Source organism: Mycobacterium sp. NGS64, from assembly GCF_059812245.1.
Window position 1 is genome coordinate 57,672 of sequence record NZ_JCALCI010000008.1, and the last position, 56,634, is coordinate 114,305.

55 protein-coding genes, 1 tRNA gene and 1 pseudogene (1 of these 57 cut by a window edge) are annotated in these 56,634 nt (G+C 69.1%); 23 read left to right on the forward strand and 34 right to left on the reverse strand.

The window, feature by feature from the left end; translation table 11 throughout:
- Positions 1–14: 14 nt before the first annotated feature.
- The 6 genes from AC5Y4S_RS25245 to AC5Y4S_RS25270 are packed head-to-tail and all read left to right on the forward strand — an operon-like array spanning position 15 to position 4,024.
- A complete protein-coding gene (locus AC5Y4S_RS25245) occupies positions 15–455 on the forward strand; it encodes a ribonuclease FAU-1 family protein (protein WP_500035318.1) in 441 nt (146 codons plus the stop codon).
- A 37-nt stretch (positions 456–492) separates the two neighbouring features.
- On the forward strand, positions 493–930 hold the full coding sequence (locus AC5Y4S_RS25250; RefSeq protein ID WP_500035319.1) for a DNA polymerase ligase N-terminal domain-containing protein: 438 nt from the start codon (positions 493–495) through the stop codon (positions 928–930).
- Positions 927–1,925 (forward strand): non-homologous end-joining DNA ligase, encoded by a 999-nt coding sequence (ligD, locus tag AC5Y4S_RS25255; protein ID WP_500035320.1) that lies wholly within the window; start codon positions 927–929, stop codon positions 1,923–1,925. Before AC5Y4S_RS25250 ends, ligD (AC5Y4S_RS25255) begins: the two co-directional genes overlap by 4 nt.
- Entirely contained in the window at positions 1,922–2,824 is a 903-nt protein-coding gene (ligD, locus tag AC5Y4S_RS25260) for a non-homologous end-joining DNA ligase (RefSeq protein WP_500035321.1), read from the forward strand. Before ligD (AC5Y4S_RS25255) ends, ligD (AC5Y4S_RS25260) begins: the two co-directional genes overlap by 4 nt.
- Positions 2,817–3,596: an Fpg/Nei family DNA glycosylase gene (locus tag AC5Y4S_RS25265; protein ID WP_500035322.1), complete on the forward strand. Its 780-nt coding sequence runs from the start codon at positions 2,817–2,819 to the stop codon at positions 3,594–3,596. Before ligD (AC5Y4S_RS25260) ends, AC5Y4S_RS25265 begins: the two co-directional genes overlap by 8 nt.
- 11 nt (positions 3,597–3,607) lie before the next feature.
- Positions 3,608–4,024, forward strand: coding sequence for a hypothetical protein (locus AC5Y4S_RS25270; RefSeq protein ID WP_068128808.1), 417 nt, complete (start codon positions 3,608–3,610; stop codon positions 4,022–4,024).
- A gap of 151 nt (positions 4,025–4,175) precedes the next feature.
- Here AC5Y4S_RS25270 and coaE read toward each other — a convergent pair whose 3' ends face one another.
- The 3 genes from coaE to polA all read right to left on the reverse strand — a co-directional run bounded on the left by coaE (position 4,176) and on the right by polA (position 9,724).
- Positions 4,176–5,390 carry a dephospho-CoA kinase gene (gene coaE / locus AC5Y4S_RS25275; RefSeq protein ID WP_500035323.1) on the reverse strand — a complete coding sequence of 405 codons (1,215 nt, stop codon included), beginning with the start codon at positions 5,388–5,390 and terminating at the stop codon, positions 4,176–4,178.
- 12 nt (positions 5,391–5,402) lie between these two features.
- Positions 5,403–6,848, reverse strand: coding sequence for a 30S ribosomal protein S1 (gene rpsA, locus AC5Y4S_RS25280; protein WP_066931815.1), 1,446 nt, complete (start codon positions 6,846–6,848; stop codon positions 5,403–5,405).
- 212 nt (positions 6,849–7,060) lie between these two features.
- Entirely contained in the window at positions 7,061–9,724 is a 2,664-nt protein-coding gene (gene polA, locus AC5Y4S_RS25285; RefSeq protein WP_500035374.1) for a DNA polymerase I, read from the reverse strand.
- Positions 9,725–9,845: 121 nt separating this feature from the next.
- Here polA and AC5Y4S_RS25290 point away from each other — a divergent pair, with 121 nt between their 5' ends.
- Both AC5Y4S_RS25290 and AC5Y4S_RS25295 read left to right on the forward strand, forming a co-directional pair.
- Positions 9,846–10,289 (forward strand): Zn-ribbon domain-containing OB-fold protein, encoded by a 444-nt coding sequence (locus AC5Y4S_RS25290; RefSeq protein WP_500035324.1) that lies wholly within the window; start codon positions 9,846–9,848, stop codon positions 10,287–10,289.
- Positions 10,286–11,485, forward strand: a complete 1,200-nt coding sequence (locus tag AC5Y4S_RS25295; protein WP_500035325.1) for a lipid-transfer protein — start codon at positions 10,286–10,288, stop codon at positions 11,483–11,485. The genes AC5Y4S_RS25290 and AC5Y4S_RS25295 overlap by 4 nt, the downstream gene beginning before the upstream one ends.
- Positions 11,486–11,678: 193 nt before the next feature.
- On the opposite strand, the gene AC5Y4S_RS25300 is transcribed toward AC5Y4S_RS25295, so the two are convergent.
- Positions 11,679–12,308, reverse strand: coding sequence for an ANTAR domain-containing response regulator (locus tag AC5Y4S_RS25300; protein ID WP_500035326.1), 630 nt, complete (start codon positions 12,306–12,308; stop codon positions 11,679–11,681).
- A gap of 94 nt (positions 12,309–12,402) precedes the next feature.
- Between AC5Y4S_RS25300 and AC5Y4S_RS25305 the strand changes: the two genes are divergently transcribed.
- The 10 genes from AC5Y4S_RS25305 to cydC all read left to right on the forward strand — a co-directional run bounded on the left by AC5Y4S_RS25305 (position 12,403) and on the right by cydC (position 23,755).
- A tRNA-Leu gene (locus tag AC5Y4S_RS25305) sits at positions 12,403–12,476 on the forward strand.
- Between the two features lie 9 nt (positions 12,477–12,485).
- Complete coding sequence (locus tag AC5Y4S_RS25310) at positions 12,486–12,827, forward strand: hypothetical protein (RefSeq protein ID WP_500035327.1); 342 nt, start codon at positions 12,486–12,488, stop codon at positions 12,825–12,827.
- 26 nt (positions 12,828–12,853) lie between these two features.
- Positions 12,854–15,334, forward strand: a complete 2,481-nt coding sequence (locus AC5Y4S_RS25315) for a PE family protein (protein WP_500035328.1) — start codon at positions 12,854–12,856, stop codon at positions 15,332–15,334.
- Positions 15,335–15,387: 53 nt separating this feature from the next.
- Complete coding sequence (locus tag AC5Y4S_RS25320; protein ID WP_500035329.1) at positions 15,388–15,900, forward strand: DUF488 domain-containing protein; 513 nt, start codon at positions 15,388–15,390, stop codon at positions 15,898–15,900.
- Positions 15,901–15,925: 25 nt separating this feature from the next.
- The gene (locus AC5Y4S_RS25325; protein WP_500035330.1) at positions 15,926–17,254 is read left to right on the forward strand and encodes an adenylate/guanylate cyclase domain-containing protein; all 1,329 of its coding nucleotides are present in this window, start codon (positions 15,926–15,928) and stop codon (positions 17,252–17,254) included.
- A 48-nt stretch (positions 17,255–17,302) separates the two neighbouring features.
- Positions 17,303–17,896 carry an HdeD family acid-resistance protein gene (locus AC5Y4S_RS25330; protein WP_500035331.1) on the forward strand — a complete coding sequence of 198 codons (594 nt, stop codon included), beginning with the start codon at positions 17,303–17,305 and terminating at the stop codon, positions 17,894–17,896.
- 43 nt (positions 17,897–17,939) lie between these two features.
- Entirely contained in the window at positions 17,940–19,406 is a 1,467-nt protein-coding gene (locus AC5Y4S_RS25335) for a cytochrome ubiquinol oxidase subunit I (RefSeq protein WP_500035332.1), read from the forward strand.
- 11 nt (positions 19,407–19,417) lie between these two features.
- Positions 19,418–20,458, forward strand: coding sequence for a cytochrome d ubiquinol oxidase subunit II (gene cydB / locus AC5Y4S_RS25340; RefSeq protein ID WP_500035333.1), 1,041 nt, complete (start codon positions 19,418–19,420; stop codon positions 20,456–20,458).
- A gap of 80 nt (positions 20,459–20,538) precedes the next feature.
- Positions 20,539–22,128 (forward strand): thiol reductant ABC exporter subunit CydD, encoded by a 1,590-nt coding sequence (gene cydD / locus AC5Y4S_RS25345; protein WP_500035375.1) that lies wholly within the window; start codon positions 20,539–20,541, stop codon positions 22,126–22,128.
- Positions 22,115–23,755: a thiol reductant ABC exporter subunit CydC gene (gene cydC, locus AC5Y4S_RS25350; protein ID WP_500035334.1), complete on the forward strand. Its 1,641-nt coding sequence runs from the start codon at positions 22,115–22,117 to the stop codon at positions 23,753–23,755. Before cydD ends, cydC begins: the two co-directional genes overlap by 14 nt.
- Here cydC and AC5Y4S_RS25355 read toward each other — a convergent pair.
- From AC5Y4S_RS25355 to AC5Y4S_RS25430, 16 genes and pseudogenes are all read right to left on the reverse strand, one after another.
- A complete protein-coding gene (locus AC5Y4S_RS25355) occupies positions 23,739–24,656 on the reverse strand; it encodes an LLM class F420-dependent oxidoreductase (RefSeq protein WP_500035335.1) in 918 nt (305 codons plus the stop codon). The genes cydC and AC5Y4S_RS25355 overlap by 17 nt on opposite strands.
- 28 nt (positions 24,657–24,684) lie before the next feature.
- Entirely contained in the window at positions 24,685–25,434 is a 750-nt protein-coding gene (locus AC5Y4S_RS25360) for a maleylpyruvate isomerase N-terminal domain-containing protein (RefSeq protein WP_500035336.1), read from the reverse strand.
- 64 nt (positions 25,435–25,498) lie between these two features.
- Positions 25,499–26,893: a bifunctional lysylphosphatidylglycerol flippase/synthetase MprF gene (locus AC5Y4S_RS25365; RefSeq protein ID WP_500035337.1), complete on the reverse strand. Its 1,395-nt coding sequence runs from the start codon at positions 26,891–26,893 to the stop codon at positions 25,499–25,501.
- A gap of 148 nt (positions 26,894–27,041) precedes the next feature.
- Entirely contained in the window at positions 27,042–27,923 is an 882-nt protein-coding gene (locus AC5Y4S_RS25370) for an acyl-CoA thioesterase II (protein WP_142282331.1), read from the reverse strand.
- Between the two features lie 11 nt (positions 27,924–27,934).
- Positions 27,935–28,021 (reverse strand): annotated as a pseudogene (locus tag AC5Y4S_RS25375) (hypothetical protein); the annotation flags it as partial.
- Positions 28,022–28,230: 209 nt separating this feature from the next.
- Positions 28,231–28,740, reverse strand: coding sequence for a hypothetical protein (locus AC5Y4S_RS25380; protein WP_500035338.1), 510 nt, complete (start codon positions 28,738–28,740; stop codon positions 28,231–28,233).
- A 332-nt stretch (positions 28,741–29,072) separates the two neighbouring features.
- The gene (locus AC5Y4S_RS25385) at positions 29,073–31,124 is read right to left on the reverse strand and encodes a CHAT domain-containing protein (protein WP_500035339.1); all 2,052 of its coding nucleotides are present in this window, start codon (positions 31,122–31,124) and stop codon (positions 29,073–29,075) included.
- 645 nt (positions 31,125–31,769) lie between these two features.
- The gene (pyk, locus tag AC5Y4S_RS25390) at positions 31,770–33,188 is read right to left on the reverse strand and encodes a pyruvate kinase (RefSeq protein WP_500035340.1); all 1,419 of its coding nucleotides are present in this window, start codon (positions 33,186–33,188) and stop codon (positions 31,770–31,772) included.
- A 63-nt stretch (positions 33,189–33,251) separates the two neighbouring features.
- On the reverse strand, positions 33,252–33,677 hold the full coding sequence (locus AC5Y4S_RS25395) for a DUF2752 domain-containing protein (RefSeq protein WP_500035341.1): 426 nt from the start codon (positions 33,675–33,677) through the stop codon (positions 33,252–33,254).
- Positions 33,667–34,053: a TM2 domain-containing protein gene (locus tag AC5Y4S_RS25400; protein ID WP_500035342.1), complete on the reverse strand. Its 387-nt coding sequence runs from the start codon at positions 34,051–34,053 to the stop codon at positions 33,667–33,669. The genes AC5Y4S_RS25395 and AC5Y4S_RS25400 overlap by 11 nt, the downstream gene beginning before the upstream one ends.
- A gap of 49 nt (positions 34,054–34,102) precedes the next feature.
- On the reverse strand, positions 34,103–35,890 hold the full coding sequence (lgt, locus tag AC5Y4S_RS25405; protein ID WP_500035343.1) for a prolipoprotein diacylglyceryl transferase: 1,788 nt from the start codon (positions 35,888–35,890) through the stop codon (positions 34,103–34,105).
- Positions 35,887–36,702 (reverse strand): tryptophan synthase subunit alpha, encoded by an 816-nt coding sequence (trpA, locus tag AC5Y4S_RS25410; RefSeq protein WP_500035344.1) that lies wholly within the window; start codon positions 36,700–36,702, stop codon positions 35,887–35,889. Before trpA ends, lgt begins: the two co-directional genes overlap by 4 nt.
- Complete coding sequence (trpB, locus tag AC5Y4S_RS25415) at positions 36,699–37,964, reverse strand: tryptophan synthase subunit beta (protein ID WP_500035345.1); 1,266 nt, start codon at positions 37,962–37,964, stop codon at positions 36,699–36,701. Before trpB ends, trpA begins: the two co-directional genes overlap by 4 nt.
- 33 nt (positions 37,965–37,997) lie before the next feature.
- Positions 37,998–38,816: an indole-3-glycerol phosphate synthase TrpC gene (trpC, locus tag AC5Y4S_RS25420; protein ID WP_500035346.1), complete on the reverse strand. Its 819-nt coding sequence runs from the start codon at positions 38,814–38,816 to the stop codon at positions 37,998–38,000.
- Positions 38,817–38,915: 99 nt separating this feature from the next.
- A complete protein-coding gene (locus AC5Y4S_RS25425) occupies positions 38,916–39,575 on the reverse strand; it encodes a TIGR02234 family membrane protein (RefSeq protein ID WP_500035347.1) in 660 nt (219 codons plus the stop codon).
- Positions 39,568–41,106 (reverse strand): anthranilate synthase component I, encoded by a 1,539-nt coding sequence (locus AC5Y4S_RS25430; protein ID WP_500035348.1) that lies wholly within the window; start codon positions 41,104–41,106, stop codon positions 39,568–39,570. The genes AC5Y4S_RS25425 and AC5Y4S_RS25430 overlap by 8 nt, the downstream gene beginning before the upstream one ends.
- A gap of 112 nt (positions 41,107–41,218) precedes the next feature.
- On the opposite strand from AC5Y4S_RS25430, the gene AC5Y4S_RS25435 reads away from it, so the two are divergent.
- Positions 41,219–41,683: a peroxiredoxin gene (locus AC5Y4S_RS25435; protein WP_068177757.1), complete on the forward strand. Its 465-nt coding sequence runs from the start codon at positions 41,219–41,221 to the stop codon at positions 41,681–41,683.
- Between the two features lie 82 nt (positions 41,684–41,765).
- Here AC5Y4S_RS25435 and AC5Y4S_RS25440 read toward each other — a convergent pair whose 3' ends face one another.
- The 3 genes from AC5Y4S_RS25440 to AC5Y4S_RS25450 form a co-directional block, all read right to left on the reverse strand.
- Positions 41,766–42,869, reverse strand: coding sequence for a calcium:cation antiporter (locus AC5Y4S_RS25440; RefSeq protein ID WP_500035349.1), 1,104 nt, complete (start codon positions 42,867–42,869; stop codon positions 41,766–41,768).
- Positions 42,870–42,933: 64 nt separating this feature from the next.
- Positions 42,934–43,758 (reverse strand): SAM-dependent methyltransferase, encoded by an 825-nt coding sequence (locus AC5Y4S_RS25445; protein WP_500035350.1) that lies wholly within the window; start codon positions 43,756–43,758, stop codon positions 42,934–42,936.
- Between the two features lie 7 nt (positions 43,759–43,765).
- Positions 43,766–44,623 carry a helix-turn-helix domain-containing protein gene (locus tag AC5Y4S_RS25450; RefSeq protein ID WP_500035351.1) on the reverse strand — a complete coding sequence of 286 codons (858 nt, stop codon included), beginning with the start codon at positions 44,621–44,623 and terminating at the stop codon, positions 43,766–43,768.
- A gap of 56 nt (positions 44,624–44,679) precedes the next feature.
- Between AC5Y4S_RS25450 and AC5Y4S_RS25455 the strand changes: the two genes are divergently transcribed.
- The gene (locus tag AC5Y4S_RS25455; RefSeq protein WP_500035352.1) at positions 44,680–46,203 is read left to right on the forward strand and encodes a serine/threonine-protein kinase; all 1,524 of its coding nucleotides are present in this window, start codon (positions 44,680–44,682) and stop codon (positions 46,201–46,203) included.
- A 51-nt stretch (positions 46,204–46,254) separates the two neighbouring features.
- Here AC5Y4S_RS25455 and hisI read toward each other — a convergent pair whose 3' ends face one another.
- The 9 genes from hisI to AC5Y4S_RS25500 are packed head-to-tail and all read right to left on the reverse strand — an operon-like array spanning position 46,255 to position 53,343.
- Entirely contained in the window at positions 46,255–46,602 is a 348-nt protein-coding gene (hisI, locus tag AC5Y4S_RS25460) for a phosphoribosyl-AMP cyclohydrolase (RefSeq protein WP_500035353.1), read from the reverse strand.
- Complete coding sequence (gene hisF, locus AC5Y4S_RS25465) at positions 46,599–47,384, reverse strand: imidazole glycerol phosphate synthase subunit HisF (protein ID WP_500035354.1); 786 nt, start codon at positions 47,382–47,384, stop codon at positions 46,599–46,601. The genes hisI and hisF overlap by 4 nt, the downstream gene beginning before the upstream one ends.
- A 1-nt stretch (position 47,385) precedes the next feature.
- Positions 47,386–48,198, reverse strand: coding sequence for an inositol monophosphatase family protein (locus AC5Y4S_RS25470; protein ID WP_500035355.1), 813 nt, complete (start codon positions 48,196–48,198; stop codon positions 47,386–47,388).
- A gap of 4 nt (positions 48,199–48,202) precedes the next feature.
- A complete protein-coding gene (gene priA, locus AC5Y4S_RS25475) occupies positions 48,203–48,949 on the reverse strand; it encodes a bifunctional 1-(5-phosphoribosyl)-5-((5-phosphoribosylamino)methylideneamino)imidazole-4-carboxamide isomerase/phosphoribosylanthranilate isomerase PriA (RefSeq protein WP_500035356.1) in 747 nt (248 codons plus the stop codon).
- Positions 48,950–49,567, reverse strand: a complete 618-nt coding sequence (hisH, locus tag AC5Y4S_RS25480; RefSeq protein WP_500035357.1) for an imidazole glycerol phosphate synthase subunit HisH — start codon at positions 49,565–49,567, stop codon at positions 48,950–48,952.
- Positions 49,564–50,181, reverse strand: a complete 618-nt coding sequence (hisB, locus tag AC5Y4S_RS25485; RefSeq protein ID WP_500035358.1) for an imidazoleglycerol-phosphate dehydratase HisB — start codon at positions 50,179–50,181, stop codon at positions 49,564–49,566. The genes hisH and hisB overlap by 4 nt, the downstream gene beginning before the upstream one ends.
- Complete coding sequence (locus AC5Y4S_RS25490) at positions 50,178–51,314, reverse strand: histidinol-phosphate transaminase (protein ID WP_500035359.1); 1,137 nt, start codon at positions 51,312–51,314, stop codon at positions 50,178–50,180. Before AC5Y4S_RS25490 ends, hisB begins: the two co-directional genes overlap by 4 nt.
- Positions 51,311–52,669 (reverse strand): histidinol dehydrogenase, encoded by a 1,359-nt coding sequence (gene hisD / locus AC5Y4S_RS25495; RefSeq protein WP_500035360.1) that lies wholly within the window; start codon positions 52,667–52,669, stop codon positions 51,311–51,313. Before hisD ends, AC5Y4S_RS25490 begins: the two co-directional genes overlap by 4 nt.
- A gap of 59 nt (positions 52,670–52,728) precedes the next feature.
- The gene (locus AC5Y4S_RS25500; protein ID WP_500035361.1) at positions 52,729–53,343 is read right to left on the reverse strand and encodes a carboxymuconolactone decarboxylase family protein; all 615 of its coding nucleotides are present in this window, start codon (positions 53,341–53,343) and stop codon (positions 52,729–52,731) included.
- Between the two features lie 248 nt (positions 53,344–53,591).
- Between AC5Y4S_RS25500 and AC5Y4S_RS25505 the strand changes: the two genes are divergently transcribed.
- Positions 53,592–54,005 (forward strand): nitroreductase family deazaflavin-dependent oxidoreductase, encoded by a 414-nt coding sequence (locus AC5Y4S_RS25505; protein ID WP_500035362.1) that lies wholly within the window; start codon positions 53,592–53,594, stop codon positions 54,003–54,005.
- Positions 54,006–54,119: 114 nt separating this feature from the next.
- On the opposite strand, the gene AC5Y4S_RS25510 is transcribed toward AC5Y4S_RS25505, so the two are convergent.
- Positions 54,120–55,148 (reverse strand): alcohol dehydrogenase catalytic domain-containing protein, encoded by a 1,029-nt coding sequence (locus tag AC5Y4S_RS25510; RefSeq protein WP_500035363.1) that lies wholly within the window; start codon positions 55,146–55,148, stop codon positions 54,120–54,122.
- 40 nt (positions 55,149–55,188) lie between these two features.
- Between AC5Y4S_RS25510 and AC5Y4S_RS25515 the strand changes: the two genes are divergently transcribed.
- Complete coding sequence (locus AC5Y4S_RS25515; protein ID WP_500035364.1) at positions 55,189–55,755, forward strand: TetR/AcrR family transcriptional regulator; 567 nt, start codon at positions 55,189–55,191, stop codon at positions 55,753–55,755.
- On the opposite strand, the gene AC5Y4S_RS25520 is transcribed toward AC5Y4S_RS25515, so the two are convergent.
- On the reverse strand, positions 55,741–56,154 hold the full coding sequence (locus tag AC5Y4S_RS25520) for an SRPBCC family protein (protein WP_500035365.1): 414 nt from the start codon (positions 56,152–56,154) through the stop codon (positions 55,741–55,743). The two genes, AC5Y4S_RS25515 and AC5Y4S_RS25520, sit on opposite strands and share 15 nt — an antisense overlap.
- A 91-nt stretch (positions 56,155–56,245) precedes the next feature.
- On the opposite strand from AC5Y4S_RS25520, the gene AC5Y4S_RS25525 reads away from it, so the two are divergent.
- On the forward strand, positions 56,246–56,634 hold the start of the coding sequence (locus AC5Y4S_RS25525) for a helix-turn-helix transcriptional regulator (RefSeq protein WP_500035376.1). 427 nt of this gene lie beyond the right edge of the window; the window shows 389 of its 816 coding nt (coding positions 1–389); the start codon lies at positions 56,246–56,248; the stop codon falls past the right edge of the window.

A 56,634-nucleotide genomic window follows, 5' to 3' on the forward strand; every position in this document is an offset into this window, starting at 1 on the left:
ATCCGAAGGGCATCGTGCGGGCCGTCGACGAGTACGTCGTGCAGCCGTGGGGGCTCTATCTCGCCCGCCCCACCCCGGGCCGCCCGCAGTTCCACTACCTCGAATCCTGGCTGCTGCCGTCGTTGGGCTTGCGCGCCACCGTCTTTCACTTCAACCCGGGGCACGAACGCGACCAGGACTACTACCTCGACGTGGGCGAATACACGCCGGGCGGCGACGTGTGGCATTCGGAAGACCACTACCTCGACATCGTCGTCCGCACCGGCGCCGGCGCCGAGCTGGCCGACGTCGACGAGCTGCTGGACGCCGTGCGCCACGGCCTGCTGACGCCGGAGGTGGCCGAACGAGCCGTGCGGCGCGCCGTGATCGCCATCGACGGGCTGGCCCGCAACGGCCACGACCTTTCCCGGTGGCTGGCCACCCGTGGCATGGAGCTGACCTGGCGTGAGGCATAGCTCGTTTCCTCACGTGACCCACGGGTATCACTTGGGGATGCGTTTGATCGACCACCGACGCAAACGCCGGCCCGGCCGGGACCCGCGTTTCGTCATAGAACGGCAGGGGGCGGCCAGCGACCACTTCTACCTTCGCCTCGAGATCGACGGCGAGCTGGTCTGCTGGGCGATCCCCGACCACAGCCGGATAGCCCGCCGCACCGAGGACCTCCCGCTCGAAGCCGCCGAGCGCGACGTCGACGGCGACGCCGGCACGTATGTCAACGCGACGCCCTACGACATGGGCGAATGCCTTGAGCGCGGCCATCTTTCGTTCTTTCTGTGCGGCGAGTGGCTGCGCGGCTGGTATACGCTGACCCGGATCCGCGACGGCGATCACGAGACATGGCTGCTGATCAGGCGCAAAGACGACGAGGACGCCGACACGCTGCGCCAGCCGGCGCTGACCGGCCACTCACTGGACGACGTGTCATGACGGACTTCGCCGCCCTGCCCGCCCCGGTGCGCGCGGCGCTGCACGACGAACCGGTGCCCGACTGGCGGGCTCCCACGCTGGCCACGCTGACCGACCGGCGGTTCTCCGATCCGCAGTGGATATTCGAGCGCAAATTCGACGGGATGCGCTGCCTCGGCTTTCGCGATGGTGAACGGGTACGGCTGCTGTCGCGAAATCGGCAGCCGCTCAACGGAACCTATCCCGAGCTTGTCGACGCGCTCGGCGCCCAGCGCACCACGCGGTTCGTCGTGGACGGCGAGGTGGTGGCGTTCGAGGGCCGACGCACCAGCTTCGAACGGCTGCAGGGCCGGCTGGGCATCACCGACCCCGAGGTGGCCCGCGCGTCACCGGTCCGCGTCTTCTACTACGTGTTCGACCTGCTGCACGTCGACGGCAAGTCGACCACCGATGTGCCGCAGCTGTGGCGAAAGAAACTGCTGCGCAAGGTGATTGACTTCGGCGACCCGCTGAGGTTCGCGGTGCATCGGGTCGAGGACGGGATCGGCGCCTACGAGGCGGCATGCAAACGCGGCGACGAGGGTGTGATCGCCAAGCGGACCGACGCCACGTACGAAGGCGGCCGGTCGAAGAACTGGCTGAAGTTCAAATGCGTTCGCGACCAGGAATTCGTCGTCGGCGGCTACACCAGCCCGAAGGGCAGCCGCATCGAGTTGGGGGCGCTGCTGCTCGGCTACCACGACGGTCGCGACCTGGTCTACGCCGGCAAGGTGGGAACCGGGTTCGACGAACCCACGCTGCGGAGCCTGCACGAGCGGCTGTCCCCCCTCGAGCAGGACGAGCCACCCTTCACCCGGGGTTTGGTGCGCGAGAACGGCGCCCACTGGGTGCGTCCCGAACTGGTTGCCCAGATCGGGTTTGCCGAGTGGACCCGCGACGGCAAGCTGCGCCACCCGCGATACCAGGGGTTGCGCACCGACAAGGACGCGTCCGACGTGGTGCGGGAGACGCGGTGACGGCGCGCGTCGACGTCGAGGTCACCCACCCGGACCGGGTGGTGTTCCCCAAGGACGGGATCACCAAGGGCGAGCTGGTGGACTACTACGGCGAGGTGGCCGACGCGATGCTGCCGCACCTGCGGGATCGGGCGCTCACCGTGCAACGGTTCCCACGCGGCATCGGCGAACAAGGTTGGGTGCAACAGGATTTCGCCGGCTCGCTGCCCGACTGGATGGGCCGGGTGGAGGTCGGCAAAGAGGGCGGCACCGTGGTGCATCCCGTGGCGGAGCGCCCCGAGGCGCTGCGCTGGCTGGCCAACCAGAACTGCGTCACGTTGCACGTGTGGCAGTCGCGGCGGGACCGGCTGCACAAGCCCGACCGGCTGGTCTTCGACCTCGACCCCTCCGGCAGCGACTTCGCCGTGGTGCGGGCGACGGCCCACGCGACGGCCGGGGTCCTGGACGACCTCGGGCTGGCGCGCTACGTGCAGACCACCGGGTCGCGCGGGTTGCACGTGGTGGTGCCGCTGCGTCCGGACACCGATTTCGACACCGTCCGCGAATTCGCCCGCGAGGTCGCCGAGGTGGTGGTGGCCGATGACCCCGCGCACCGCACCCTGGAAGCCCGCAAGGACAACCGCGGCGACCGCGTGTACCTCGACATCATGCGAAACGCCTACGCGCAGACGGCGGTTGCACCGTATTCGGTGCGGGCCCGGGCGGGCGCGCCGGCGGCGACCCCGCTGGAGTGGGCGGAACTGGACATCTTAAACAAGCGAAGCCTGCGGGCGGACCGATTCACCATCCGTGATCTCCCCAAACGGCTTGCCGGGCAAGGCGATCCGTGGGCCGGCATGTACCGGCACGCTCGCTCGTTGAAGGGTCCCGCGCAGCGGGTGGCAAAGCTTCGTGCCTGAGCTGCCCGACGTGGAGGGCTTTCGGCGCGAGCTGGCCGACGCGCTGCCCGGCCGGCGGATCCGGGGCGTGCAGGTCCGCGATCCGGGCATCCTGCGAAACACCACCGCCGCGGGCCTCGGCCGGCGGCTCGACGGTCACCGCTTCGATCGCCCACGCCGGCACGGCAAGTGGCTGATGCTGCCGACGGACGGCCCGACGCTGCTGGTGCACAGCGGGATGACCGGGCACCCGTACTACGCCGCCGACGGCGCCGAGCGCGAGCCGTACGAGCGGCTGGCGATCGCGCTGGATCGCGGGGAACTGCGCTACGCGGACCTGCGCAAGCTGCGCGGGGTGTGGCTGGCCGACGACGACGAGGACGTCGCGCACGTGACGGGCCCGCAGGGCCCCGACGCGCTGGGCCTCGGCCTGCCGGCGTTTCGCGAGGCGCTGCGCGGCCGGTCCGGGCGGCTGAAGCCGACGCTGATGGACCAGGCGGTGATCGCCGGACTCGGCAACCTGCTCACCGACGAGATCTGCTGGCGGGCCCGGATCGCGCCGGCCCGCCCGATCCCGCAACTCGGGGCCGCCGACGTCAAGCGCCTACACGCCGCGATGACGCAGGTGCTGCGCACCGCGGTGCCACACGGTCGGGTGCCCGGCCTGCCGCGGTGGCTCACCCGGGTGCGCGACGACCCCGACCCGTCCTGTCCGCGCTGCGGCACCCGCCTCGCGCGTGCCCGGGTCGCCGGGCGGACGTCGCTGTGGTGCCCGCGCTGTCAGGCCGGGTAATGTCGGCTGCTATGAGCCCCAGCAACCACCGATGGATGGCAATCACTGCCTTGACCGTCATCGCGGCCGGGTCCCAGCTAAGCCCGGCAACCGCGCGGGCGGACTTGCACAACATCACCTACCGCGCCCGGATCGACGCGCTGACCACCGGCAGTCAGGCCATTTTCGTGATCAACGGCAACCGGGCGAACAGCACCAACCTGCCGTCGATGCCGGGCAACGTGTTCGAGGCCAACACGGTGTTGCCCGATCCGCAGCAGGCCGGGATGCAGATCGTGCTGCATTTCCCCTACTCGGCGAATGTGCATTGCGAGATCGACGTGGACGACAACGTTTTCACGCAGCTCGATCAGTTCGTCAGACCAACGCCCGGCAATTCCGATCCCAAGAACGGCATGCTGCAATGCGGTGCGCCCATACCCGCCTAACCGCGGGAATCACATCCGCCACACGAGTCTCTCCGCCGAACCATTGCCCGTTGTGTCCACCTCGTAGCGACAAGCGGATTAGTCGCTATGAGGTGGACATGACGCGTACCACCTCCCCTGGAGGCGCGTGGGGCTGTTGTGAAAGTTGGCGCTAGGGCTGCCATCCGGTTGAGTCGGCCCACTTCCAGGCGCGCCGGTAGGCGTCGGCAAACCATGGTTCCTTGGCGTCGGCGTAGGTGGCGATGTCACCGCCCGTCGCCTGTTCGGCCTTGAACTTGACGGCCAGGTAGTCGGCGCGCGCGCCGACATCGGACCGCAGCCAGGCGATGAACAGCAGGGCGAACTGCTGGTTGGGCCACCCGTTGACCCGAATGTGCACGTTGGTGGGCCGGCCCGGGTCGGCGGAGGCGTGAATCCGCTTGTGCCACAGGCCGGGATCGTCGCTGTGGTCGTAGCGCTCGACGGTGCTGCGCGCGTCGGTCCGGGAGGTGTCTTCGGTGATGTGCTCCAGGCGCGGGTAGCCGGCCGCCAACAAGGGTTCGGCGAGTTCGTCGGCGACCGCGAGCGATTCGACGGTGATCTGCATGTCGATGACGTCCTTGGCGTCCAAGGCGGGCAGCGCGGTGGAGCCGATGTGGTCGACGCGAATCGCCCGGTGGCCGCACGCGGTCTGCAGCCGGCCCGCGATCCGCCGCGCCTGGTCCGGCCAGCTCGGGTCGGCGGGCACGAGACGCACGGGCGCCCTGGCGATCTCGCGCGCGCTCAGGTTGTGGGCGAACGGCAGGATGCGGTCGTTCCACACGTCGCGGGCCCGCTGCGCCAGCTCCTCCGGGCTGCCCGAGTTGTCCAGCCAGACGTCGGCGACGGCGCGGCGCTGCTCGTCGTCGGCCTGCGCGGCGATCCGCGCGCGGGCATCGTCCTCGGGCATGCCGCGTAGGTCGACCAGCCGTCGCACCCGCACCTCGACGTCGGCGTGCACGACCACGACGAGCGGGAACAGCGGCGCCATCCCCGACTCCACCAGCAGCGGAATGTCTTCGACGACAACGGAATCCGCCGGGACCGACGCGATGATCTCGGAGCGCCGCTTGCCCACCAGCGGGTGCACGATCCCGTTGAGCTTCTGGCGCGCCTCGTCGTCACGAAAGGCCTTGGCGGCCAACGCGGGACGATCCAGCGACCCGTCGGGCGACAGGATGTCGTCGCCGAACGCCTCGACGAGCGCCTTCAGGCCCTCGGTGCCGGGCTCGACCACCTCGCGCGCGATGACGTCCCCGTCGACGATGACCGCACCGCACTCCGCGAAGGTCGACGAGACCGCCGACTTGCCGGCGCCGATCCCACCGGTCAACCCGATGCGCAGCATCCTTTTACGCCGCTAGGCGTTGCCGGCGAGCTTTTCCCGCAGGGCCGCCAATTGTGCGTCGCTGGCGAGCGATCCACCAGCCGCCTTCTCCGACGACGCGCCGTTGCCCGGCGCCGAGTCGCCGGCGGCGTGGGCGGCCGACTCGGCCGCGGCGAACTTCTCCATCTGCGCGGTGTGCATCTTGTGCCGGCGCTCCGCCTCGGCGTAGCGCGCCTCCCACTCGTTGCGCTGGGCGTCGAATCCCTCGAGCCATTCGTTGGTCTCGGAGTCGAAGCCCTCGGGGAAGATGTAGTTGCCCTGCTCGTCGTAGCTGTCGGCCATGCCGTACTTCGCCGGGTCGAATTCCTCGGTGTAGTCCTCGTTGGCCTGCTTGAGCGACAACGAGATTCGGCGGCGCTCCAGGTCGATGTCGATGACCTTGACCATCGCGTCGTCGCCGACGGCGACCACCTGGTCGGGCACCTCGACGTGCCGCTCGGCCAGCTCGGAGATGTGCACCAGGCCCTCGATGCCCTCCTCGACGCGGACGAACGCGCCGAACGGAACCAGCTTGGTGACCTTGCCGGGCACGATCTGGCCGATGGCGTGCGTGCGGGCGAAGTGGCGCCACGGGTCTTCCTGGGTCGCCTTGAGCGACAACGAAACCCGCTCGCGGTCCATGTCGACGTCGAGCACCTCGACGGTGACCTCGTCGCCGACCTGCACCACCTCGGACGGGTGGTCGATGTGCTTCCAGGACAGTTCGGAGACGTGCACCAGGCCGTCCACCCCGCCGAGGTCGACGAACGCGCCGAAGTTGACGATGGACGAGACCACACCCTTGCGGATGCTGCCCTTCTGCAGCTGGTTGAGGAACTCGCTGCGCACCTCGGACTGGGTCTGCTCGAGCCAGGCCCGGCGGGACAGCACCACGTTGTTGCGGTTCTTGTCCAGCTCGATGATCTTGGCCTCGATCTCCTTGCCGATGTACGGCTGCAGGTCGCGGACGCGGCGCATCTCGACGAGCGAGGCGGGCAGGAAGCCGCGCAACCCGATGTCGAGGATCAGGCCGCCCTTGACGACCTCGATGACGGTGCCCTTGACGGCCTCGTCCTTCTCCTTGAGCGCCTCGATGGTGCCCCAGGCGCGCTCGTACTGTGCGCGCTTCTTGGACAGGATCAGCCGGCCCTCTTTGTCCTCCTTGGTGAGAACCAGGGCCTCGACCTCATCGCCGACGGAAACGACCTCGTTGGGGTCGACGTCGTGCTTGATGGAGAGCTCGCGGGCGGGGATGACCCCTTCGGTCTTGTAGCCGATGTCGAGGAGCACCTCGTCCCGGTCAACTTTGACGATCGTGCCCTCGACGATGTCGCCATCGTTGAAGTACTTGATCGTTTTGTCTATTGCGGCGAGAAAATCCTCGCTCGAGCCAATGTCGTTGACGGCTACTTGCGGCGAGGTGACGGCGGGACTCGGCATGTTGTTGGGTTGCTCCGGACAGGTTGGGTCGTAGGGACAAAATGGATTTACCTGTCGAGGCTACTCGACAGGGCACTAGCTGGACAAACTCGGCCTCGAAGCCAGGACAGCCAAGGCGACGCAAATGTAACGCCACGGCGAATTTTCGGCCGAATTTTCGCCCTCAGGTTACACGGGCGGGCCTTGGTGTGCGGCCGTGTCCGATCGCCGCGCTAGTGCGCGGCGGTGTCCCATGAGCGGCCGTAGCCGACCGAGACCTCGAGCGGGACGTCGAGCGGGTAGGCGCCGCCCATCTTCTCGCGCGCCAGCGCCTCAAGGACCTCTCGCTCACCCGGCGCGACTTCGAACAACAGTTCGTCGTGCACCTGCAGCAGCATCCGCGACGCCAGCCCGGCCTGCTTGATGGCCTTGTCGACCTCGATCATCGCGACCTTGATGATGTCGGCCGCGCTGCCCTGGATGGGCGCGTTGAGCGCGGCCCGCTCGGCCGCCTCCCGGACCTGGCGGTTGCTGCTGTCCAGCTCAGGCAGGTAGCGGCGGCGGCCCAGCACCGTGGAGGTGTAGCCGTCCTTGCGGGCCTGCTCGACGACGTCCATCAGGTAGTCGCGGACGCCTCCGAAGCGGGCGAAGTAGGCATCCATCTGGTCCTTGGCTTCCTCGGTGGAGATCTTCAGTTGCTGCGACAGCCCGTAGGCGCTCAACCCGTAGGCCAGCCCGTACGACATCGCCTTGACCCGGCGGCGCAGCTCGGCGGTGACCTCCTCGATCGGCACCCCGAACGCCCGGGAGGCGACGAACGAGTGCAGGTCCTCCCCGGTGTTGAAAGCTTCTATGAGACCTTCGTCCCGCGACAGGTGGGCCATGATCCGCATCTCGATCTGGCTGTAGTCCGCCGTCATCAGCTCTTCGTAACCCTTGCCGACGACGAACCCGTCCCGGATCTGCCGGCCTTCCTCGGTGCGGATCGGGATGTTCTGCAGGTTGGGCTCCGTCGACGACAGCCGGCCGGTCGCCGCGATGGTCTGGTTGAACGTGGTGTGGATGCGGCCGTCGGCGGCCACCGAGTTCAGCAGCCCGTCGACGGTGACCTTGAGCCGGGTGACGTCGCGGTGGGTCAGTAGGTGCTGCAGGAACGGATGGCCGGTCTTGTCGAACAGCGACTGCAGGGCGTCGGCGTCGGTGGTGTATCCGGTCTTGGTCCGCTTGGTCTTCGGCATCCCGAGCTCGTCGAACAACACCACCTGCAACTGCTTGGGCGAGCCCAGGTTGATCTGCTTGCCGATCACGGCGTAGGCAGCCTCCGCGGCGTCGCGGATCTGGTCGGCGAACTGGCTTTGCAGCTCGCCCAGCAGGCGCAGATCCACGGCGATGCCGGCGCTTTCCATGTCGGCCAGCACGTGTTGCACCGGCAGCTCCATCTCGCCCAGCAGCGCGGTGGAGTCGATGCGATCCAGCTCGGCGTCCAGCGCGTCGGCCAGGTCGACGACGGCCCGCGCCCGCAGGATCAGGGTGGCGACGGCCTGCTCGTCCACGCCCTCCATGTCATCGAGCAACGAAAGCTGTTGCTGCTCAGGGGTTTCCGCGCGCAGCTCGCGACGCAGGTAGCGCAGCGACAGGTCGTCGAGGGTGAAGCTGCGCTGCCCCGGGCGCACCAGGTAGGCGGCCAGCGCGGTGTCGGAGGTGACGCCGTTCAGCGTCCAGCCGCGGCCGGCCAGGTCGTGGATGGCGAGCTTGGCCTCGTGCAGCGCTTTGGGTTTCGCCGGGTCGGCCAGCCAGGCCGCCAGCGCGGCGTCGTCGTCGGGGGTCAGCGTCGCGGTGTCGATGTAGGCGCCGTCGCCGTCGGCGGCCGCGATGCCCAGCCCGGTGGCGTCCCCACCGTGGGGCAGGTGGGTGCCCGCCACGGCAAGGCCCGCCCTACGCCCGTCGCCGGCGTGCGCGGCCAGCCACTGCCCGACGGTGCCGGGCTCGAGCGCGTCGCCGCGGACGTCGAAGCCCTCGTCGACCTCGGGTTCGACGGCGACCAGAGTCTCGAACAGCCGGTCGCGCAACACCCGGAACTCCAGGTCGTCGAACAGGCGGTGGATCTGGTCGCGGTCCCAGGGCTGCAGCCGCAGCGTGTCCGGGGTTTGGGCCAGCGGCACGTCTTTGACGAGATCGGTGAGCTCGCGGTTGCGGATGACACTGGGCAGGTTGGCGCGCAGCGCGTCGCCCACCTTGCCGCGGACCGAGTCGACGTTGTCGACGAGCGCCTGCAGGGAGCCGTATTCGGCGATCCACTTCGAGGCGGTCTTCTCCCCCACCCCGGGAATGCCGGGCAGGTTGTCGCTGGGATCGCCGCGCAGCGCCGCGAAGTCGGGGTACTGCTGCGGGGTCAGCCCGTACTTTTCCACGACGGCCTCGGGGGTGAAGCGGGTCAGTTCGCTGACGCCCTTGCGCGGGTACAGCACCGTGACGTCGTCGCTGACGAGTTGCAGGGAGTCGCGGTCACCGCTGACCACCAGCACGCGGTAGCCCTCGTTCTCGGCCTGGGTGGCCAGCGTCGCGATGAGGTCGTCGGCCTCGAACCCCGGCTCCGAGAGCACCGTGATGCCCAGCGCGTTGAGCACTTCCTTGGTGATGTCGATCTGGCCGTGGAATTCGTCCGGCGTCGACGACCGGTTGGCCTTGTACTCGGGGTAGCGCTCGGAGCGGAAGGTCTGCCGCGAAACGTCGAACGCCGCGGCGATGTGCGTCGGCGCCTCGTCGCGCAGCAGGTTGATCAGCATGGCGGTGAAGCCGTAGACCGCGTTGGTGGTCAGCCCGCCGCGGGTCTTGAAGTTCTCGGCCGGCAGCGCGTAGAAGGCCCGGAACGCCAGCGAATTGCCGTCCAAGAGCATGAGTGTCGGTTTGGTTTGTTCCTCGGTTTTCTGAGGGGTGGCGGCGGGCACGGCATTCACTCTAGGCACCCGGTGTGACGAAGCCTGGCGTCCCCAAACAAGCGCTTGGTAGTGTTGGCCGGTGCCCGAGGTCACCAGCCAACAACCCGCGATCGACGGATGGTTCGCCACCGATGACGCCGGAAGCGCCCATCTGATCGGCAGCAAGTGCCCCGAGTGCGGCACCTACGTCTTTCCGCCGCGCGAGAACAACTGCCCCAACCCGGCGTGCACCAGCGACACGCTGGAGCCGGTCGCGTTGTCGACCCGGGGGACGTTGTGGAGCTACACCGAGAACCGGTATCCGCCGCCGGCGCCTTACCCCGCCCCGGACCCCTTCGAGCCGTTCGCCATCGCGGCGGTGGAGCTGGCCGAGGAGGGGCTGATCGTGCTGGGCAAGGTCGTCGAGGGCACGCTGGCCGAGGATTTGAAGGTCGGCATGGAGATGGAGCTGACCACCATGCCGCTGTACACCGACGACGACGGCGTGCGGCGCATCGTGCACGCGTGGAAGGTGGCGCCATGACTCCGGAACCGCTGTACATCCTCGGCGCCGGCATGCACCCGTGGGGCAAATGGGGCCGCGACTTCACCGAATACGGGGTGGTGGCCGCGCGCGCCGCGCTGGCCGAGGCCGGGTTGGACTGGCGGCAGATCCAGCTCGTCGCCGGGGCCGACACCATCCGCAACGGCTATCCGGGTTTCATCGCCGGGTCGACGTTCGCGCAGAAGCTGGGCTGGAACGGTGTCCCCGTCAGCTCCAGCTACGCCGCGTGCGCCAGCGGTTCGCAGGCGCTGCAGAGCGCCCGGGCGCAGATCCTGGCCGGCTTCTGCGACGTCGCGCTGGTGATCGGCGCCGACACCACCCCGAAGGGCGCCTTCGCCCCCGTCGGCGGGGAGCGCAAGAACGACCCGGACTGGCAGCGGTTCCACCTCATCGGGGCGATGAACCCGGTCTACTTCGCGTTGCTCGCGCGGCGCCGGATGGATCTCTACGGCGCCACGCCCGAGGACTTCGCACAGGTCAAGGTGAAGAACTCCCGGCACGGCCTGCAGAACCCAAATGCCCGCTACCGCAAGGAATCCTCCGTCGACGACGTGCTCGCCAGCCCCGTGGTGGCCGACCCGCTGCGGCAGCTCGACATCTGCGCCACCTCCGACGGCGCCGCCGCGCTGATCGTGGCCAGCGCCGAATTCGCCCGCAAGCACCTCGGCTCGCTCGACGGCGTCCCGTCGGTGCGCGCGGTCAGCACCGTGACACCGCGCTACCCGCAGCACCTGCCCGAATTGCCCGATATCGCAACGGATTCCACCGCCGCGGTGCCCGCGCCGGAGCGGGTGTTCAAGGACCAGATCCTCGACGCCGCGTACGCCGAGGCGGGCATCGGGCCCGAAGACGTCAGCCTGGCCGAGGTCTACGACCTGTCCACCGCGCTCGAGCTCGACTGGTACGAACACCTGAGCCTGTGCGCCAAGGGCGAGGCCGAGGCGCTGCTGCGCAGCGGCGCCACCACCATCGGCGGCAAGGTCCCGGTCAACCCGTCCGGCGGGCTGGCGTGCTTCGGAGAGGCCATTCCCGCCCAGGCGATCGCGCAGGTCTGCGAGTTGACCTGGCAGCTGCGCGGCCAGGCCACCGGCCGGCAGGTGGAGGGCGCGACCGTCGGCATCACCGCCAACCAGGGCCTGTTCGGCCACGGCTCGTCAGTGATCGTCGCCCGCTAGTTCGCTCGGTTTGCGCCGAGACTGCAACCAGAGCGTCGAATCGCCAAAAATCGCGATCTGAGCGCAGTCTCGGCGCCGTTGGCCGTCGCGTGTGAACTGAAGGTTTTCGACGTGTACTCAGGGCGAGATTTGGGCGGTCTTCCCGCCCTGGATGCACATGCAAAGCCGTCAATGCACACCCAAAGCTGCGGCGCTACTCCGAAGCGGCGTCTTTGGGGGTGTCCCCGAGGGTCTCCAGCACCACCTCGGCCACCCGCTTCATGGTGGTCCGCCGGTCCATGGCCGCGCGCTGGATCCACTTGAACGCCTCGGGCTCGGTCATGCCCTGCTTGGTTTGCAGCAAGCCCTTGGCGCGCTCGACGAGCTTGCGGGTCTCCAGCCGGTCGGACAGCGTCGCCACTTCGCGTTCCAGCTCGGTGATCTCGCTGAACCGGCTGACCGCCAATTCGATGGCCGGAATCAGGTCGCTGATCGTGAACGGCTTCACCAGGTAGGCCATCGCGCCGGCGTCGCGGGCGCGCTCGACCAGGTCGCGCTGGCTGAACGCGGTCAGCACCACGATCGGCGCGATGCGCTTGCTGGCTATCTCCGAGGCCGCGTCGATGCCGTCGCGGCGTGGCATTTTCACGTCCATGATCACCAGGTCTGGCTTGTGGCGCTCGGCGAGTTCGACGGCCTCCTGGCCGTCGCCCGCCTCGCCGACGATCTCGTAGCCCTCCTCTCGGAGCATCTCGGCCAGGTCCAGCCGGATGAGCGCTTCGTCTTCCGCGATCAGGACCCGGCGCGGCACAGCGGCGTCGGTGTCGGTCTTGGGGCCTGTCATGACGGACATTGTGTCGTGCATGCCCGCCACCAGCGAACTCGGGGGCGGTGAGAACCGATCGGCGCACCGATCCTCTATGGTGGGAGGCTGCCCAGCCCTCGTATCCCAACTGGCAGAGGAAACGGACTCAAAACCCGTCCAGTGTGGGTTCGAATCCCACCGAGGGCACTCAATGTGATGAGGCTCAGCAAGCCGCCTTCTTGGCCGGCATTTGGTATGGGCCGCGGACGCCCGGCTTCCGACCGGATTCCGCACGCCAAATATTCCGCCGAATATGTTTACCTGGCGTTGCACCCCGACCCGCTTGTTCACAACGGCGCTTGTGACAATTCCCGCATGGTCACCGGCCGGCGCCTCGAAATCCAGGCCGCTGGCGGCGATTTCGCGATCGACTCCCTTCCTTGGTTCGTCTTGTTGCCTCCCGCGCCGACTAGAAAGGGAATTCGACCAAAACCGCCGACATTCATGCCGAAGGCCCCTAACATCCATATGTCGCTGAATGCGGTGGCGACACCTTGATTGCCTTTGAGTAGCGGAGGTATCAGATGTCGTTTGTGATCGCGGCACCGGAGATCATGGCATCGGCGGCAACAAATCTGGCCGGCATCGGCTCGATGGTTACGTCCGCCAGCGCGGCGGCAGCCGCGCCCACGACAGGGGTGCTGGCCGCCGCCGCCGACGAGGTTTCGGCGGCCATCGCGTCGCTGTTCTCGCAGCAGGGCGCCGAATTTCAGGCGCTGAGCGAAACGGCCGCAGCGTTTCACAACCAATTTGTGCAAACCCTCAACGCGGCTGCGTTCGCCTACGTCAGTACCGAGGTCGCCAGCATCCAGCAGGGCCTGAACGGTGCGCTCAGCCCGGGCTCCGCGGCGGCCGAGGGTCCGATCCGGATGCTCACTGGGCGCCCGTTGATCGGCAACGGCGCCAACGCGGCGCCGGGCAGTGGGGCAAACGGCGGCGACGGCGGATGGCTGTTCGGCAACGGTGGTGCCGGCGGGTCCGGCGCGAACTCGACGACCGGGGCCGGCCAAAACGGCGGTAACGGCGGGACGGCCGGGCTCATCGGCACGGGTGGCGCCGGCGGGGCCGGCGGCCGAGGGATCACCAGCGGCGGCAACGGCGGCGCCGGCGGGGCCGGCGGGCTGTTCGGAGCGGGCGGCGTCGGCGGCGCCGGCGGGTTGGGCACCACCAGCGGCGGAAACGGCGGCGTCGGCGGCGCCGGTGGGCTGTTCGGTGCCGGGGGTGTCGGCGGCATCGGGGGTCACAGCGCCGCTACCGGTGGTGCCGGCGGGGCCGGCGGTGCAGGGTTATTCAGCGCCGGCGGGGCCGGCGGTGCCGGCGGATCTGGCGCCACGGGCGGCGTGGGCGGGGCCGGCGGGGCCGCCCTGTTCCACGGTGCGGGCGGGGCTGGCGGCAACGGCGGTGCCGGCAACGTCACCGGCGGGGACGGCGGGGCCGGCGGCAACGGTGGGCTGTTTGGCGGTGTCGGCGGGGCCGGCGGCTCCGGCGCTTACGGCACCACCAACGGTGGGAACGGCGGCACCGGCGGGGCCGCGATGCTCTTCGGCGCCGGCGGGGCGGGCGGCACCGGCGGCCAGGGCAACAGCGGCATCGGTGGGGCCGGCGGGGCCGGCGGCAACGCCGGAATCATCTCCGGGAGCGGCGGGGCCGGCGGCGCCGGCTTGAACGGCTTCACCAATGGCGGGCACGGCGGGCCGGGCGGCAAGAGTGGCCTGATCGGCAACGGCGGTGAGGGCGGCGCCGGCGGGTTCTCCGGCGGCGGCATTGGTGGTGACGGTGGGGCCGGCGGCGCCGCGACAATCGGCGTCGGTGGCAACGGCGGCAACCCCGGACTGGGTGTGACGCAGTTTTCGGCGGGCACCGGCGGCGCGGCCGGCACCGGGCTGATCCCCGGCTCGTATGCGGGCGGGCTGCACCCAGGGCCGGCACTGCCGCCCGGCCCCATCGAGATGCTGACGGGCCGCCCGCTGGTAGGCAACGGAGTCCCCGGGGCACCGGGCACCGGAGCCGACGGCGGGAATGCCGGGTGGCTGTTCGGCAGCGGCGGAGCCGGCGGATCGGGGCTGGCCTCGACCACCGTCGCCGGCCAGCCCGGCGGCAACGGCGGGGCCGCCGGGCTGATCGGCAGCGGCGGCGGAGGCGGCGCCGGCGGAAAGGGACTGCTCGTCGGTGGAGTCGGCGGCGGCAACGGCGGGAACGGCGGCCCAGGCGGGCTGTTCGGCTCCGGCGGTGGCGGCGGACCCGGCGGAGTCGGCATCGTCGGCAGCACCGGCGGGAACGGGGGCAACGGCGGCGCCGCGCTGGTTAACGCCGGCGGAGCCGGCGGCGTCGGTGGCTTCAGCGGCACCACCGGCGGGAACGGTGGGAATGGCGGCGCTGTGCTGTTTGGTGCCGGCGGTGGCGGCGGCGCCGGCGGGTTGGGCAACGTCCTCGCCGGCGGTGCCGGCGGCGCCGGCGGGTCCGCAACGTACCTGGGCGCCGGGGGCGTCGGCGGCACCGGCGGCTTCGGCGCCGTCACCGGCGGGAACGGTGGCGGCGGAGGCGCCGGCGGCCTGCTCGGCGGTCCCGGCGGGGACGGCGGCGCGGGCGGATGGGGCGGCACCACCGGCGGGGACGGCGGTGCCGGCGCGGCCGCGATGCTGTTCGGCGCCGGCGGAACCGGCGGAGCCGGCGGCAGCGGCGGAGCCGGCGGTGCCGGCGGGGCGGGCGGCAATGCCGGAGCGATCGCCGGTTCCGGCGGGGCCGGCGGCGCCGGCGGCCAAGGCAGCCTCACCCTCGGCGGCAACGGAGCCGGCGGCGGCAAGGGTGGGCTGATCGGCGATGGCGGTGACGGCGGCGCGGGCGCCGACGGCGCGACCACCGGCGGGAACGGCGGTAACGGCGGCACCGGGCTGCTCGGCGACGGAGGTAATGGCGGCAACGCGGGGCTTGGTACGGCGATCGGGCCGGGTACGCCGGGGACCGGTGGCACCGGACTGGTCCGCGGGAATGATGGGTTGACTTAGCAAGCAGCGAGCCCCGGGTTAACGCGGCTGGTGGCCGGGGCATCCCCCACGCGATGCTGTACACCATCGGACACGGCGCGAAAACCGCCGACGAACTCACCGCCGCGCTTCGCCGGCACGGCATCACGCTGCTGGTCGACGTGCGCAGTTTCCCCGGCTCGCGCCGCAACCCCGACGTGTCCAAGGACGCGATGCCAGGCTGGCTGAACGCCGCCGGCATCGCCTATCGCCACGAGCCGGATCTCGGTGGGCGGCGCAAGCCGCCGGCCGCCCCGCTGCCGCGCGACCAGTGGTGGGAGAACCCGGCGTTCGCCAACTACGCGGCGCATACCCGCACGCCGGAGTTCCGGGCGGCATACGAGCGGTTGCTCTACGACGCCGAGGTCGGCGACGTGGCCATCATGTGCGGCGAGCCGACCTGGTGGCGCTGTCACCGGCGCATGATCGCCGACCTGGCCACCCGCGACGGGCACCCGGTGCAGCACATCATGCCCAACGGCTCGCTGGCGCCACACCCGCCATCGGACTGGCTCACCGGCGATGTTGACCAGGCACCCGACAAATGACGAGGTCAACGGTTACGCTTTGAACGTGGGCGCGAAGAAATGCGGAGCCCCACCCCGGTCAGAAGGCTCGTCGAACAGCCCGGACTGCGTCGCCGCGGTGCGGGCGCAGACCCGCGACCGCAACCAGCACTACGCCGCCAGCGCTGCGCGCCGGGGTCGGATCCTCATGATCACCTCCTGGCTGGCCGTGATGGTCAGCGTGAGCTTCGTCGTCGTGCAGATCGCCACCGATTCCTGGACGTGGCAGGTCAGTTCCATCAACGTGATCGGCGCCATGGTCTTCGCGATGGTGCCGTGGCTGCAGCGGTTCGGGGATTTGGTTGCCCCGCTTACCTTTATCTGCGCGGCCTACGTCTCCGTCTTCGCCAGCTGCCTCGACGTCGGCACGGGATCCGGGTCGCAGTTCTTCTTTTTGGTCGGCGCCTGCATCGTGGTGTTGCTGCTGGGCATCGAGCACATCGTGTTGGCGTCCGGGCTGGCGGCCGTGGCCGCCGGCCTGATCATCGCGGTGGAATTCCTGGTCCCGCGCAACACCGGACTACAGCCGGCCTGGGCGACGTCGACGGGCTTCGTCGTCACCGCCGTCTCCAGCGTCGTGATGGTGGTCGTGACGGTGTGGTTCGCGCTGCGCGACACCGCCCGCGCCGAGGCGGTGATGGAGGCCCAGTACGAGCGCTCCGAGACGCTGCTGGAAAACATGTTGCCCGCCAGCATCGCCGAGCGCCTCAAGGAGCCCGACCGCAGCGTCATCGCCGACAAGTACGACGACGCCTCGGTCCTGTTCGCCGACATCGTCGGGTTCACCGAGCGCGCCAGCAGCACGCCGCCCGCCGACCTGGTGCGTTTCCTCGACCGCCTCTACGGCGCGTTCGACGCCCTCGTCGACAAGCACGGCCTGGAGAAGATCAAAGTCAGCGGCGACTCGTACATGGTGGTCAGCGGCGTGCCGCGGCCGCGGCCGGACCACTCCCGCGCCCTGGCGGATTTCGCGCTCGACATGGCCAATGTCGCAGCGGGACTGAGGGATCCGCACGGTGAGCCGATCCCGCTGCGGGTGGGCATGGCCTGCGGCCCGGTGGTCGCCGGTGTCGTCGGCTCGCGCCGGTTCTTCTACGACGTATGGGGCGACGCGGTCAACGTCGCCTCCCGGATGGAATCCACCGACTCGGTGGGCCGGATCCAGGTGCCCGAGGCGATGTACGAGCGGCTCAAAGACGAATTCGTGCTGCAGGAACGGGGCAGCATCGAGGTCAAGGGCAAAGGCCCGATGCGGACCTGGTATCTGATCGGGCGCAAGGCAACCGAGGAGCCCGCCGACCTGTCCGCCGACGAACCGCGCACCGCGCGCGTCTGAGCCGAAAGTCCCTATCCCCCGGTCCGCGGTTTGTGCCAGACTTCGGCCATGCAAACCACGCCTGGAACCGTCCCTGTCCCAAGCTTGTTGCCGCACTTGTGGAAATCGGCGCTGGCCTCCGGAATCCTGTCGCTCATCGTCGGCGTCGTGATCCTTGCCTGGCCGAGAATCTCCATTCTCGCTGCCGCCGTCGCGTTCGGCGTCTATCTGTTGATCACCGGCGCCGCGCAGGTCGTCTTCGCGTTCAGCCTGCACGTCTCGGCGGGAAGCCGGATCTTGTTGTTCATCAGCGGCGCAGCGTCACTCATCCTGGCGGTCTTGGCATTTCGGCATTTCGGTCAGGGATACGCAGTCCTGTTGCTGGCCATCTGGATTGGCATCGGGTTCATCTTCCGCGGGGTGGCCACGACGGTCTCGGCAATCAGCGATCCGGTGCTACCGGGGCGGGCCTGGTCGATCTTCATCGGCGTGATCAGCCTGCTCGCCGGAATCGTGGTCCTGGCGTCGCCGTTCGACTCCATCGTCACCCTGGCGATCGTGGTCGGCGTCTGGTTCGTGGTAATCGGCGTTTTCGAGATCGTGTCGTCGTTCGGCATCCGCAAGGCCTCCAAACAACTGGGGCGTGGCGCCGACGCCACCTAGCTACTACAGTGTGTCGTAGATACCCGCAGTAGGGAGATGACAGATGGATGTCGTCGATATTTCGCGGTGGCAGTTCGGTATCACCACCGTCTACCACTTCATCTTCGTGCCGCTCACCATCGGCTTGGCTCCCCTGCTCGCGGTCATGCAGACGATGTGGGTGGCCACCGACAACACGGCCTGGTACCGGCTGACCAAGTTCTTCGGCAAGCTGTTCCTGATCAACTTCGCCATCGGTGTGGCCACCGGGATCGTCCAGGAGTTCCAGTTCGGCATGAACTGGAGCGAGTACTCCCGGTTCGTCGGCGACATCTTCGGCGCGCCGCTGGCGATGGAGGGCCTCTTCGCGTTCTTCTTCGAATCCACCTTCCTCGGGTTGTGGATCTTCGGCTGGAGCCGGCTGCCGCGGCTGCTACACCTGGCCTGCATCTGGATCGTCGCGATCAGCGTCAACGTGTCCGCGTTCTTCATCATCGTGGCGAACTCGTTCATGCAGCACCCGGTCGGCGCGCACTACAACCCGACGACGCACCGCGCCGAGCTGAACAGCATCTTCGCGCTGCTGTCCAATAACACCGCGCTGGCAGCGTTTTCGCACACGGTGACAGGGGCGCTGCTAACCGCCGGAACTTTCGTCGCCGCCGTCGGCGCGTGGTGGCTGATCCGTTCACGCAATCCGGCATCCGCCCTTTCCGAAGCCGACGCCCGCAACGTGTTTCGCCCCGCGGCCATCCTGGGCTGCTGGGTGGTGCTGCTCGCCGCAGTGGGGCTGTTCTTCACCGGGGACCGCCAGGGCAAGCTGATGTTCGTTCAGCAGCCGATGAAGATGGCGTCTGCGGAATCGCTGTGCAGCACCGAATCCGATCCGAACTTCTCGATCCTGACCGTCGGCACACACAACAACTGCGACAGCATCACCCGCGTGATCGAGGTGCCGTACGTGTTGCCGTTCCTCGCCGAGGGCAAGACCAGCGGTGTCACGTTGCAAGGTGTGCGCAACATCCAGCAGGACTTCGAGCACCGATTCGGGCCGAACGACTACCGGCCCAATCTTTTCGTCACCTACTGGTCATTCCGCGCGATGATCGGATTCCTCGCCATTCCGGTGCTGTTCGCGCTCGCGACGTTGTGGTTCACCCGCGGCGACCGGGTGCCCAACCAGCGCTGGTTCTCGTGGTTTGCGCTGCTGACAATTCCAACGCCGTTCCTGGCCAACATCTCCGGGTGGGTGTTCACCGAGATGGGCCGCCAGCCCTGGATCGTCGTTCCGAACCCGACCGGCGATCAACAGGTGAGGTTTACCGTTCACGAAGCCGTCTCCAACCATGCTCCCGGAATGGTGGTCACATCCCTGGTGACCTTCACCCTCGTCTACGCGGTGCTCGCGGTCATCTGGTTCTACCTGCTCAGGCGCTACATCGCTGCGGGCCCACAGGAACACGACGCCGAACCGGCACCGCCCCGAGCGCCCAGCGAGGACGACGTGGCGCCACTTTCGTTCGCGTACTAAGGAGCTGACCGGTGGCATTGCAACAATTGTGGTTCGGCATCATCGCGATGCTGTTCCTCGGTTTCTTCATCCTCGAGGGCTTCGACTTCGGCGTGGGCATGCTCATGGAACCGTTCGCCCGCTTCGGCATCGGCGACCCGGAGCTGCATCGCCGCACGGCGCTCAACACCATCGGGCCGGTGTGGGACGGCAACGAGGTCTGGCTGATCACGGCTGGCGCGGCGATGTTCGCCGCCTTTCCCGGCTGGTATGCCACCGTGTTCTCCACGCTGTACCTGCCGCTGCTGGCGATCCTGTTCGGCATGATCGTGCGCTCCGTGTCGATCGAATGGCGCGGCAAGATCGACGACACGAAATGGCGCCGCTGGGCCGATTTCGGGATCGCCGCCGGGTCGTGGCTGCCCGCCACCCTGTGGGGCGTCGCCTTCGCCATCCTGGTCCGCGGGCTGCCGGTGGACGCCGCCGGCCACGTCAACCTGTCGATCACCGACGTGCTCAACCCCTACACGCTGCTGGGCGGCCTGGCCACCGCCGGGCTGTTCCTGATGTACGGCGCGGTGTTCGTCGGGTTGAAGACCTCGGGCACCATCCGGGACGACGCCCACCGGTTCGCGGTGTGGTTGTCGTTGCCGGTCACGGGACTGGTTGCGGCCTTTGGGCTTTGGACCCAGCTGGCGCACGGCAAGGGCTGGACCTGGGTCGTGCTGGGGGTCGCGGTCGTCGTCCAGCTGGCGGCCGTGCTGTTGGTGTGGCGGCGCGCGTCGGAGGGCTGGGCTTTCGCCAGTACCGCCGTGGTGGTGGCGGCCGTAGTGATTCTGTTGTTCGGCTCGTTGTACCCGAACCTGGCGCCCTCGACGCTGAACAGCCAGTGGAGCGTGACGATCTACAACGCCTCGTCGACCCCCTACACCCTGAAGATCATGACCTGGGTGACGGCGATCATGGCTCCGCTGACGGTCGTATACCAGGCATGGACGTATTGGGTGTTCCGGCAACGGATCTCGTCCGAGCGGATACCGGCCCCCATCGGCCTGGCGAGGCGCGCGTCCTGACCGCACGGAGCTCACGAGCGCCACTGGACCCGCGACTGTGGCGGGCGTCGACCGCGTTGCGGCGCTACCTGGTCGCCGCGGTGGGCTGTGGGGTGGTGATCTCCGGCTGCGCGATCGGCTCGGCGATCGTCCTGGCCGGCGTCGTGGCCCGCGTCGTCGGCGACCCCCCGGCGCGCGGCTTGCGCGCGTGGCTTGGCCCCCTGTCAATCCTGTTGGCGCTGTGGCTCGTTCGCACGGTGACGCACTGGGTGCAGGCCCGCCTGGGCCAGCGCGGGGCCGGCGCGGTCATCGCCGACCTCAACGGGCAGGTGCTGGCCGCGGTGACCGCCCGGCAGCCGGCCGAACTCGCCGCGCAGCGCGATGCCGCCGCCGTCGTGGTGACGCGCGGCCTCGACGGGTTGCGGCCCTACTTCACCGGATATCTGCCCACCTTGCTGCTCGCCGCGATCTTGACCCCGGCCACCGTCGCCGTGATCGCGCTCTACGACCCGAAATCGATGGTGATCGTGGTGATCACCCTGCCGCTGATACCGGTCTTCATGGTGCTGATCGGGCTGGCGACCGCCGACCGATCGGCGGCGGCGCTGGAGGCCATGACGACCCTGCAGGCCCGGCTGCTGGACCTGATCGCCGGCATCCCGACGCTGCGCGCGCTGGGCCGCGGGCACGGGCCGGAACACCGGATCGCCGAACTGGCTGCGGCCCATCGGCGTTCGGCGATGGCGACGCTGCGGATCGCGTTCCTGTCGGCGCTGGTGCTCGAATTGCTGGCCACGCTCGGTGTGGCACTGATCGCGGTCGGCATCGGCCTTCGCCTGCTGTTCGGCGAGATGACGCTGACTACCGGCCTGACCGTGCTGTTGCTGGCGCCCGACGTCTATTGGCCGCTTCGGCGCATCGGCGTGGAATTCCATGCCGCCCAGGAGGGCAGGACCGCCGCCGACAAGGCGTTCGCCCTCATCGGCGAGACCCCCGACACGACGGTACGAAGCCAGACCGTGGACGCCCGCGGCAAGCAGCTCCGCATCGAGGACATCAGCGTGCTCGGCCGCGACGGCCACGCGCCCCGCGACCTGACCGCGGTGCTCGAGCCCGGTCGGGTCACGGTGCTGACCGGGCACAACGGCGCCGGAAAGAGCACCACGCTGCAGGTGATCGCCGGCCTCACCGCGCCGTCCTCCGGCCGGATCACCGTGGCCGGAGTCGACGTCGCCGACCTGGACCGTGCCGCGTGGTGGCGACAGCTGTCCTGGCTACCGCAGCGGCCGGTCCTCGTCCCGGGCACCGTGTGGGACAACCTGAACCTGCTGGGAACACTCGACGACATCGACGAGGCCTGCGCCGCATCGGGTTTCGATGCAGTGCTGGCCGACCTGCCCGACGGGATGGAAACCGTGCTCGGTCGCGGCGGCGTCGGGTTGTCGCTGGGCCAGCGCCAACGGCTCGGCCTGGCCCGGGCGCTCGGCTCGGCGGCCCCGGTGCTGCTGCTCGACGAGCCGACCGCGCACCTGGACGCGCGCACCGAACAGCTTGTGCTGCGGGCGATCGTCGAGCGCGCACGCTCCGGTTCGACGGTGGTGGTCGTCGGGCACCGCGAGCCCGTCGTCGCAATCGGTGAGCGGGTCGTCGAGGTGGCCGCCGACGCGGAGGTGCGGCATGCCGCGGTCTGATCTCCTCCTGGCCAGCGCGAGCCTGCTGCGCCCGCGGGTGCCGCGAATGCTCGCGGCCATCGGGCTGGGCGTGCTGTCGCTGGGCAGCGCCCTGGCCCTGGCCGGGGTGTCGGCCTGGCTGATCACGCGGGCGTGGCAGATGCCGCCCGTGGTGGACCTGTCCATCGCCGTCGTGGCGGTGCGCACGTTCGCGATCTCGCGGGGCGTGCTGCACTACTGCGAGCGGCTGGCCACCCACGACACCGCACTGCGGGCGGCCGGGACGGCGCGGGCGCAGATCTATCACCGACTCGCCCGCGGCCCCGCGGCGGCCGCCGTCCGCCTGCACAGCGGTGAGCTGGTGGCCAGGGTGGGCGCCGACGTCGACGAGCTGGCCAATGTGCTGGTGCGAGCGGTGGTGCCGATCGCCGTCGCCGCGGTGCTCGCGGTGGCGGCGACGGCGGTCGTCGCGGCCATCTCGCAGACGGCGGCAGCGGTGCTGGCCGCCTGCCTGCTGATCGCCGGCTACGTTGCCCCGCGGCTGGCGGGCAAGGCCGCCGCGACGCAGGAAGAGGTTGCCCGCCAACACCATTCCGACCGTGATACGTCGGCGATGGTCGCCCTCGAACACGCCCCGGAGCTGCGCGTCGCCGGCGCCCTGCCCGGTGTCATCGCCGATGCGCAACGCCGCCACCGCGCCTGGGCGGACGCCCTTGACGCCGCGGCGCGACCGGCGGCCATCGCCGAGGCGATGCCCACGGCGGCGATCGGGGCCAGCGTGCTCGGCGCGGTGGTCGCCGGGATCGGGTTGGCGCACACTGTCGCGCCCACCACGTTGGCCGTCCTGATGTTGTTGCCGCTGTCCGCGTTCGAGGCGACGACGGCGCTGCCGGCCGCCGCCGTCCAGCTGACGCGGTCACGGATCGCGGCGCGTCGCCTCCTCGACCTGGCTCCCCCGGACCAACCCAAGGACAGCGGCGCGCCGGTGCCCGCCCGCACCGGCGCCCTAGAGGTCGATGTCTGTTACGGCCACCCGAACGCGGTCCGGCTCACCCGGGTGGAGCTCGGGCTGCCGCCGGGCGCCCGGCTGGCCGTCACGGGCGCCAGCGGTTCGGGCAAGACGACGCTGCTGATGACGCTCGCCGGGCTGCTGCCCCCGCTGGACGGTCGGGTGCTGCTGGCCGGCACCGACCTCGCCAGCTTCGACGAAGACGAATTGCACAGGGCGGTGTGCTTTTTCGCCGAGGACGCGCACGTCTTCGCCACCACCGTCCGCGACAACCTGCTGGCCGCCCGCGGGGACTGCGGCGACGAGGAACTGACCGCGGCGCTGGAGGCGGTCGGCCTCGGCCGCTGGCTCGCCGGCCTGCCCGACGGCCTGTCCACGGTGTTGACCGGTGGCGCGCAGGCGGTTTCGGCGGGTCAGCGCCGACGGCTGTTGTTGGCCCGCGCCGTGATCTCACCGGCCCGGATCGTGTTGCTCGACGAGCCCACCGAGCACCTCGACGCGGCCGACGCCGAACCGATCCTTCGCGATCTATTGGGCCCGAATGGCCTCATGTGCTCCGACCGGACTGTCGTAGTGGCTACTCACCACTTGCCCAACGGGATTGGCTGTCGCGAGCTGTCGCTCACAGCGACGCGGTAAGCCTCCACAGCGCCTCCCGGTCAACGGATTCGGAGTCGTCCAACGGACTGAGGACCACGTCCGTCGCCCCGGCATCCAGGTAGCGGCGCAACTGCTTGACCACCGCATCCTCAGACCCGATCGCGGCGAGCTCGGTCACGCTGTCGACGCCCTCTCGGGCGATGACTTTCTGATACGACGGGATGGTCTGGTAGAAGCCCAGCTGCTCGGCGGCGTAGGTGCGCGCGGCGTCGGCGTCGTCCGACAACACCACGGGCACCGCGGCGATGACGCGTGGCGCGGGCCGGCCCGCCTCGGCGGCGGCCTTGCTGATCGCCGGTGCGATGAATTCGCCGATGGTGCGGGGGCCGGCCAGGTACGGCAGCGTGCCGTCGGCGAGTTCGCCGGTGACGCGTAACGCCTTGGGCCCCATCGCGGCCACGTACAGCGGCACGGGCGTGCCGCCGGCGACCTGCACCGGCCAGGCGGGGCTTGCGCCCAGCTCCTCGCCCCGGAAGTCGACGCTGCCGTTGTCGAAAACGGAGCGCAGGATCGTCAGATGGTCGCGCAATCGTTCGATGCTGTTCGACCAGTCGACGCCGAAAGTCTGCCGTTCGATTTGACGGGCGCCCAATCCGAGGCCGAGGCTGAAGTTGCCGTGCGCGGCGGCCTGAGCGGTCTGCGCCAACGACGCGACGATCAACGGGTGTCGTGGGTTGATCGGCACCACCGAGGTGCCGACGCCGAGCCCCGGCACGGCGGCTCCGATCAAACCCGCCAACGAAATCGCGTCGTAGTTGACGCGCTGGGCTAGCCAGACCTGACCAACGCCGAGTTCGTGTGCGCGCCTGGCCTGTTCGATCACGTCGTCGACGAGGTTGCCGGCATTCGAGTGTGGACTGATGATGATTCCTGTGGCCATGCCGCCATCAACGCACCCGACCCGGTTGTCATTCCTGACCACAGAGACGCGCCAACGCGTCCTCCAGCGTCTCGGCGTTGGCGTTCGGGTCACGCAGCCGTGCCGGACAGCGTCCCCAAAGGAGAAGGGGCAGCTCGTGGGGCCGCAGCTCAATCACCACGCCGTTGCCGTTGCCCGTAGCCGACGGCGCCTCCCCCGGCGTCACGAAAATGTCTGGACCGGCACCGGTACGCAGAATCACCTGGCGTGACAGGACATCCGCGTCGCGCCATCGCCGGGCTTCGGCCAAGGCGGGCAGCGCGTCGAACGCGGCGAGCGCGTGGGCGACCATGGAAGGATCCGAGAGCAACCGGACGCTGACGTCGTCGTCGCCGACGAGGTCCCATCGATGCAGCACCGCCTCGCTGTGGCTGTGCATCCGCAACCGTTGGGCGGTCATGCCCCAGCCCGTGTACATGACGGCGTCGCCTTCGGGGAGGGCCGCCACCTTCTGCTCGAAACGAATGGCGTGTGCCACCAACCGTTCTCGCAGCAGATGGTCGGGCAGCGCGCGAAACGGCGGCTCGCGCACCTCCCACGAGCGCGTCGCCCGGCTGGGCTTGCCCGCGAGGTGGTCCTCGATGAGGTTGGCGCGCTCCTCCGCGGCGGCCGCGACATGGGCGGCGAGCTCGTGCGCGCTCCACCCCGCACACCACGTCGGCGCGGTCGCCTGCAACGTGGACAGGCTCGAAATCAGCTCGCACATGGCGTCATCGCGCAGGTTCACGATTTCGGTCATAGTCCCAGCCAACCGGCCGTCGCGACCGAGGGCTAGCGGTTTTCCGACATCACGGCGCCGAAATTCACAGATGCCGCCGGCGCGGGGTGAACTCCAGCGTCAGCAACACGAACACCAACTGGACCAGCTGGGTCATCGAGATCACCGCGTAACGGCGGGCGTCCATCGCGTGAAACTTGCGCACGTAGCGGTACAGCGATTCGAGCGCGATCAGCGGGTCGAGCACGTGGATCAACCGGTAGAACACGCGCTGCGCCCGGCCGCGGTCCTTGTCCTCGAAGATCTCCGGGAATGCCGCGAACGACAGCGATACGCGTTGCGCGCCAGCCTCTTTCGCGGCCATGATCATGTCGACGCTGAGCCGTTCGTCGATGCCGTTGGGGGCCCCGCGGCGACGCCACGGCACATCGAGGCTGATGTCGCTGCCGCCGCCGGCGGTTGCGTACCGATGGAAGCCCTGCACCCGCCCCGATGCGTCGCGGGCGATGATCAGCTGTATCCCGGGGAACCGGCCCTCGAGTACACCATCGAGGTTCATGTAGAAGCCGCGGTCGGCGTTGGCCCCGCTGGGCGACGCACGCACCACGTCGGTCAGCTCGGCGAGCAGCTTGTCGTCGAGCTCCTGCTCGGCCACGATCTCGGTGGTGATGCCGCAGTTGTGGGTGCGCTTCACGGCCTGCCGCAGGTTGCGGAACTTGCGTCCCACCATCTCGAAGCTCGCCACGTCGACGACGACGTCGCGGCCGATCGGTATCGCGCGCAGCTTTCGTCCGATGACCACGGGGTCGCGCCACAGGTCGAGTCGCCGCTCGCTGCAACCCACCACCGCGATCCGCCAACCATGGGCGTGGCACATGGCGGCGAAGTCAGCGATCAACTCGGGGAACTTCTCCTCGTTCCCGACGGGATCCCCGCCGACCGCCGCGTATCCCAGCCGGGTCCGGTACGCCAGCGCCGCGGTGCCGTCCGCGGTGAAGTGGTAACACTTGCCCGTCTGCATGGCGAACGGGGCCAGCGGATCGTCGGCGCTGGCACTGATCAGCCGCCAAATGCGGGGCAGGTCCTCGGGTCGCTGCTGCGCCGTCGTCGGCCACATCAGCGCCACCCCGGAACCGACGATCAGCAGATCCCCGAGCAGGTCGAAGGACAGCACGTGCGCGCCCAACCCCGCCACCACGAAAAGCGCGGCGGCGACGGCATGCACGGCCGTCACCGGACGACCCAGGAAGATGCCGCGTGCGATGAACGCCACCGCGCCCAAAACCGTCAGCGACCAGCCCAGCCGGTCGGCGTAGTGCCAGTACGGCTGTTCGTGATGCCGGGCCAATATCACGATCAGCCAGCCCGCGGCGCAGACCAGGGCCAACGCCCCGATCCAGCGGGCCGCCAGTGAATCGACATGGACGACAACGCGTTCCCGCGCGCGCGGCTTGGCCGCGACGTCGACCGGTCCGTCCACTGTCACCTCCCGATGCGAAGTCCAGCTCGGGCGGCTTGTTTCCACCCCTCGCACCGAATACCCGGCTGATTGGAACTTACGCCCGATCGCGGCCCTGGTGGGCGTAAATCAGGCCGTTTTCCTGCGGGTATGCCGTACTGTGACCTGTCTATCGTCCCGAGGCCGGGAAATATAACAGCACGCCCTCCTGCACCACCGTGGCGACCACCTGCCCGGAGCGGTCGAAGAAATGGCCGGTGCCGAGCCCGCGGGAATCGGCGGCCACCGGCGAGGACGTCGAGTACAACACCCAGTTGTTGAAATCGACCTGTCGGTGGAACCACACCGAATGGTTGGCGGACGCCGCGAAGATGCGGTCAAAGCCCCAGGACAGCCCGTGCGTGGTGATGGCCGAGTCGAGCACCGTGGTGTCCGAGGAGAACAACATGGTCGCGGTGTGCAGCACCGGGTCGTCGGGCAAAGCACCCAGCGCCTTCATCCAGACCCTGTTGTGCGGCAGCCGCTCGCCCTTGTCGCGCATGACCCACGACGGATCGTTGGTGAAGCGCCATTCGATTGGCTGCAGGGCATTGACGAAGTGCGGCACGATCTTTTCGTAGCCGCGCAACAGCTCGGCGAGCGACGGCTGCGCGTGCGGCGAGGCGACCTGCGGCGGGTCGACGCCGTGCTCGAGGCCGGGGCCGCCCGACATGTAGGAGATCAGCGCCGTGGACAGCAGGATCCCGTCCTGCACGGCGTCGACGCGCCGGTTGGCGAACCGCCGCTCGTCGCGCAGGCGCGTCACGTGGAATTCGATGTCCTTCGTGATGTCGCCGCCGTTGATGAAGTGCACCGAGAGCGCGCTGGGCGGCAGGTCGTCCTGAGCCAGCGTGCGGCTGCTGGCGACGAACGACTGCGCCATGAGCTGGCCGCCGAACGTGCGCATCGGGTTCTTGCTGGGATGGGAGCCGACGAACTGATTTTCGGAGATGCAGTTCAGATCGAGCAGGGCTAGCAGTTCTTCGAAATCGTTGCCAGCCGGCACGGGCACTCCTCAGCTCCTTAGACGTCGTCCTCCCCGATCCGGTGCACATGGATCAGGTTGGTCGAGCCTACTGTGCCCGGCGGCGCGCCCGCGACGATGACCACCTACGATGACCACGGAGCTCACCACTCCGGTTCCAATCGATTGATGTCAGCGGAGTCCTGCAGAACAGGTCATCTGCCGAAACCCGTGTCGGACAATACATTGCCGTGTGAGGATGCCACACATTGCCGTGGTGAGGATGCCACGTCAAAACGCCGTTGAAGCTCGGCAAGCCTTTAACCGGCCGCGTGGTTGGGCGCGCACCGCCGATTCAGCTCGTGGCGATGACCGCCACCGCAAATGCCCCCAGCAGGAAAACCCCGAACGCCTGGGTAAACAGGCCCAGGACCAGGAAACGGTACTTGACGTCGTTGCCGATTCGGAGGGACCGCACAGCGATCAGGTTAAGTTGAGCAGTGTAATTGCGGGCGTCGATAGCATCTGTGCCCCATAGCTCCGCGCCGAGCATCCGGTCCATGTCCGTTGCCGCGGCAACAAAGAATCGTCCTCCGCTCGCCCCAGCGAAGATGCTGAGAACCGCCGCCGCCAGCAGCAAGACCAACGAGGCTACAAGCAGGATAATCTGCAGGACACCGGTGACAATGAAGTGCTGACCCTTGGCCACCGCCACCACGGCGAGCGACACCGTAACCAGTGCTGTGGCGCTGGTGATGGCCGTGGAGGACCGAGAATTCAGAAGATCGCGCCGATCGTATTCTCGGTCAAGCTCTTTGGCAATGAAATTGACCCATTCAAGACCCTGATCCTCATCCATCGCCATTGTCGCTGTGGATCACCTTCCGAACAACATCGGCAGCCGCCGTGCTCAATGACGAGGACCGCGTCTGGCTCCTTGTAATAGTTTCCGTCTCCCACTGGATGGGAGGAGGTGGGGCCTTGGCCTCAGCGGGTGCGTCGTGCGCCGCCGGTGCGCTCAGCGCAGACGGTTGTGCCTGGATGGGCCCTTGATCGGACATCACAGTCCTCCACACATCGGTGATCCCTGTGGTAGTGAGGATACGCAGCAGAGGACGTATTCCGCGAGCATGCGCACGCTTATCGCGAGACTAAAACGATTAGGAATCCACAGCGACCATCAACCTCAAACAGACGCTATCCCCCTGCAACGTCCCAGATCCAAGCAGTGTTGTCGGCACTGGCTGTGGCTAGCCGCGTGCCGTCGGGGCTGAATGCCACCGCGGTCACGGCCTCAACATGGGGCAATCGCAGTAATTGCGCACCGTCGGCTGGATCCCAGATCCAGGCAGTGTTGTCCGCGCCACCGGTGGCTAGGCGGAGGCCGTCGGGGCTAAACGCCACCGCATTCACCGCCCCTTCATGCGGCAGCTCCCTAAGGCATTTTCGGGTGGCGGCGTTCCACACCCGCGCGATGTGGTCCGGGCCAGCGGTCGCGAGCCGGGTGCCGTCGACGTTGAACGCCACTGCGTTAACGGCTCCGTCATGGGGGATGCGCCGCAATTGCTGGCCGGTGATTACATCCCAGATCCGGGCGGCGTTGTCGGCGCTGCCGGTCGCCAATTGCCGGCCGTCGGGGCTAAACGCCACCGCGTTCACCGCTCCCTCATGGCTCAACTGCCAGAACGGTTTGCCGTTTGATTCGGTCGCGCCCCAGATCCGGGCAGTCTTGTCGTCATGCGCGGTGGCCAGCACCGAGCCGTCCGGGCTGAATAACACGGCGGTGGCTCGAACCCGCGAGCCGACCTCATGCAATAGTTGTCCGCTGCCGGTGTCCCACAACTTCACGGCGCCCTGGTTCCGTGCGCTCCTCTGGAGCGAAAGTGTGACGTAGCTGCTAGCGGTGGCCAATCGGTCACCGAGCGGGCTGAACGCCACATCAACAATCCATGGTGCGTTGAATAGCCCGCCATCGTCAGTTATTAGCAGTGCTTCCTTGGCTGGCTGACCTACGACGCCGACGGCGGTGAGGGTGCGATCGTTGGTGGCCACCGCGAGGCGCGCGCCATCCGGATCCCACGAAATGGCATTGATAGGTGACTCGCGGTCGATAGTTTGCACCTCCTCGGCGGTGCCGGCGACGGACTGGGGCTTCGGCTGTATCTGTTCAGCGCGAGCGCGCGGAGAATCGGCTGTCGTCGAGCCCGTTTCATCGCTGCCCGCTGGCTCAATCTTTTTGATCCCGGATGGGTCGGTGGGCAGCGGCGACTCAAGGTCGAATAAGTGGGTCTGGTCCCCACGCAAGTACATAACGGGCGTGACCCACTCCAGAGTCCGGTCGAAGGCCCCGAGGATAGCGACGCGGCCGCTCGAAGCGGCGTCGTCGACGCCCCGGCCATGCGCGATCGCGGTGTAAAAGCCTTGGGCAAACGCGCTGCCCGCCCGGTCGGTGATGCTGTACTGCATAGCGGCGACTGCGTTCACTCCGTCGCGCACCAAGGCAGCAGCAGTACCGGCGAACAGGTCGGTGACGCCCGTGGCGCCCCCTGAGCAAGAGTTGAGCACCACCAGCGATGGCTTCGGGTGCGCCTGGCCTAGCAGGCCGACGAGCTGGGATGCCTCCACCAGGTGTGTGTAACCGTCCTCACGGCTGAGGGCCAGGACCCCCTGGTTTCGGCGTTCATCGAAGTCCCCATGCCCGATGAAGTGGAGCACGTGCCACGGTCCGCTGAGCAGCTGGTTCTGCAGCGCCTGCCAGGTTGCCGCACCGGCCCAATGAAGTTGAATCCGCCCCTCCTCGCAGGGCTTAGCCAGCGCAAGGGCGAGCTGTCGTTGCTCCTTTTCCACATCAAGCGGTTCTTGGTCTCGAGGAGACGAAACGATGCCAAGAATCCGCAGCGGTAGCCGCACTCTCGGTCTCACCGCTGATTGCGCCGGGACGTGACGGACGAGTTGATGTTTCAGGCACACGTACGTTTCTGTAGCCGGCTCATACATCGACTCCCACGGCAGCCGGCCCAGCGCCGGGGTATCGATACGCACGACCACACGCAGTCTCTCCTCACGTGCCTCGGCCACCGCCACGCTCGCTTGGTATCGCCCGCCGACATCACCGGACGCCAGGAGAGCCGAAAACAGCGTCCGGCCGATGTCCCGCAGCGCCCGCTCGTTCTCGCCTTTCGACGCTGAGGAGGTGAGTACGGCTCGCTCGAGTTCATCCCGCCGCGCCAACAGCGACTCGATGTCCAAACTGACCTCCGCAGAGGCCTCACCCGCCTCAGACCGCACGACCTCAACACGGAAAGATCCGGACGTGCCTCCCGGACCTATCGCCAATTGAATCTCTGCCATCGGATAACCCGCCAGTCGGTCGATCGCATGAAACACGTGGAAACATCCAGATGTGCATGGTAGGGGATCATCCGATCCAGCACTTGAGAATTCCTCTGAGCGCGGTTGCGCTCTCGCCTCTAGCGATCCGCTATTTCCGCCATCATCCAGCCGAATTCCGCCAAAAGCGGGGGCGACGATTCGGCGGACCGTGTGGGCAACATAGCTCGCGCCGATTATGCCCGCATGCCCGCTCAACCTTATATTTTTGCCGGTAACCGTCATGAATCGGCGATTGCATAACATGTTGTGCCGCAACCAGCTACAGACTGTGGGGCGCTACAGTGTGGGCCAAATTGACGGGTGGTCAGGCGCCTCAGGATCAATGGTGGCTCGGAAATAGACGAGGCCACGGTTGAGACGGCGAGTCCCACCTCAGTTCAACTAGAACGCTGGGGCGACAAAATCTTGAGTTGCCGCCCCGACTCGGCGACGCAGCGGCCAGGTACCCGCACCGCGTAGTTTCAACGCACACAATTGCTGTGCGAGTCGCGATGCACTGAACTAGACGTCGTCCTCCCCGATCCGGTGCACATGGATCAGGTTGGTCGAGCCTACTGTGCCCGGCGGCGCGCCCGCGACGATGACCACCAGGTCGCCGCGCTTGTAGCGACCGAGCTCGAGCAGCGACTTGTCGACCTGGCGGATCATGCCGTCGGTCGACGTCATCATCGGGACGATGAATGTCTCGGTACCCCAGGTCATCGCGAGCTGGCTGCGCACCTCGGGCCACGCGGTGAAGGCGAGCAGCGGCAGCGGGGTGTGCAGCCGCGCCAACCGCTTCACGGTGTCGCCGGATTGGGTGAATGCGACCAGCGCCTTGGCGTCGAGGCGCTCGCCGATGTCGCGGGCGGCGTAGGAGATCACTCCCCGCTTGGTGCGCGGCACGTGCGCCAACGGCGGGGCGGCGGTGGAATTCTCCTCGACCGCGCAGATGATGCGCGCCATCGTGCGGACCGCCGCGAGCGGATACTTGCCCACCGACGTCTCGCCGGACAGCATCACCGCGTCGGTGCCGTCGAGCACGGCGTTGGCGACGTCGGACGCCTCGGCGCGGGTGGGCCGCGAGCTTTCGATCATCGAGTCCAGCATCTGGGTCGCCACGATGACGGGTTTGGCGTTCTCCCTGGCGATCTGGATGGCCCGCTTCTGCACCAGCGGCACCTCTTCCAGCGGCAGCTCGACGCCCAGGTCGCCGCGGGCCACCATGATGGCGTCGAAGGCCAGCACGATGGCTTCCAGGTTGTCGACGGCCTCGGGCTTCTCCAGCTTGGCGATCACCGGTACCCGCCGCCCGATCTGATCCATCACCTCGTGCACCAGCTCGACGTCCGACGGCGAGCGCACGAACGACAGCGCGACCAGGTCGACGCCCAGGTTCAGCGCGAAGGTCAGATCCTCGATGTCCTTGTCGGACAAGGCGGGGGCGGAGACGTTCATGCCGGGCAGCGAGATGCCCTTGTTGTTGCTGACCGGGCCGCCCTCGACCACGGTGCAGACGACGTCGTCGCCGTCGATGGCGTCGACGACGAGGCCCACCTTGCCGTCGTCGATCAGGACGCGGTCACCGACCGTGGCATCCTTGGCCAACTTCTTGTAGGTGGTCGAGACCCGGTCGTGGGTGCCTTCGCAGTCCGCGACGGTGATCCGGACCGTTTCCCCGTCGGCCCAGAACGTCGATCCCGTCGCGAAGCGCCCGAGCCTGATCTTCGGGCCCTGCAGGTCGGCGAGCACGCCGACCGCGCGGCCGGTGGTGTCCGAGGCGGCCCGCACGCGGTCGTAGGCAGCCTTGTGGTCGGCGTAATCGCCGTGGCTGAAGTTCATTCGGGCGACGTCCATTCCGGCCTCCACCAGCGCCAGAATCAGCTCGTCAGAGTTGGTTGCAGGGCCAAGGGTGCAGACGATCTTCCCGCGTCTACTCACGGCGAACCAGCATAGTCGTGCTAGGCGATCGCAGCCCGAGTTAACCGACTCGACGGACTGCGGCTACCCGCCGAGGACCGTCGGCACCAACGGGAAACCCGGAAGATTGCGCAGTACCGTCCAGGCGATCGCCGCGACCACGACGGTCACCACCGCCGGGATCGGCAGGACCGCCCGGCCGTTGTGGCGGCGAAGCAGGATCCATCCGGCCAGCATCGGGATACCGAACAGCAGGAAGACGTTGTCGTTGATGGTGGCCATCAGGTCACCGTGCAGCAGGTCGTGCGTCATGCGCAGGCCACCGCAGAGGGGACAATTCCAGCCGGTGAGCCACTTGAACGGGCACAGCGGATACACCGAATTCACGTTGTGCGGGTCGACCAGGCCGACATAGCCAAGCGCGCCGGCCAGCAACGCGCCGGTGCCCGCCGCCACGGCGGTGCGATGACGATGCGTGCGCCCCGGCGCGCGCGAAGGACTAGGTTCCATCGCGCAGCGGGCGTCCCTGTGAGTCGGGGACGTTGCCGGTCAACATCAGAATCGCGTCGACGATCGGCCAGATCAGCCCGATTCCACAGGTGAGCCAGCCCACGAGCAACTGTGCGACGCCGATCCCGATGTCACCGATGTAGAAGCGGCCGATCCCGCCGATGCCGAGCAGGCTGAGCAGCTGCAGCAGGCCGGCGACGGTTTTCGATTTGTCCGAAAACGGTTGCCCGGTCACCGGATGCCGGCCATAGGGCGCCGACGGGTCGTAATAAGGGCCAGCCCCGGGGTACTGCGGCGGATACCCGTAGCCCGGTGGCTGCGGCGGCGGGCCCGACCGTGTGGCGTCGTTCGCGCCGTTCCAAGGCTGGTCAGTCACGTTTTCAGCATGCCAGATCCGGTGCCCGCCCGCCGAAAAGTTTTGGCCGTTAGCCGCGGCGTCGGGTCCTCAGCCGGAAGCTCAGCCGCCGCCGCGTTGAACCATCGGCAGGGGTTTCGTCGGCGTCCGTCGCGGGCTCGGCCTGCTGCTCCTCGGCTGCGGGTTCGTCCGGCTCAGGCGACTCCGAATCATCGTGCGGCTCTTCGGCTTCGGGCTCGTCGGCTTCCGATTCCTCCTCGGCCTCGGGTTCCTCCTCGGCCTCGGGTTCCTCAGCGGCCTCCGGTTCGAGCTCTTCAGCCTCGGGCTCCGCGACTTCGGCGTCCGCGGCCTCGGTCGCGACGGCCTCATCCTCCGCGGCCTCGGGCTCCGCGGATTCGCTTTCGACCGCTTCCGCCACGGCGGCCTCCGCGTCCGCGACCTCTGCCTCGTCAGATTCTTCGGTCTCGGCTTCTTCGGCCTCGGCTTCTTCGGCTTCGGCTTCGGTTTCGGGCTCTTCGGTCGCGGCTTCTTCGGCCTCGGCTTCTGCCTCCGCTTCGGCTTCCTCAGGCTCCGGCGTTTCGGGCTCCGCTACTTCCGGTTCCGCGACCTCGGTCTCGGCAGTTTCGGCCTGCTCCTCTTCAGCCTCTTCGGCTTCGGCCTCTTGCGCTTCGGCTTCCGCGACCTCTTCCTCAGCGGTTTCGGTCTCCGCGACGTCGGCCTCGACGGTTGCCGGCTCTTGGACCGTCGGCTCGGCGGCCTCCTGTTTCACGGTCTCGGCCTCGGCGGCTTCTGCCTCGTCGGCCTCCAGCAGACCCGGCCGCCTCCGCGGTATCAGCCGTTTCGTCGCCTTCCCCGCCGCCAAGACCGCGGCCACTCCGGCCGCCGGCAACACCCGCAAGCCGGTGATCGGCTCGAGTTCGGGCTCGGCTTCCGGTTCGCGCTCAGGTTTGGGTGCCGGCTTGGGTTTTGGCGGTGCTTCCTCGGCGCCGTGATCCGTGCCGTGCAGGGTCGCGGGATCTTCGCGGCCCTTGGGCGCCAGGATGATGTAGGCGACGGCCCCGATGAACACGAAAGTCGCTGTGAAGACGTTGATCCGGATCCCGGCGATCTGCGTGGCCGTGTCGTTGCGCAGCAACTCGACGCCGAAGCGCCCGACGCAGTAGGCGGCGACGTAGAGCGCGAAGAGCCGCCCATGGCCGAAGTTGAACCGCCGGTCGATGTAGATCAATGCGACGAAAACCAGCAGGTTCCAAAGCAATTCGTAGAGGAACGTCGGTTGCACCACGAGCGCGACCTGACCCGTCGAGACGCCGTCGAGCGAATGCGGGTCGACGTATCCGGAGGGATCACGCCGGTAGAAGATCTCCAAACCCCACGGCAGGGTGGTGTCCCGGCCGTAGAGCTCTTGGTTGAAGTAGTTTCCCAACCGGCCGATCGCCTGCGCCAAAATGATTCCCGGCGCTATCGCGTCGCCGAAGGCCGGCAACGGAATTCCATGACGCCGGCAGCCGATCCACGCGCCGACGGCGCCCAGGGCCACCGCACCCCAAATGCCCAGGCCGCCGTCCCAGATGCGCAGCGCCGCCATGGAACCGGCACCGCCCGGACCCCAATAGGTCCGCCAGTCGGTGGCCAGGTGGTAGAGCCTGCCGCCCACCAGGCCGAACGGCACCGCCCACAGCGCGATGTCATAGATCACGCCGCGCTGCCCGCCACGCGCCTCCCAGCGCCGGTCGCCGATCATCAGCGCCGCTACGATGCCGGCGATGATGAACAGGGCATAGGCGCGAATGGGCACCGGGCCCAGGTGCCACACGCCCTGCGGCGGGCTGGGGATGTAGGCGAGCAGATGCGTCACGACGCGGCCACCCTGAGCCGCACACCGGCGGCCAGCTCCGCCGTCAGCGCGCGCAGCGCGGGCAATCCGCCGTCGCCCAGCGCCGACACCAACGCGGACCCGACGATCACCCCGTCGGCGTAGCTGCCGATCTGCGCGGCCTGCTCCCGCGAGCGGACCCCGAGGCCGACGCCGACGGGAATGTCGGACACCTCCTTGACCCGCCGCACCAATTCGGGCGCCGCCTGCGACACCGCGTCACGCGCGCCCGTCACCCCCATGGTCGAAGCGGCGTAGACGAATCCCCGCGACGCCTCGACCGTCGTGACCAACCGCTGCGGGGTCGAGGACGGGGCCACCAGGAAGATGCGATCCAACCGATGCTCCTCGGACGCCGCCAGCCACTGCCCGGCTTCGTCGGGAATGAGGTCGGGGGTGATCAGGCCGTGCCCGCCCGCCGCGGCCAGGTCGCGCGCGAAGGCGTCAACGCCGTAGCGCAGCACCGGGTTCCAGTACGTCATCACCACCGCGCGCCCGCCGGCCGCGCTGATCGCCTCGACGGCGGCCAGCGTGTCGCGGACCCGCACTCCCCCGCGCAGCGCCGCCTCGGTGGCGCGGGCGATAGTGGGGCCGTCCATGCCCGGATCCGAATACGGCACGCCGACTTCGATGATGTCGCAACCGGATTCGACGAGGGCGATCATCGCTTCCAGCGAAGTGGCCACGTCGGGATAACCGGTGGGCAGGTAACCGATCAGCGCCGCGCGATTGTCCTTGCGGCAGGCATCGAAGGTCGGCCCCAGCCGGCTTGCTTGGCTCTGTTCGACGGTCACTTGTCCCCGGACCCCAACAGGCCGAACCACTTCGCGGCCGTCTCGACGTCCTTGTCGCCGCGCCCGGACAGGTTCACGACGATGACCGCACCCCTGCCCAGCTCGGCGCCGAGCTTGACGGCGCCGGCCACCGCGTGCGCGGATTCGATGGCCGGGATGATGCCCTCAGTGCGGCACAGCAGCCCGAACGCGTCCATCGCCTCGGCGTCGGTGATGGGCCGGTATTCGGCGCGTCCGGTTTCCCGCAGCCACGCGTGTTCGGGGCCCACGCCCGGGTAGTCCAGACCGGCTGAGATGGAATGGGATTCGATGGTCTGGCCGTCCTCGTCCTGCAACAGGTACGAGTACGACCCCTGGAATGCCCCCGGGGAACCGCCGGTGAACGTCGCCGCGTGCCGGCCGGTCTCGACGCCGTCCCCGGCCGCCTCGAACCCGAGTAGCCGCACGCCCGGATCGTCGATGAAGGCGTGGAAGATCCCGATGGCGTTGGATCCGCCGCCGATGCACGCGGTGACCGCATCGGGCAACCGGCCGGCCTGCGCCTGGATCTGAGCGCGGGCCTCCAGGCCGATGACGCGCTGAAAGTCGCGCACCATGGTCGGGAACGGGTGAGGGCCCGCCGCGGTGCCGAAGCAGTAGTAGGTGTTGTCGGCGTTGGTGACCCAGTCGCGGAACGCCTCGTTGATGGCGTCCTTCAGCGTCTGCGAGCCGCTGTCGACGGAGACGACCTCGGTGCCCAACAGCCGCATCCGCGCCACGTTGAGCGCCTGGCGCGCGGTGTCCACCGCGCCCATGTAGACCACACAGTCCAGCCCGAGCAACGCGCACGCGGTCGCGGTGGCCACGCCGTGCTGACCGGCCCCCGTCTCGGCGATCACCCGCGTCTTGCCCATCCTCTTGGCCAGCAGCGCCTGGCCCAGCACATTGTTGATCTTGTGAGAACCGGTGTGGTTCAAGTCTTCTCGTTTGAGGAAGATCCGCGCCGACCCGGCGTGCTCGGACAGCCGGGTGGCCTCGTACAGCGGCGAGGGCCGGCCCGCATAGTTGGCCTGCAGGTCGTCGAGGGTGTCCAGGAAGTCGGGGTTGACGCGTTCCTTTTCGTAGGCGGCGGTGACTTCCTCGATCACCGCCATCAACGCCTCGGCGACGTAGCGGCCGCCGTACACGCCGAAATGACCACCCGGATCGGGGTCGTGGCGGGTGGGTTCGGCGATGGCCGCACTCGAAAGCGGAAGCTCCGGGCGGGACAGGTCTACCATCACCAATTCTCGACGCGGGGACGGCTCATCGGCGTCCTAGCGAGACGGTTTCGGGCAGGACGGGTGGGTGCCCGCGGTGACCAGATCGGCAACCGCCGCGCGGGGGTCACCGGCTTTGACAAGACCTTCACCGACCAGCACGGCGTCCGCGCCGGCGCCGGCGTAGGCCAGCAGGTCCCCGGTGCCGCGGACGCCGGATTCGGCGATCCTGATCACGTTGCTCGGCAGCCCCGGAGCGATGCGCGCGAAGCAGTCCCGGTCCACGTTCAGCGTGGCGAGATCGCGCGCGTTCACGCCGATCACGTTGGCTCCCGCCTTCAAAGCCCGGTCGGCCTCTTCCTCGGTGTGCACCTCGACGAGCGCCGTCATACCGAGCGATTCGGTGCGGTCGAGCATCGACACCAGCGCCGACTGCTCCAGCGCGGCGACGATGAGCAACAGCATGTCCGCGCCGTGCGCACGCGCCTCGTGGATCTGATAGGGCTGCACCACAAAGTCTTTGCGCAGGACGGGAATTGAGACCGCGGCGCGCACCGCGTCGAGGTCATCGAGCGAGCCGTTGAAGCGCCGTTCCTCGGTCAAAACGCTGATGATGCGGGCGCCACCGTCTTCGTAGGCCCGGGCCAGCTTGGCCGGATCGGCAATCGGCGCTAGTGAACCCGCCGACGGGCTGGCGCGCTTGACCTCGGCGATGACGCCGATGCCGGGCTCGCGCAACGCTGCCATGACGTCCAAGGGCGGGGGCGCCGCGGCGGCGGCCGCTTTGATCTCGCTCAGGCTGACAACGGCTTCGCGCGCGGCAACGTCGGCTCGGACTCCCTCGAGGATGGAGTCAAGCACGGATGCCGGACTCATGCCTGTCGTTCCCTTCCCACTGCCATCCCACTGTCACTCGGTTACTCAGCCGATTTCGATGACGTCAATGAAGGGTAGCGACCGTCGCCTCACGGCTCATCACCGACCCTCGCTGTCTGACCCACCGGCCCGATCGGTCGGGTCGTGTCCCTCGTCAAGCGCATCCCAAATCATCCGTTCCGACATCTCCGGCTGCTGCTGCCCCTCCAGCATCGCCCCGCGATCGGTTTCGCGTAGCGCATTCGAACGGCGGGTCGCGGGCGCCGCGTATTTCGTTGCGCGCTCGCGCGGCAGCCCACCGGACCGCATCAACAAGACGGCCGCGATCAGCGTGCACACGGCGGCGGCCACCGCGACCCCGGCGCCGACGTACCGCCGTTCGCTTCCGACCAGGAACATCAGCGGGACATGCGCCAGTTCGGCGCCCCGCGCGGCCACCTCCGGAAGCGCCCACAGGCTGATCCCCAGATAGCCGACCGCCAGGCTGGCCGCGGCCAGCAGCACAGCCAGGATCCGCAGCGGCCAGCCCCGCACCGCGAGCGCCGCGACGGCGGTGGCCAACATCAGCAGCGCCAACGGCAGCAGCGCCGTCGACCAGGAGCCACCCGACAACGTCACCTGCTTCGGGGGGCCGAGCCCGTCGAACGAGCGGATCACCACCCACGGCAGCCGCGACGCCACCCACAGCGCGCCCGCGGCCACCACCAGCAGCAGTTGGGCGACGACGATCGTGAGCCGGGCCCGGCGGGAATCAGCCATCGCGGCCCGGCGGCGGCGCCGTCAGCGTCTCGGCGGCCGCGATCGCGTTGAGCACCGCCCGCGCCTTGTTGGAGGCCTCGGTGTACTCGTAGGGCCCGTTGGAATCGGCCACCACCCCGCCGCCGGCCTGAACGTAGGCGGTGCCGTTGCGCATCAGCGCGGTGCGGATGGCGATCGCGAAGTCGGCGTTACCGGCGAAGTCGAGGTAACCGACCACGCCGCCGTAGAGGCCGCGGCGGGTCTTCTCCACCTCCTCGATGAGCTCCATCGCCCGCACCTTGGGCGCGCCCGAGAGCGTGCCGGCCGGGAAGCAGGCCGTCACCGCGTCCAGCGCGGTGCGGCCATCGCCGAGCATCCCGGTCACCGTCGACACCAGGTGCATGACGTGGCTGTAGCGCTCGATGTGGCTGTAGTCGTCGACGCGGACGGTGCCGGGGGTGCAGACCCGGCCGAGGTCGTTGCGGCCCAGGTCGACGAGCATCAGGTGCTCGGCGCGTTCCTTGTCGTCGGCCAGCAGTTCCTTTTCCAGCAGCTGATCCTCTTCGTCGGTGTCCCCGCGCCAGCGAGTCCCGGCAATCGGGTGCGTGGTGGCCCAGCCGTCGGCGACGGTGACCAGCGCCTCCGGGCTGGACCCGACGATCGAAAAGTCCGTTGTCCCAGCGCTGTTGGGCACGTGCACCAGGTACATGTAGGGGCTCGGGTTGGTGGCCCGCAGCATCCGGTACACGTCGATGGGATCGACGTCGGTGTCCATCTCGAAGCGCTGCGAGGGCACCACCTGGAACGCCTCGCCCGCCGCGATCTGCTCGACGAGGTAGTCGACGATCTTGCCGTATTCCTCGACGCTGCGCTGCGAGCGGTGCTTGGGCTCGGGCCGCGCGAACGTGGCGACGGTCGACGGCAGCGGCTGGCCCAGCGCGGCGGTCATCACGTCCAGGCGCGCCACCGCGTCGTCGTAGGCCTCGTCGACGCGCTCGTCGGTGCCGTTCCAGTTCACGGCGTTGGCGATCAGCGTGATGGTGCCCTCGTGGTGGTCCACGGCCGCCAGGTCGGTGGCCAGCAGCAGCAACATGTCGGGCAGCTGCAGGTCGTCGACGGCCAGTTCGGGCAGGCGTTCCAGCCGTCGCACCAGGTCGTAGGCGAAAAAGCCGACCATGCCGCCCGACAGCGGCGGCAGCCCGGGCATGGCGGCGGTGGCCAGCAGCTCGAGGGTGGCGCGCAGCGCCCGTAGCGGGTCGCCGCCCGTCGGCGCGTCCTGCGGCACCGCGCCCAGCCACACCGCTTCGCCGTCGCGCACGGTCAGCGCCGACGGCGCCCCGGCGCCGATGAAGGACCACCGCGACCAGGATCGCCCGTTTTCCGCGGACTCCAGCAGGAACGTGCCGGGCCGATTGTCGGCGAGCTTGCGGTAGGCCGACAGCGGGGTTTCGCTGTCGGCCAAGACCTTGCGGGTCACCGGGACCACACGGTGCTCCGCGGCGAGGTGGCGGAACTCCTCCCGTGAGGTGCCGGAGGCGAGGTGGGCGTGCACCGACCCATCTTCCCAGACGTGGGTCGGCGGCCCGCGAGCGTAACGTGGCTGCGCTTTCAGGGCCCGCTTTTCGCACTGCCGTTACGCTCGCGGCGCGCGTAGCGTGACGCCCATGAAACCTGGTGACACCGTGGCCGACTTCGAGCTCCCCGACCAGACGGGAACGCCGCGCAAGCTGAGCGCCCTGCTTGCCGACGGCCCCGTGGTGCTGTTCTTCTACCCCGCCGCGATGACGCCCGGCTGCACCAAGGAGGCCTGTCACTTCCGCGACCTGGCTTCCGAATTCGCCGCGGTCGGCGCCAACCGGGTCGGCATCAGCGCTGACCCCGTCGAGAAGCAGGCCAAGTTCGCCGACCTGCGCAAGTTCGACTACCCGCTGCTGTCGGACACCGAGGGCACCGTCGCCGCGCAGTTCGGCGTCAAGCGCGGCCTGCTCGGCAAGCTGATGCCGGTCAAGCGCACGACGTTCGTCATCGACACCGACCGCACGGTGCTCGACGTGATCGCCAGCGAATTCAGCATGGACACCCACGCCGACAAGGCGCTGGAGACGCTGCGGGCAAGGTCTTCGGCGTAGCACCGCCCTCCTCGCGAACAGACGCAAAATCGCCCTAAATCGTGTCGTTTTGGGCGATTTTGTGTCTTCTCGCGGTCCTTGATCAGGGGATGATCGCCAAAAACACGTAGGCGGCGAGCAACACGAGGTGCACCTCGCCCTGCAGCCGGGTGGCCCGGCCGGGCACCACGGTCAGCATGCTGATCACCACGGTCAGGGCCAGCAGCACCAACTGAGTGGGCGCCAGGCCGAGCACCAGCGGCCCCTTCAGCCAGATGCTCGCCAGCGCGATGGCGGGGATCGTGAGCCCGATGCTGGCCATCGCGGAGCCGTAGGCGAGATTGAGGCTGGTCTGGATGCGCCCGCGCCGGGCCGCGCGCACCGCCGCGAGCGTCTCGGGCAGCAGCACCAGCATCGCGATCACCACGCCGACGAACGACTGGGGGAACCCGGCCGCCGTCACCAGGCGCTCGACGGCCGGCGACTCCTGTTCGGCCAGGCCCACCACCGCCACCAGCGCGACGAGCAGCAACACCACGCTGACCAGCGCCGCACGAGCGCTCGGCGGGTCGGCGTGGTTCTCGTCCTCCTCGAACAGCCGCTTCTGGCCCTTCTGCGCGACCGGCAGGAAGAAGTCGCGATGCCGAACGGTCTGGGTGAACACGAACAGCAGGTAGAGCAGGAGCGAGATGACCGCCGTGAAGATGAGCTGGCCCGGCGAGAACTCCTTGCCGGGATGGCTGATGGTGAACGCGGGCAGCGCGAGGCTCAGCGTCGCCAATGTCGTCAGCGTGGCCAAGGCGGCCCCGCTGCCCTCGGCGTTGAACAACGTCACGCCGTAACGCCGGGAACCCCACGACAGCGACAAACCCGCGATCCCGTTGGTGGTGATCATGAACGCAGCGAACGCGGTGTCCCGGGCGAGCGTGGCCGCCTCGTTGCCGCCCGACGCCATCAACTCGACGATGAGGGCCACCTCGATGACCGTCACCGCGCCCGCGAGCACCAACGACCCGAACGGCTCGCCGACCCGGGCCGCGACCACCTCGGCGTGCTGGACGGCCGCCAGCACGGCGCCGATCAACAGCACGGCCTGCAGCGCGATCAGGACCGGCCCGAGGTGTTCGCCCCAGGTGGCGGTCAGCACGAGGACGGCAATCACCGGCACCGCTGTGGTCCAGGAGGCCCAGGACAGCCGTTTGCGCATCGCCCGCCATTCTCGCCGATGACACGCGCCGGCGCCCGACGGGTGCGCCCGGGTCAGGCCGGGTTCACGCCTTGGTCGCCACCACGAAGTAGCCGCGCGGAACGCCGGGCACGTCCATCGGGACGACGGGGTGCTCCCAGCGGTGCCACCGACTGCCGGGTTCGGCCACGTCGGTGACGACGGCCGTCCAGCCGCGGCCCTCGACGAGGGCGCCCGGCGCGTCGGTGCCGAAGACCCAGGGCGCGCCGAGGCGGCGCATGAATTCCTGCGTCGACTGCAGGAACGGCGCGTCCAGCAGGGTCTGGCCGATCACGTTGTAGAGCAGCACATCCCCCGCGGCCGACAGCGCGTCGATGCGCGCGAACAGGGTGTCGACGGCCTCCGCCTCGATGTACTGCAGCAAGCCCTCGACCAGCCACGCCGTCTTCGCCGACGACGAATACCCTTGGCGGACAAGCGCTTCCGGCCAATCGTCGGACAGGTCGATGCCGACCGCCACCCGGCGGCACCGAGGCGTCGCGCCGGCCAGTCGCTCGTCCTTGGTCGCGATCACCTGCGGCTGGTCCACCTCGTAGACCGTCGTGCCCGGCCGCCACTGAAGGCGGTACGCGCGGGCGTCCATGCCGGCGGCCAGGATCACCACCTGTGACGCGCCGTCGCGCTGGGCATCGAGCAGCGCCTCGTCGAAAAAGCGGGTGCGAATGGCGATCTCCGCCGGCGACTGTCCGGTCGCCGCGACCGCGTCGGCCAGCAGCCGTCGGCCGTCGTCGCCGGCCAGCCGTTCGGCGAACGGGTCGGTGAAGAGCGGCTCGTCACGCCCGGCTTCCTCGGCGCGCACCGCCGCCGCGAGCAATCCGGTGGCCGCTACCGCTTCTCTGGTGTTGTCCATGCCCCGATCATGACGCCGCCGGCGTGGACGGTATTGGATTTTTGTGCCCCTCGACCGGGACGTGGCTGGGCAGCACGAGCGGTTGCCGACCGTATTGCGTCGGCGTCATCGCAGTGAACGCGCGGAACTCGCGAACGAAGTGCGCCTGATCGAAATAGCCGGTGTCCGCGGCGACGCGCGCACCGCCCGCCGTGCCCGCCCCGAGCTGGCGGAGCGCCGCCTGCAGGCGACGCACCCGCGCGTAGGCCTTCGGCGCCAGCCCGACCTCGGCCCGGAACAGCGCGATCATCCGCTTGGTCGACACCCCCGTGAGGCGGCGCAGTTCCGCCATCCGGACCGAGGGGTCGGCCTCGACGGCCTCCAGCGCGGCGGCGACGCCGGGGTCGCGGCGCACGGAGAACCGGGCCCGCGACAGCAAGAACTCTTCGAGGATGCCGAACCGGGCGGCGGCCGACGGGGCGGCGATCAACCGCTCATGCAGCTCGCTGCCGCCGCGCCCCCAGATGTCGTCGAGGCCCACGGCGACGTCCTGCAGGTCGCCGAGCGGGACCCCGAGAAACGGAAATGCGCCCCCGGGCCGGAAGTGAATGGCCATGGCGGGCTCGTCGGCCGCGATGTCGGTGATGTACGCCGCGCGGTGCGGTCCGGTCACGACCGCGGGCGGAACCGTCAAACGGGTGCGGCCGTCGGCGGCGTAGAAGTCCAGGCGCTGTCGCCGCCCGACGTCGAAGACGATGGTCACCGCGCCGCGGGGCAGCGCCCGGCTTCGGTAGGTGGGCCCGCGGTGTCGCCAATGACCGAAGAACTCGACGTGCTCGGCCAGGGGCTGCGCGGGCCGATACAGCGCGGGTCGGGCCGACACCATGGGCAGCTCCTTGCGATTACGGCTTTGCGTGTCCGCTGGCTCAGTACCATGCTCACATGCCAGAAAGCGGTGCCCGCAGCGCAGGCCTGACCGAGGGGCAGGTTTTCGCCGGGTACACGATCATTCGGCGTCTGGGGACCGGCGGCATGGGCCAGGTGTATCTGGCACAGCACCCGCGGCTGCCGCGCCGCGACGCGCTGAAGATCCTGCCCAGCGAGCTGACCGCGAACGACGAGTTTCGGCAGCGCTTCAACCGCGAGGCCGACCTGGCGGCGAGCCTGTACAACGAGCACATCGTCGGCATCCACGACCGCGGGGAATACGACGGGCAGCTGTGGATCTCGATGGACTACGTGGAGGGAACCGACGCGGCGAAGCTGCTGCGAACCCAATACCCGTCCGGAATGCCGAAAGCCGATGTGGTCGAGATCATTTCGGCCGTCGCCGACGCGCTCGATTACGCCCATTCACGCGGGCTGCTGCATCGCGACGTCAAGCCGGCCAACATCCTGCTGACCGATGCAAGCCCGCGACGGCGAGTCCTGCTCGCCGACTTCGGGATTGCCCGCGAGCTGGGTGACATCAGCGGCCTGACCGCGACCAACATGTTGGTGGGCACCACCGCGTACTGCGCGCCCGAGCAGCTGCAGGGCCTCGACGTGGACGGCCGGGCAGACCAATACGCGCTGGGCTGCACCGCGTTCGACCTGCTGGCCGGGTCCGCCCCGTTTCGCCACTCCAACCCGGCGGTGGTCATCACCCAGCACCTGTCCGCGCCGCCGCCGAACATCAGCGAGCGCCGGCCCGAGCTGGCCGACCTCGACGGCGCCATCGCCAAGGCCCTGGCGAAGAAACCCGAGGACCGCTACCCGACGTGCGCCGACTTCGCCGCGGCGCTGGGCAGCCAGGTCGGCACCACCGCGTCAGAAGTGACCGCCGGGCCGACCACGGTCATTCCAGCGCCGACCGCGGTGATCCCGAAGCCGAAGAGCGCGCCGCCGCCCGCGCCCAAGGGAGGCGGGCGCGGCCCGGTCGTGGCGATCGCCGCGCTCGTCGCAATCGCGGTGGTCGCCGTCGGCGCCTACTTCGGGGTCCGCGCCCTGGGCACCCGAAGCCACCGGCACAACCCCGCCGCGTCGTCGGCGTCGGCCGCGCCGTCGCCGCCCGGCAACGCCGCTACAACCCCGGCGCCGATCCAACTCTCCGGCCAGATCACCGATCAGTCGGGCGTGCTGGGCCCGCTCGAGCACGACGCGGTGAACCGGGCGCTCACCAACCTGTACAACGGGCGCGGCACCCGGCTGTGGGTGGTGTACGTCCCGAGCTTCGGCGGCCTCAAGCCGTTCAAGTGGGCCGAAAACGTCATGGTCGCAAACCATTTCACCGATAGCGACGCCATCCTGGCGGTGGCCACCGGCGAAACCGCGTTTTCCTTCCGGGTGCCCAATGCGGCGCTCACCGGAAAGGCCATCGACTTGGAGATGATCCGCCGTGATCGCATCGCGCCGGCCGTGTTCCGCCACGAATGGGCGCGCGCCGCGATCGCCGCGGCCACCGGTTTGGACGTCGCGCCGAGCTGAGCCGATGGTGGCGACCCGCAGCGCCCGGCTACGCCGCGCTTGCGATCGCCACTAGGCTTCAGGCCCCAGCAGCTGGTCGGCGTCGAAGCAACTGTGATCGCCGGTGTGGCAGGCGGCGCCGACCTGGTCGACGGTCAGCAGCACGGTGTCGCCGTCGCAGTCCAGGCGCACCGAGTGGACGTGCTGGGTGTGGCCCGAGGTGGCCCCCTTGATCCACTGTTCGCCGCGGGATCGCGAATAGTAGGTGGCCTCACGGGTTTCCAGGGTCCGGGCCAGCGCGTCGTCGTCCATCCAGGCGACCATGAGCACGTCGCCGCTGCCGCGCTCCTGTACGACGGCGGTGACGAGCCCTTCGGCGTTGCGCTTCAGCCGCGCGGCGATGTCCGGGTCGAGCGTCATCGGACCGTGATCCGTTCTGCCGCCATGGCGGCCTTCACCTGCCCGATGGTCAGCTCGCGGAAGTGAAAGACGCTGGCCGCCAATACCGCATCGGCCCCGGCGGCGACCGCGGGCGCGAAGTGTTCCACCGCCCCCGCGCCGCCGCTTGCGATCACCGGCACCGTGACGGCCGCGCGGACGGCGCGCAGCATCGGCAGGTCGAACCCCGCCTTGGTGCCGTCGGCGTCCATCGAGTTGAGCAGGATCTCCCCCACCCCGAGTTCGGCGCCGCGGGCCGCCCATTCGACGGCGTCGATGCCGGTGCCCCGGCGCCCCCCGTGGGTGGTGACCTCCCAGCCCGACGGGGTCGGCGCCGATCCGGCGGGCACCGTGCGGGCGTCGACGGACAACACGATGCACTGGGAGCCGAATTGGGTTGCCATTTCGGCGAGCAGGTCGGGCCGCGCGATCGCGGCGGTGTTGACCGAGACCTTGTCGGCGCCCGCGCGCAACAGGGTGTCGACGTCGGCCACGGTGCGCACCCCGCCGCCGACCGTGAGCGGGATGAACACCTGCTCGGCGGTGCGGCGCACCACGTCGAGCATGGTCGCCCGGCCCGACGACGACGCCGTCACGTCCAGGAAGGTCAACTCGTCGGCGCCTTCGGCGTCGTAGGCCGCGGCCAGCTCGACCGGATCGCCGGCGTCGCGAAGGTTTTCGAAGTTGACGCCCTTGACCACCCGCCCGGCGTCGACGTCCAGGCACGGGATCACGCGCACGGCAAGGCCGGTACCCGCGTACATCTCAGTAGTCCTCCGGATCGCCGACGGCGCGCAGGATCTCGAGGACCTCGCCGTGCGCCCCGGGCGCCGCGGCCAGCACCGAGTCCGACTTCGGCGTCCACGGTTTGCCGGCCAGGTCGGTGACGATGCCGCCCGCGGACCTCACCTGCGCCACCCCGGCGGCGTGGTCCCACACGTGTCCGCCGAAACTGATTGCGGCGCCGAGTATTCCGTCGGCGACGTAGACGAGGTCGATGCCGGTGGAGCCGTGCATGCGCAGCCGCGACGAGACCCGGCTCAGGTTCTCCAGCAGGGCAATCCGGTAGCGCCCCGGGAACCGGCCGCGCGAGTCGGCGCTGAACGTTCCGACCGCGAGGAGGCTGTCGCCGAGCTGCGTGGTTTCCAGGGACGGTTGCGGCGCACCGTTTTTGACCAGCGGGCCGCCCGCGATGGCGGTGTAGCGCTCACCGATGAACGGCAGCCAGGTCAGGCCCGCGACCGGTTCGCCGTCGTGCAGCAGGGCCAGCAGGATCGCGGCCATCGGCGACCCGGCCGCATAATTGAACGTGCCGTCGACGGGATCCAACACCCACACCCACGGCGAGTCCACGTCGGTGCCGCCGAATTCCTCGCCGTGCACGCCGATCCCGGTGGTGGCCTGCAGCGCGGTGACGACCTGCCGCTCGATCGCGAGGTCGATCTCGGTGGCGAAGTCGTTGCCCTTCTTGGCAACCGCGGAATCGGCGCGGTGGCCCTCCAGGAAGCGCGGCACCGCGGCGTCGAGGATGACGGACGCCTTGTCGACCAACGGCGACACCATCGCGTTGAGGTCCATGCGGCTACGCCCTCACCGCGGCCAGGGCCTGCGGCAGGGTGAACCGCCCGGCGTACAGCGCCTTGCCCACGATGGCGCCCTCTACCCCGCGGTCGGTGAGCGTGGTGATGGCGCGCAGGTCGTCCAGGCTCGACACGCCGCCCGACGCGATCACCGGGGCCGCGGTGCGGTCGGCCACCGCGCCCAGCAACTCCAGGTTGGGGCCGCCCAGGGTTCCGTCCTTGGTGACGTCGGTGACGACGTACCGCGAACACCCTTGGCCGTCAAGGCGTTCCAGCACTTCCCAGAGGTCACCGCCGTCGGTCTCCCAGCCGCGTCCGCGCAGCCGATGCTGGCCGGCTGGATTGTCTTTGTCGACCTGCACGTCGAGCCCGACGGCCACCTTGTCGCCGTGCGCGTCGATCGCCCGCGCGCACCATTGCGGGTTCTCCAGCGCGGCGGTGCCGAGGTTGACCCGCGCGCAGCCGGTGGCCAGCGCGGCGGCCAGCGAGTCGTCGTCGCGGATGCCGCCGGACAGTTCCACATTCACGTCGAGCTTGCCCACCACCTCGGCGAGCAGCTCACGGTTGGAGCCGCGGCCGAACGCGGCGTCCAGGTCGACCAGATGGATCCACTCGGCGCCGTCGCGCTGCCAGCCCAGCGCGGCGTCCAGCGCCGAGCCGTACTCGGTTTCGCTGCCAGCTTTGCCTTGCACCAGGCGCACGGCACGCCCGTCGACCACGTCGACGGCCGGTAACAGAATCAATGGCATTTACAGTCCCTCAACCCAATTGCTCAGCACGGCCGCGCCCGCGTCGCCGCTCTTCTCCGGGTGGAATTGGGTGGCGGAGAGGGGCCCCTCCTCGACCGCTGCCAGGAACGGCACCTGGTGCGTCGCCCACGTCAGCAACGCCTCGTCCGAACCCTCCCAGCGCTGCGCGGCGTAGGAGTGCACGAAGTAGAACCGTGCGCCGGCGTCCAGCCCCTTGAACAGCACGCTGCCGGGCACGGCGTTCACCACGTTCCAGCCCATGTGCGGGATCACTGGGGCGTCCAGCCGCGTGACGGCCCCCGGCCACTGCCCGCAGCCCCTGGTCTCGACCCCGAATTCCACCCCGCGGGCGAACAGGATCTGCATGCCCACACACACGCCCAGCACGGGGCGCCCGGCGGCCACCCGCTCGGCGATGATGCGATCTCCCCCGACCTTCCGCAGGCCCGTCATGCACGCCTCGAAGGCGCCGACCCCGGGGACCACCAGCCCGTCGGCGGCCGCCGCGGCGCCCGCGTCGGCGGTCACCTCGACCGACGCGCCGACCCGCTGCAGCGCGCGTTGCGCCGACCGCAGGTTGCCCGAGCCGTAGTCGAGCACCACGATTGATTTCGTCACAGAACACCCTTGGTGGACGGCACACCCGACACCCGGGAATCGAGCTCGACCGCCTGACGCAGCGCGCGGGCCACCGCCTTGTACTCGGCTTCGGTGATGTGGTGCGGGTCGCGGCCATACAGGACGCGCACGTGCAGCGCGATGCGGGCATTCGAGGCCAGCGTTTCGAACACGTGCCGGTTGACGACGGTGTGATACGGCACCGAGCTGCCGCTGATCGTGGTGTGCTGCAGGTGATCCGGCTCGCCGGTGTGCACGCAATAGGGACGCCCGGACACGTCGACCGCGGCGTGGGCCAGCGCCTCGTCCATCGGGATGAAGGCGTCCCCGAAGCGCCGGATGCCGTTCTTGTCGCCCAGGGCCTGCCCGAGAGCCTGGCCCAGCGCGATGGCGGTGTCCTCGATGGTGTGGTGGCCCTCGATCTCGGTGTCACCCTTGGTGCGCACGGTCAGGTCGAAGCTGGCGTGGCTGCCCAGCGCCGTGAGCATGTGGTCGTAGAACGGCACCCCGGTGTCGACATCGACCTGTCCCGTACCGTCGAGGTCGAGCTCGACGACGATGTCGGATTCCTTGGTGCGCCGTTCGATTCGCGCGCGGCGTGCTTCGGTGGTCACGGGGCTCCTACTGAGGTGGCTGGGGCCAGTTCGGTGGCCGCGATCTGGGCGCTGGCCCGCAGGAAGGCGTCGTTCTCGTCGGCCAGGCCCGTCGTGGCGCGCAGGTAGCCGGGGATGCCGACGTCGCGGATCAGTACGCCGGCGTCCAGGTAGCGCTGCCAGGTGGCCGGCGCGTCGGCGAATTCCCCGAACAGCACGAAGTTCGCATCGCTGGGGATGACCCGAAATCCCATGCCGCTCAACGCCGTCGTGACGCGTTCCCGTTCGGCGATCAGGGTGGCGACGCTACCCAGGGTGTCGTCGGCGTGCCGCAACGCGGCGCGGGCCGCGGCCTGGGTGACCGACGACAGGTGATACGGCAGCCGCACCAGCAGCATGGCGTCGATCATCGCCGGTGTGGCGATCAGGTAGCCGAGCCGGCCGCCGGCGAACGCGAACGCCTTGCTCATGGTGCGGGTGACGACCAGCTTGGTCGGATATTCCTGGACCAACGCCACCGCGCTGGGCTGCGAGGAGAACTCGCCGTACGCCTCGTCGACGATCAGGATGCCCGGCACCAAGTCGAGCAGCCGCCGCAGGTCGCCCCGCGAAACGCTCTGCCCGGACGGGTTATTCGGGCTGGCGACGAAGACGACATCGGGTTGGCGTTCGGCGACGGCGGCGACGGCGGCGTCCACGTCGAGGCTGAAGTCGTCGGCGCGCGCCGCCTCGAGCCACTCGGTGCGGGTGCCGTCGGCGATGATCGGGTGCATCGAGTAGGACGGGACGAACCCGATCGCGCTGCGCCCCGGCCCGCCGAACGCCTGCAGCAGCTGCTGCAGGATCTCGTTGGAACCGTTTGCGGCCCAGAGGTTTTCGACGTCGAGCGGGGTCCCGGTCTGGGCGGTGAGGTAGGCGGCCAGGTCGCGGCGCAGAGCCACCGCGTCGCGGTCAGGATAGCGGTGCAGGTCGACCGCGGCCTCGCGCACCGACCGCACCACGTCGTCGACCAGCGCCTTGGTGGGCGGGTGCGGGTTCTCGTTGGTGTTCAGGCGCACCGGAACCGCCAATTGCGGTGCCCCGTACGGCGATTTGCCGCGCAGGTCGTCGCGCAGCGGCAGGTCGTCGAGTGTGGGGTTTTTGCGTTCGGTCATCGCTCGAACCTCCGCCGGACCGCCTCGCCGTGCGACGGCAGGTCCTCGGCCTCGGCCAGCGCGACCACATGTCCGGAGACGTCTTTCAGCGCCGCCTCGGTGTAGTCGACGACGTGGATGCCGCGCAGGAACGTCTGCACCGACAGGCCGCTGGAGTGGCGGGCGCTGCCGCCGGTGGGCAGCACGTGGTTGGACCCGGCGCAGTAGTCGCCGAGGCTCACCGGGGCGTACGGGCCGACGAAAATGGCTCCGGCCGAACGGATCCGGCCCGCGACCGCTGCCGCGTCGGCCGTCTGGATCTCCAGGTGTTCGGCGGCGTAGGCGTTGACTACCTCGACGCCGGCGTCCAGGTCGTCGACCAGGATGATCGCGGATTGGGGGCCGCTTAGCGCGGCCGTCACCCGTTCGCGGTGCACCGTCGTTTGGAGCTGAGCGGCCAGCTCGGTGTCGGTGGCGGCGGCCAGGCTTTCACTCGGCGTCACCAGCACGCTGCCGGCCATCTCGTCGTGCTCGGCCTGGCTTATCAGATCGGCGGCCACGTGCGCGGGGTCGGCGGTGTGGTCGGCGAGGATGGCGATCTCGGTCGGCCCAGCCTCGGCGTCGATGCCGACCCGGGAGCGGCACAGCCGCTTGGCGGCGGTGACGTAGATGTTGCCGGGGCCGGTGATCATGTCGACCGGCGCGAGCTCTCGACCATCGGTGTCGGTGCCGCCGTAGGCCAGCAGGGCGACGGCCTGGGCGCCGCCGACGGCCCACACCTCGTCGACGCCGAGCAGCCGGGCGGCGGCCAGGATCGTCGGGTGCGGCAGGCCATGGAACTGGCCTTGCGACGCGGCCTGCGGCGGGCTGGCCACCACCAGCGAGCCGACGCCGGCGGCCTGCGCCGGCACCACGTTCATCACCACGCTGGACGGGTACACCGCGTTGCCGCCGGGCACGTACAGGCCGACGCGCTCGACGGGGACCCACCGCTCGGTGACGGTCGCGCCGGGGCCGAGCGTGGTGGTGACGTCGGCTCGGCGCTGGTCGGCGTGCACGGCGCGGGTGCGCTCGATCATCACCCGCAGCGCCTCGGCTACGTCGACGTGCAGATCCGCCAGCGCCTGGTCGAGCGCCGCGGCGGGCACCCGGACGGCTTGCGGCCGCACCCCGTCGAAGGACGCGCCGTATTCCAGCGCCGCCTCGGCCCCGCCCGCCGCGACCGCCTCCACGATGGGCCGCACCGTGGGCAGCACGCTGTCCACGTCGGCGCCGCCGCGCGGCAGCGCCGCCCGCAGCCGGGCGGCCGTCAGCTGCGCGCCGCGCAGGTCAATGCGGGCGATCGGCGACGGTTGGGTGGGGGTCACGTTCTCCATTGTCCCCGATGGGAGCAACCGCATTTGCTCTCGGGGTTCGGGACCGCGCGAATAGGCGTTCAGCTGCCGAACGCGTTGCTTCCCATGACCAGTGCGGCGGTGCCGCCGTACAGATATCCGACCTCGACCGCTTCGGTGACCTCGGGTTCGGTCGCGCCCGCCGCCCGGGCGTTGTCCGCCAGCATCCGGACACCATCGGCGTGGGCAGCGATGGCATCCGTGACCATACCGATGAGCAGCTTGTACTTGGCGGGGATCGCGCCGTCCTTCAGGATGCGCTCACGCATCGCCAGGTAGGAGTCGGCGAACTGGGGATCGCGACGCTCGATCACCGACAGCCACGGCGGCTGGGGACTGCCCGCCTGCGGCGGGGTCTCCCCGGCGGGCGCGCCGGGCTGGATGCAGCCACCCGCCGAGGCCGGGGCACCGCCGACGTCGCCGCACACATCGGCCCGGACCGGAGAGGCGGTGTGCATCAGCAAGGCCGCGCCGACCACCATGGCCGCCGCCCACAGGATCAGGTAACTTGGCAGTGTCCGCGCCCGCGGGGCGTCGGCGCCAACGGATCGTCGGATCTCGACCGCCTCGGCGATCTCTGCTTCCGAGGCGCCGGCCGCGCGGGCTTCGGCGGCGAATGCCATGACACCGTCGGGACGCGCGGCGGCCATGGCCATGAGACATCTGTACTTTGCCGGGATGGCGCCTACTTTCGGCAGGGACTCGCACGCGTTGGTCATAGGCAAACCGTACGCCCGCAACCGCACCGACGGCAAAACGAAATCCCTTGTGCGGCTTGGCTTATTGCGACGCGGCCACGACGAACCGTCATCACGCAAGCGGCATTCGCGTGCCGCCCGGTACAGTGCCGGTGAAAGGCCGGGTAAGACCGGTCAGGGCCCGCAGAGTTGCTCAAGGAGCCGTCATGTCCACAAAGAATCACCCGAACAACGCCCCCGGCGTCCCGATGGTGTTCCCGGTCTGGTTCGAGCGCTTTCAGATCAAGTACTTCAACCCGGCGGTGAAGCCGATCGCGCGCTTTCTGCCCGGGACCGCGACCATCAAGCACCGCGGCCGCACCTCGGGCAAGCAGTACGAGACCATCATCACCCCGTACCGGAAGGGCAACTTGCTGGCGATCGCGCTGGCCCACGGCAAGACGAACTGGGTCAAGAACGTGCTGGCCGCCGGCGAGGCCGACGTCGAGTACAGCCGCAACCGCGTGGTGCACATCACCAACCCGCGGATCCTGCCCGCCGGTTCCGACGGCGAGGGCCTGCCGCGGATGGTTCGCGCGCAGCTGGGCCGGGTCGGGGTGTTCGTCGCCGACATCGCCTGACACTTGGCGGCATCGCGGGTGAACTGACGGCTTTCCGCGTGCACCGGCGGCGGGATTTCGGCGATTTTCCCGCCCTACATTCGCACGCAAAGCCATAGGTTCACACTCGACGCCCTAGGCCCGCGTGAAGACCGTTTTACCCGTCATCGCCGGCCAGGCCGACGGGGCGTCTTCCCAGGCAACAACGCGGTCGACGGCCGGCGACAGGTCCAGGCCACCGGCGAGCAGTTCGAGCACGCGTGGAATGACCGTGCGCGCGCTGACGCGTCCGGTGATGAACCGCACGCCGCGGGTGTACATCGGCAGCAGCGGCATCTCGACCTTGTATTCGGGGTAGATCCCCGTGTCGGTGCACACGCCATCCGGCCAGGTCGCGCGCAGGGTCGCCGATAGCGTCGCGGCGTCGCCGGTCGTGTGCACGGTGACCGGGTAGGAGCCCCAAGACTTGTCGGGTTTGGCGACGTCGTGGACCGCCGCGCCGAGCTTCTCGGCGGCGGCCAGCCGCTGCGGGTCGGTGTCGACGTAGTCGACGTGAGCGCCGAGCGCCACGCCGAACGCGGCCGCATACAACCCGATCGACAGTCGCCCGAGCACCAGGACCCGACGATCGGCCGGATCGAGCGCGCTCAGCTCGTCGGCGAACGGCCCGACGGTGCGCCAGCCGTCGGGAATGTTGTCCGACAGGGACGCGATGGAGACGGGGTCGACCGGGTCGGGAAACGGGATCAGCATCGCGTCGGCGTAGGGCACCAGCACCAGATCCGACATGAACCCGCCGCCGTCCAGCCCGGCAATCGGCGCCATCCCATACATCGCCATCAGTGGCCCCGATCCGCACGAACCCGTCACGCCTCGACGGCATTCGCGGCACGTCCCGCAGCTGATCTGGAAAGGCACCACCACCCGGTCGCCCACCCGAACGCCTTTGACGTCGTCGCCGACCGCCACCACCTCGGCCAACCCCTCATGGCCGACCGCGTACGCCGGCGGTAAGGGCAGCCTGCCTTGGCAGACCGCGACGTCGAGGTCGCAACACGCCACCGCCAGCGGCCGGACCAGCGCCTGCTCGGGCGCGGCGAGCTGCGGTTCGGGCACCTCGCGCCACGCGTATCGCCTGGTCTCTTCGTAGGTCAGCTGCCTCATCTCTGCATTCTTGAGTGATTATTCAAGTAAAGTCAATAGCATGCCGAGACCGGATCGCAGCCGCCCCGCGCTGATCGACAAGGCCGCTACCCTGTTTCGCCGCCAGGGCTACGCGGCGACCGGGCTCAACCAGATCCTCGACGAGGCCGGCGTCAAGCCGGGTTCGCTGTACCACCACTTTCCGCAGGGCAAGCAACAGTTGGCGGCGGCGGTCGTCGAGACGGAGGGAACCGGCATCGAGCAACTGCTGCGCCGGTTCCTGGCGACGGGCCGGCCGGTGGCCGACATCGTCGATCGGTGGATCGACCTGCTGGCCGCGGGCTTGGCGGGCGACCGGCGCGACGGCTGCCCCATCGAACCGATCGCCACCGAGTCCGTGCACGCGAGCCCGCTGGTGCGCGAGGCGTCGGCGCGCGCCTTCGGGGGATGGTGCGCGGCCATCGAGGAGCGGCTGCGCTCCGACGGGTGGGGTGCGGCGGAGGCGAAACAGGTTGGGCTGGCGGTGATCTCGTTGATCGAGGGGGCGCTGATCCTGTCCCGGACCTCCGGCGACGCGGGCGCGCTCGACGCGGCCAAGCCCGCCGCGCGCACGCTACTGCGCGGCTAGCTCGCCTTCGAGGCTGGCCTTGATCGCCTGGGCGGCGTCCTCCATCGCGGCGTGCAGCCGAACCGCCAACTCGTCCGGCAGAACATCCCTGGTCCAGATGAAGCGGCACCGGCGCGCGCCGTCGGGCACGATCTGCATCGCGGTGTTGTCGTGTTCCGGTCGCGCGGTGTCGCCGATGAGGGAGTAGACGATGCGGCGCGCGGCTTCGTCTCGCGCGATGAGCCGTTCCCGGGCGACATTGCCGTTCGCAAACGTCACCACGCGAACGTCGCCGTCGGCCTGCGCCGACACCACGTAACCGCGCGCCATGCCAACCGGGCCGTCGGCCCAGTCCCCGATCACTTGCCAAACGCGGTCGGCGTCGACGTCGATTTGGAACTCGGTGCGTATTGATGCCATGAAGCCAGCTTCGCGTCCGGATGCCGCGCGGTCTTGAACATCCTTGCGGCCGGCTGTCACCCTGCGGCGCTAGCCTGGCGGCGTGCTGTCGATGGTCACCCTCGCCGCCCGGCCCCACTTCAGCCTGCAGGCCTGGACATGCCGTCCCGACGGCTCGAGCTGGTCGGCGATCGAGCGCCCGATCGACGGACGGCTTGTTTTGGTCAGGTCCGGCCGGTTTCAGCGGCGAGGCTCAGACGGGCCGGTCAATCTCGATCCGACGGTCGGCTACGTCGGCGGGCCTGGCGAGGAAGACCAATTCGCACACCCCCACGGCGGGGACGCGTGCACCTCGGTGCGGCTGAGCGCGGCGTCGTGGCGGCGGCTGGTCGGCGATCCCGGTCGACTGCGACACTCGACCTTCTACGTCGACGCTCGGCTGGAACTCGCGCACCGGCGGTTGCTTGGCGCCGCCGATATCGACTACCAGCTCGCCGAGAC

Bases quoted from the DNA above. Each gene is read 5' to 3' on its own strand.
- AC5Y4S_RS25455 (WP_500035352.1), top strand. From the start codon at position 44,680: ATGCCAGAAAGCGGTGCCCGCAGCGCAGGCCTGACCGAGGGGCAGGTT.
- priA (WP_500035356.1), bottom strand. From the start codon at position 48,949: ATGCCATTGATTCTGTTACCGGCCGTCGACGTGGTCGACGGGCGTGCC.
- AC5Y4S_RS25320 (WP_500035329.1), top strand. From the start codon at position 15,388: ATGCTGTACACCATCGGACACGGCGCGAAAACCGCCGACGAACTCACC.
- trpC (WP_500035346.1), bottom strand. From the start codon at position 38,816: ATGAGTCCGGCATCCGTGCTTGACTCCATCCTCGAGGGAGTCCGAGCC.
- hisF (WP_500035354.1), bottom strand. From the start codon at position 47,384: ATGTACGCGGGTACCGGCCTTGCCGTGCGCGTGATCCCGTGCCTGGAC.
- AC5Y4S_RS25445 (WP_500035350.1), bottom strand. From the start codon at position 43,758: ATGGACAACACCAGAGAAGCGGTAGCGGCCACCGGATTGCTCGCGGCG.
- AC5Y4S_RS25425 (WP_500035347.1), bottom strand. From the start codon at position 39,575: ATGGCTGATTCCCGCCGGGCCCGGCTCACGATCGTCGTCGCCCAACTG.
- AC5Y4S_RS25315 (WP_500035328.1), top strand. From the start codon at position 12,854: ATGTCGTTTGTGATCGCGGCACCGGAGATCATGGCATCGGCGGCAACA.
- AC5Y4S_RS25500 (WP_500035361.1), bottom strand. From the start codon at position 53,343: ATGGCCATGGCCGCCGCGCGTCCCGACGGTGTCATGGCATTCGCCGCC.
- AC5Y4S_RS25490 (WP_500035359.1), bottom strand. From the start codon at position 51,314: ATGACCGAACGCAAAAACCCCACACTCGACGACCTGCCGCTGCGCGAC.
- hisI (WP_500035353.1), bottom strand. From the start codon at position 46,602: ATGACGCTCGACCCGGACATCGCCGCGCGGCTGAAGCGCAACGCCGAA.
- AC5Y4S_RS25310 (WP_500035327.1), top strand. From the start codon at position 12,486: ATGAGGCTCAGCAAGCCGCCTTCTTGGCCGGCATTTGGTATGGGCCGC.
- AC5Y4S_RS25380 (WP_500035338.1), bottom strand. From the start codon at position 28,740: ATGGCGATGGATGAGGATCAGGGTCTTGAATGGGTCAATTTCATTGCC.
- rpsA (WP_066931815.1), bottom strand. From the start codon at position 6,848: ATGCCGAGTCCCGCCGTCACCTCGCCGCAAGTAGCCGTCAACGACATT.
- AC5Y4S_RS25515 (WP_500035364.1), top strand. From the start codon at position 55,189: ATGCCGAGACCGGATCGCAGCCGCCCCGCGCTGATCGACAAGGCCGCT.
- AC5Y4S_RS25450 (WP_500035351.1), bottom strand. From the start codon at position 44,623: ATGGTGTCGGCCCGACCCGCGCTGTATCGGCCCGCGCAGCCCCTGGCC.
- AC5Y4S_RS25440 (WP_500035349.1), bottom strand. From the start codon at position 42,869: ATGCGCAAACGGCTGTCCTGGGCCTCCTGGACCACAGCGGTGCCGGTG.
- AC5Y4S_RS25250 (WP_500035319.1), top strand. From the start codon at position 493: ATGCGTTTGATCGACCACCGACGCAAACGCCGGCCCGGCCGGGACCCG.
- AC5Y4S_RS25300 (WP_500035326.1), bottom strand. From the start codon at position 12,308: ATGACAGGCCCCAAGACCGACACCGACGCCGCTGTGCCGCGCCGGGTC.
- AC5Y4S_RS25435 (WP_068177757.1), top strand. From the start codon at position 41,219: ATGAAACCTGGTGACACCGTGGCCGACTTCGAGCTCCCCGACCAGACG.
- coaE (WP_500035323.1), bottom strand. From the start codon at position 5,390: ATGCTGCGCATCGGGTTGACCGGTGGGATCGGCGCCGGCAAGTCGGCG.
- ligD (WP_500035320.1), top strand. From the start codon at position 927: ATGACGGACTTCGCCGCCCTGCCCGCCCCGGTGCGCGCGGCGCTGCAC.
- hisD (WP_500035360.1), bottom strand. From the start codon at position 52,669: ATGGAGAACGTGACCCCCACCCAACCGTCGCCGATCGCCCGCATTGAC.
- AC5Y4S_RS25295 (WP_500035325.1), top strand. From the start codon at position 10,286: ATGACTCCGGAACCGCTGTACATCCTCGGCGCCGGCATGCACCCGTGG.
- polA (WP_500035374.1), bottom strand. From the start codon at position 9,724: ATGCTCTTGGACGGCAATTCGCTGGCGTTCCGGGCCTTCTACGCGCTG.
- AC5Y4S_RS25520 (WP_500035365.1), bottom strand. From the start codon at position 56,154: ATGGCATCAATACGCACCGAGTTCCAAATCGACGTCGACGCCGACCGC.
- AC5Y4S_RS25510 (WP_500035363.1), bottom strand. From the start codon at position 55,148: ATGAGGCAGCTGACCTACGAAGAGACCAGGCGATACGCGTGGCGCGAG.
- AC5Y4S_RS25335 (WP_500035332.1), top strand. From the start codon at position 17,940: ATGGATGTCGTCGATATTTCGCGGTGGCAGTTCGGTATCACCACCGTC.
- cydC (WP_500035334.1), top strand. From the start codon at position 22,115: ATGCCGCGGTCTGATCTCCTCCTGGCCAGCGCGAGCCTGCTGCGCCCG.
- AC5Y4S_RS25355 (WP_500035335.1), bottom strand. From the start codon at position 24,656: ATGGCCACAGGAATCATCATCAGTCCACACTCGAATGCCGGCAACCTC.
- AC5Y4S_RS25360 (WP_500035336.1), bottom strand. From the start codon at position 25,434: ATGACCGAAATCGTGAACCTGCGCGATGACGCCATGTGCGAGCTGATT.
- AC5Y4S_RS25470 (WP_500035355.1), bottom strand. From the start codon at position 48,198: ATGGACCTCAACGCGATGGTGTCGCCGTTGGTCGACAAGGCGTCCGTC.
- AC5Y4S_RS25270 (WP_068128808.1), top strand. From the start codon at position 3,608: ATGAGCCCCAGCAACCACCGATGGATGGCAATCACTGCCTTGACCGTC.
- AC5Y4S_RS25395 (WP_500035341.1), bottom strand. From the start codon at position 33,677: ATGGAACCTAGTCCTTCGCGCGCGCCGGGGCGCACGCATCGTCATCGC.
- AC5Y4S_RS25330 (WP_500035331.1), top strand. From the start codon at position 17,303: ATGCAAACCACGCCTGGAACCGTCCCTGTCCCAAGCTTGTTGCCGCAC.
- AC5Y4S_RS25505 (WP_500035362.1), top strand. From the start codon at position 53,592: ATGTCCACAAAGAATCACCCGAACAACGCCCCCGGCGTCCCGATGGTG.